General features: G+C 61.6%; 50 protein-coding genes, 1 other RNA gene and 1 pseudogene. 23 read left to right on the top strand and 29 right to left on the bottom strand.

All coding sequences use genetic code 11. From position 1 onward, the window contains the following. A partial coding sequence (locus tag FY112_RS20015; protein WP_151519108.1) for an MFS transporter occupies positions 1 to 1008 on the bottom strand: 1008 nt, incomplete at its 3' end. Between the two features lie 172 nt (positions 1009 to 1180). On the opposite strand from FY112_RS20015, the gene FY112_RS36845 reads away from it, so the two are divergent. Continuing rightward, positions 1181 to 1345 (top strand): hypothetical protein, encoded by a 165-nt coding sequence (locus tag FY112_RS36845; RefSeq protein ID WP_165504147.1) that lies wholly within the window; start codon positions 1181 to 1183, stop codon positions 1343 to 1345. A 45-nt stretch (positions 1346 to 1390) separates the two neighbouring features. Here the strand turns inward: FY112_RS36845 and FY112_RS20010 are convergent, their stop codons facing one another. From FY112_RS20010 to tkt, 8 genes are all read right to left on the bottom strand, one after another. Next, positions 1391 to 2314: a PhzF family phenazine biosynthesis protein gene (locus FY112_RS20010; RefSeq protein WP_131629272.1), complete on the bottom strand. Its 924-nt coding sequence runs from the start codon at positions 2312 to 2314 to the stop codon at positions 1391 to 1393. A 157-nt stretch (positions 2315 to 2471) separates the two neighbouring features. Then, a complete protein-coding gene (locus tag FY112_RS20005) occupies positions 2472 to 3497 on the bottom strand; it encodes a class I fructose-bisphosphate aldolase (RefSeq protein ID WP_017962019.1) in 1026 nt (341 codons plus the stop codon). Between the two features lie 225 nt (positions 3498 to 3722). Next, positions 3723 to 4925, bottom strand: a complete 1203-nt coding sequence (locus FY112_RS20000; RefSeq protein ID WP_172426325.1) for a phosphoglycerate kinase — start codon at positions 4923 to 4925, stop codon at positions 3723 to 3725. A 70-nt stretch (positions 4926 to 4995) separates the two neighbouring features. Beyond that, positions 4996 to 6870 (bottom strand): potassium/proton antiporter, encoded by a 1875-nt coding sequence (locus tag FY112_RS19995; protein ID WP_026158864.1) that lies wholly within the window; start codon positions 6868 to 6870, stop codon positions 4996 to 4998. Positions 6871 to 7363: 493 nt separating this feature from the next. After that, a complete protein-coding gene (locus FY112_RS19990) occupies positions 7364 to 7543 on the bottom strand; it encodes a hypothetical protein (RefSeq protein ID WP_020051550.1) in 180 nt (59 codons plus the stop codon). Positions 7544 to 7691: 148 nt separating this feature from the next. After that, the gene (locus FY112_RS19985; protein ID WP_131644588.1) at positions 7692 to 8006 is read right to left on the bottom strand and encodes a hypothetical protein; all 315 of its coding nucleotides are present in this window, start codon (positions 8004 to 8006) and stop codon (positions 7692 to 7694) included. A gap of 250 nt (positions 8007 to 8256) precedes the next feature. Beyond that, positions 8257 to 9267, bottom strand: coding sequence for a type I glyceraldehyde-3-phosphate dehydrogenase (gap, locus tag FY112_RS19980; protein WP_024323244.1), 1011 nt, complete (start codon positions 9265 to 9267; stop codon positions 8257 to 8259). A gap of 81 nt (positions 9268 to 9348) precedes the next feature. Then, positions 9349 to 11322 (bottom strand): transketolase, encoded by a 1974-nt coding sequence (tkt, locus tag FY112_RS19975; RefSeq protein ID WP_131644587.1) that lies wholly within the window; start codon positions 11320 to 11322, stop codon positions 9349 to 9351. A gap of 333 nt (positions 11323 to 11655) precedes the next feature. Between tkt and FY112_RS19970 the strand changes: the two genes are divergently transcribed. From FY112_RS19970 to ssrS, 3 genes are all read left to right on the top strand, one after another. Then, positions 11656 to 11931 (top strand): DUF4164 domain-containing protein, encoded by a 276-nt coding sequence (locus FY112_RS19970; RefSeq protein ID WP_012758879.1) that lies wholly within the window; start codon positions 11656 to 11658, stop codon positions 11929 to 11931. Between the two features lie 16 nt (positions 11932 to 11947). Then, positions 11948 to 12325 (top strand): cell division protein ZapA, encoded by a 378-nt coding sequence (locus FY112_RS19965; RefSeq protein ID WP_027668249.1) that lies wholly within the window; start codon positions 11948 to 11950, stop codon positions 12323 to 12325. Between the two features lie 69 nt (positions 12326 to 12394). After that, a non-coding RNA gene (gene ssrS / locus FY112_RS19960) (6S RNA) lies at positions 12395 to 12553 on the top strand. Between the two features lie 84 nt (positions 12554 to 12637). On the opposite strand, the gene FY112_RS19955 is transcribed toward ssrS, so the two are convergent. The 3 genes from FY112_RS19955 to FY112_RS19945 form a co-directional block, all read right to left on the bottom strand. Beyond that, the gene (locus tag FY112_RS19955; protein WP_151519107.1) at positions 12638 to 13645 is read right to left on the bottom strand and encodes an NAD(P)-dependent oxidoreductase; all 1008 of its coding nucleotides are present in this window, start codon (positions 13643 to 13645) and stop codon (positions 12638 to 12640) included. Between the two features lie 97 nt (positions 13646 to 13742). Continuing rightward, positions 13743 to 14279: a helix-turn-helix transcriptional regulator gene (locus FY112_RS19950; protein ID WP_131644585.1), complete on the bottom strand. Its 537-nt coding sequence runs from the start codon at positions 14277 to 14279 to the stop codon at positions 13743 to 13745. A gap of 76 nt (positions 14280 to 14355) precedes the next feature. Next, positions 14356 to 14688, bottom strand: coding sequence for a helix-turn-helix domain-containing protein (locus FY112_RS19945; protein WP_027668253.1), 333 nt, complete (start codon positions 14686 to 14688; stop codon positions 14356 to 14358). A gap of 55 nt (positions 14689 to 14743) precedes the next feature. Here FY112_RS19945 and FY112_RS19940 point away from each other — a divergent pair, with 55 nt between their 5' ends. The 5 genes and pseudogenes from FY112_RS19940 to FY112_RS36840 all read left to right on the top strand — a co-directional run bounded on the left by FY112_RS19940 (position 14744) and on the right by FY112_RS36840 (position 17322). After that, complete coding sequence (locus FY112_RS19940) at positions 14744 to 15226, top strand: SRPBCC domain-containing protein (RefSeq protein WP_131644584.1); 483 nt, start codon at positions 14744 to 14746, stop codon at positions 15224 to 15226. Positions 15227 to 15237: 11 nt separating this feature from the next. Beyond that, on the top strand, positions 15238 to 15591 hold the full coding sequence (locus FY112_RS19935; RefSeq protein ID WP_027668255.1) for a glyoxalase/bleomycin resistance/dioxygenase family protein: 354 nt from the start codon (positions 15238 to 15240) through the stop codon (positions 15589 to 15591). Between the two features lie 98 nt (positions 15592 to 15689). Continuing rightward, the gene (gnd, locus tag FY112_RS19930) at positions 15690 to 16721 is read left to right on the top strand and encodes a phosphogluconate dehydrogenase (NAD(+)-dependent, decarboxylating) (RefSeq protein ID WP_131644583.1); all 1032 of its coding nucleotides are present in this window, start codon (positions 15690 to 15692) and stop codon (positions 16719 to 16721) included. A gap of 69 nt (positions 16722 to 16790) precedes the next feature. Continuing rightward, a pseudogene (locus FY112_RS19925) lies at positions 16791 to 17130 on the top strand (mechanosensitive ion channel protein); the annotation flags it as partial. Then, on the top strand, positions 17128 to 17322 hold the full coding sequence (locus tag FY112_RS36840) for a mechanosensitive ion channel family protein (protein ID WP_026158861.1): 195 nt from the start codon (positions 17128 to 17130) through the stop codon (positions 17320 to 17322). The pseudogene FY112_RS19925 and the gene FY112_RS36840, both read left to right, overlap by 3 nt. Positions 17323 to 17328: 6 nt before the next feature. On the opposite strand, the gene FY112_RS19920 is transcribed toward FY112_RS36840, so the two are convergent. Next, positions 17329 to 17706 (bottom strand): DoxX family protein, encoded by a 378-nt coding sequence (locus tag FY112_RS19920; protein ID WP_017962005.1) that lies wholly within the window; start codon positions 17704 to 17706, stop codon positions 17329 to 17331. Positions 17707 to 17933: 227 nt separating this feature from the next. Between FY112_RS19920 and mprF the strand changes: the two genes are divergently transcribed. Continuing rightward, positions 17934 to 20537, top strand: coding sequence for a bifunctional lysylphosphatidylglycerol flippase/synthetase MprF (gene mprF, locus FY112_RS19915; RefSeq protein WP_151519106.1), 2604 nt, complete (start codon positions 17934 to 17936; stop codon positions 20535 to 20537). Continuing rightward, complete coding sequence (locus tag FY112_RS19910) at positions 20534 to 21916, top strand: AcvB/VirJ family lysyl-phosphatidylglycerol hydrolase (RefSeq protein WP_017962003.1); 1383 nt, start codon at positions 20534 to 20536, stop codon at positions 21914 to 21916. Before mprF ends, FY112_RS19910 begins: the two co-directional genes overlap by 4 nt. Here FY112_RS19910 and FY112_RS19905 read toward each other — a convergent pair. The 8 genes from FY112_RS19905 to ruvC all read right to left on the bottom strand — a co-directional run bounded on the left by FY112_RS19905 (position 21913) and on the right by ruvC (position 26956). Further along, complete coding sequence (locus tag FY112_RS19905; protein ID WP_151519105.1) at positions 21913 to 22476, bottom strand: DinB family protein; 564 nt, start codon at positions 22474 to 22476, stop codon at positions 21913 to 21915. The two genes, FY112_RS19910 and FY112_RS19905, sit on opposite strands and share 4 nt — an antisense overlap. A gap of 73 nt (positions 22477 to 22549) precedes the next feature. Continuing rightward, positions 22550 to 23062 (bottom strand): NUDIX hydrolase, encoded by a 513-nt coding sequence (locus FY112_RS19900; RefSeq protein WP_151519104.1) that lies wholly within the window; start codon positions 23060 to 23062, stop codon positions 22550 to 22552. A 7-nt stretch (positions 23063 to 23069) separates the two neighbouring features. Beyond that, positions 23070 to 23972 (bottom strand): metallophosphoesterase, encoded by a 903-nt coding sequence (locus tag FY112_RS19895; protein ID WP_151519103.1) that lies wholly within the window; start codon positions 23970 to 23972, stop codon positions 23070 to 23072. Further along, positions 23973 to 25013, bottom strand: a complete 1041-nt coding sequence (ruvB, locus tag FY112_RS19890) for a Holliday junction branch migration DNA helicase RuvB (protein WP_003552548.1) — start codon at positions 25011 to 25013, stop codon at positions 23973 to 23975. Between the two features lie 83 nt (positions 25014 to 25096). Continuing rightward, the gene (ruvA, locus tag FY112_RS19885) at positions 25097 to 25711 is read right to left on the bottom strand and encodes a Holliday junction branch migration protein RuvA (protein ID WP_017961999.1); all 615 of its coding nucleotides are present in this window, start codon (positions 25709 to 25711) and stop codon (positions 25097 to 25099) included. 13 nt (positions 25712 to 25724) lie between these two features. Beyond that, positions 25725 to 26138, bottom strand: a complete 414-nt coding sequence (locus FY112_RS19880; protein WP_017961998.1) for a type II toxin-antitoxin system VapC family toxin — start codon at positions 26136 to 26138, stop codon at positions 25725 to 25727. Beyond that, positions 26138 to 26389, bottom strand: a complete 252-nt coding sequence (locus FY112_RS19875) for an AbrB/MazE/SpoVT family DNA-binding domain-containing protein (RefSeq protein WP_017961997.1) — start codon at positions 26387 to 26389, stop codon at positions 26138 to 26140. Before FY112_RS19875 ends, FY112_RS19880 begins: the two co-directional genes overlap by 1 nt. Positions 26390 to 26446: 57 nt before the next feature. Beyond that, positions 26447 to 26956, bottom strand: a complete 510-nt coding sequence (gene ruvC, locus FY112_RS19870; RefSeq protein ID WP_003542749.1) for a crossover junction endodeoxyribonuclease RuvC — start codon at positions 26954 to 26956, stop codon at positions 26447 to 26449. Between the two features lie 244 nt (positions 26957 to 27200). Here ruvC and FY112_RS19865 point away from each other — a divergent pair, with 244 nt between their 5' ends. Together FY112_RS19865 and FY112_RS19860 are read left to right on the top strand one after the other, a co-directional pair. Further along, the gene (locus FY112_RS19865; protein ID WP_094087460.1) at positions 27201 to 29516 is read left to right on the top strand and encodes a methyl-accepting chemotaxis protein; all 2316 of its coding nucleotides are present in this window, start codon (positions 27201 to 27203) and stop codon (positions 29514 to 29516) included. Positions 29517 to 29641: 125 nt separating this feature from the next. Beyond that, positions 29642 to 30643, top strand: a complete 1002-nt coding sequence (locus FY112_RS19860; protein ID WP_017961994.1) for an LLM class flavin-dependent oxidoreductase — start codon at positions 29642 to 29644, stop codon at positions 30641 to 30643. A gap of 87 nt (positions 30644 to 30730) precedes the next feature. Here the strand turns inward: FY112_RS19860 and FY112_RS19855 are convergent, their stop codons facing one another. After that, entirely contained in the window at positions 30731 to 31477 is a 747-nt protein-coding gene (locus FY112_RS19855; protein WP_017961993.1) for a YebC/PmpR family DNA-binding transcriptional regulator, read from the bottom strand. Positions 31478 to 31618: 141 nt separating this feature from the next. On the opposite strand from FY112_RS19855, the gene FY112_RS19850 reads away from it, so the two are divergent. After that, positions 31619 to 32122 carry a pyridoxamine 5'-phosphate oxidase family protein gene (locus FY112_RS19850; RefSeq protein ID WP_012758860.1) on the top strand — a complete coding sequence of 168 codons (504 nt, stop codon included), beginning with the start codon at positions 31619 to 31621 and terminating at the stop codon, positions 32120 to 32122. 101 nt (positions 32123 to 32223) lie between these two features. On the opposite strand, the gene FY112_RS19845 is transcribed toward FY112_RS19850, so the two are convergent. The 7 genes from FY112_RS19845 to FY112_RS19815 all read right to left on the bottom strand — a co-directional run bounded on the left by FY112_RS19845 (position 32224) and on the right by FY112_RS19815 (position 38502). Continuing rightward, a complete protein-coding gene (locus tag FY112_RS19845) occupies positions 32224 to 33069 on the bottom strand; it encodes an MBL fold metallo-hydrolase (protein ID WP_017961991.1) in 846 nt (281 codons plus the stop codon). 165 nt (positions 33070 to 33234) lie between these two features. Then, positions 33235 to 34059, bottom strand: coding sequence for a TIGR00282 family metallophosphoesterase (locus FY112_RS19840; RefSeq protein WP_017961990.1), 825 nt, complete (start codon positions 34057 to 34059; stop codon positions 33235 to 33237). 3 nt (positions 34060 to 34062) lie between these two features. Next, positions 34063 to 34650, bottom strand: coding sequence for a 5-formyltetrahydrofolate cyclo-ligase (locus tag FY112_RS19835; protein ID WP_017961989.1), 588 nt, complete (start codon positions 34648 to 34650; stop codon positions 34063 to 34065). 115 nt (positions 34651 to 34765) lie between these two features. After that, positions 34766 to 35461 (bottom strand): hypothetical protein, encoded by a 696-nt coding sequence (locus FY112_RS19830; RefSeq protein WP_151519102.1) that lies wholly within the window; start codon positions 35459 to 35461, stop codon positions 34766 to 34768. Between the two features lie 59 nt (positions 35462 to 35520). Further along, positions 35521 to 36438 (bottom strand): NAD(P)-dependent oxidoreductase, encoded by a 918-nt coding sequence (locus FY112_RS19825; protein ID WP_151519101.1) that lies wholly within the window; start codon positions 36436 to 36438, stop codon positions 35521 to 35523. Continuing rightward, entirely contained in the window at positions 36435 to 37271 is an 837-nt protein-coding gene (locus FY112_RS19820) for a glycosyltransferase (protein ID WP_151519100.1), read from the bottom strand. Before FY112_RS19820 ends, FY112_RS19825 begins: the two co-directional genes overlap by 4 nt. Before the next feature lie 10 nt (positions 37272 to 37281). Beyond that, positions 37282 to 38502 (bottom strand): NAD-dependent epimerase/dehydratase family protein, encoded by a 1221-nt coding sequence (locus FY112_RS19815; RefSeq protein ID WP_003542736.1) that lies wholly within the window; start codon positions 38500 to 38502, stop codon positions 37282 to 37284. Positions 38503 to 38621: 119 nt separating this feature from the next. On the opposite strand from FY112_RS19815, the gene ybgC reads away from it, so the two are divergent. From ybgC to tilS, 9 genes are all read left to right on the top strand, one after another. Further along, the gene (gene ybgC / locus FY112_RS19810) at positions 38622 to 39077 is read left to right on the top strand and encodes a tol-pal system-associated acyl-CoA thioesterase (protein WP_151519099.1); all 456 of its coding nucleotides are present in this window, start codon (positions 38622 to 38624) and stop codon (positions 39075 to 39077) included. 375 nt (positions 39078 to 39452) lie between these two features. Next, positions 39453 to 40172, top strand: coding sequence for a protein TolQ (gene tolQ / locus FY112_RS19805; protein ID WP_003542733.1), 720 nt, complete (start codon positions 39453 to 39455; stop codon positions 40170 to 40172). 18 nt (positions 40173 to 40190) lie between these two features. After that, the gene (gene tolR / locus FY112_RS19800; RefSeq protein WP_003542730.1) at positions 40191 to 40646 is read left to right on the top strand and encodes a protein TolR; all 456 of its coding nucleotides are present in this window, start codon (positions 40191 to 40193) and stop codon (positions 40644 to 40646) included. An 8-nt stretch (positions 40647 to 40654) separates the two neighbouring features. Next, positions 40655 to 41800: a hypothetical protein gene (locus FY112_RS19795; protein ID WP_151519098.1), complete on the top strand. Its 1146-nt coding sequence runs from the start codon at positions 40655 to 40657 to the stop codon at positions 41798 to 41800. Beyond that, entirely contained in the window at positions 41801 to 42247 is a 447-nt protein-coding gene (locus FY112_RS19790) for a cell envelope integrity protein TolA (RefSeq protein WP_151519097.1), read from the top strand. Between the two features lie 22 nt (positions 42248 to 42269). After that, positions 42270 to 43577, top strand: a complete 1308-nt coding sequence (gene tolB / locus FY112_RS19785) for a Tol-Pal system beta propeller repeat protein TolB (protein WP_024323074.1) — start codon at positions 42270 to 42272, stop codon at positions 43575 to 43577. Positions 43578 to 43729: 152 nt separating this feature from the next. Then, positions 43730 to 44263 carry a peptidoglycan-associated lipoprotein Pal gene (pal, locus tag FY112_RS19780; RefSeq protein ID WP_027683223.1) on the top strand — a complete coding sequence of 178 codons (534 nt, stop codon included), beginning with the start codon at positions 43730 to 43732 and terminating at the stop codon, positions 44261 to 44263. A 163-nt stretch (positions 44264 to 44426) separates the two neighbouring features. Further along, positions 44427 to 45413: a tol-pal system protein YbgF gene (gene ybgF / locus FY112_RS19775; protein ID WP_094087466.1), complete on the top strand. Its 987-nt coding sequence runs from the start codon at positions 44427 to 44429 to the stop codon at positions 45411 to 45413. 11 nt (positions 45414 to 45424) lie between these two features. After that, a partial coding sequence (gene tilS / locus FY112_RS19770) for a tRNA lysidine(34) synthetase TilS (RefSeq protein ID WP_181018246.1) occupies positions 45425 to 46626 on the top strand: 1202 nt, incomplete at its 3' end.

Below are 46626 nucleotides of genomic sequence, written 5' to 3'. Positions count from 1 at the left end.
GCCGATGCCATAGAGCAGCAGCAGGCCGCCCGAGACCTTGACGAAATCCTCCGACGCCGCGAAGTCGTTCGCGTGGGCGACGGCGATCGGATAGAGCGTATTCGCCACGGCGCCGTAAAGGACGACGAGCCCGATCAGCAAAGCGGGGGACGTCGGGTGGAGCAGGAAGATCAGCAGGCCGGCAAGGGCGGCGATCCCCGACATGGCGGCAAGCACGTAGCGCCGGTCGATGCGATCGGAAAGCCGGCCGGCCGGCAGCTGCATCACGGCCCCGGCGAAGATGGTGGCGCTCATCATGACGGCGATGCTGGTGTCGGAGAGGCCGGCGCCGGCGCCGAAGACGGCGCCGAGCGTGCCGTAGGCACCGTTGGCGATGCCGACGAGCAGGATGCCGAGGCAGGAGACCGGCGAGTTGCGATAGAGCGCCGGGAGATCGAGGCGCACCGCTTTCAGCGGCTGCGGCGAAGCGGCGGTCGACAGCGTCGTCGGCAGCATGGCGATGCAATAGAAGATGCCGCAGATCATGAACAGAACCGGAGTGCGCACATCCTCGAGCGGGATCATCATCTGGCCGCCGACGACGCCGATGAGTGTGATGCCGATATAGAGCGAGAAGATCGCGCCGCGGCTCTCGTTGCTGGCGCGCTCGTTCAGCCAGCTTTCGATGATCATCGACGTGCCGGCGGTGGAGAAGCCGGTGACGGCGCGCAGGACCACCCACCAGATCGGATCGATGATGATGCCGCTGACCAGCGCAATGATGGCGATGATCGAGATGAAGCCGGAAAAGGCACGCACATGGCCGACGCGGCGCACGATCTTCGGCGCAACCAGGCAGCCGATGACGAAGCCCCCGGCCCATGAGGTGCCGAGCAGGCCAAGCGTCGTCGTTCCGTAGCCTTCGAGATTGCCGCGCACCGGAAGCAGGATGCCCTGCAGGCCGTTGCCCATGAAAAGGAAGAGCGTGCCAAAGAGCAGCGCGGCGACGGACAGCAGATTTCTCTTCATTTCCCCAGACTCGGTCTTAGCGATTTGCAATGACATAAGGCAGGACCTGCGTCAGCCCAGCCTCAAGATGATTGATTGTGCCCCGGAATGTCTTTACGGCGTGTCGAGATCCTCTTGTTCGCGCGGAAAAATGTCCGTCCTGTGACATTCCGAAAAACGGAAAAAATAAAGCATGACAAAGCTGATAGCCTTGCTGCTCATCCTTGCCATGGCGACACAGGTGATCAAGCCGCTCGGGCTTCCCGGCCTCAGGCGGCGAATGGATTTCTGGAAGCTCGCGCTGATCGCTTTCGCCGTCTGGGCAGTGGCTCTGCTTTCGCGCGATTTGCTGATGTAGCCCCGGACTAAGTCTAACGCAGGGGTACGGTCCGAACTGCGACCGTCAGTCTTGCAAGCTAATTTCTCCGCGCATGACGGAAACGCAGCCTCCCGAGATGACGACATCGGTGACGATGCCGTCGGATTTCACGACATCAAGGGTGATGACGCTGCGGCGGCCCATTTCGACGCCCTGTTCAATGGTGATGCGGGCGTTCATATGGGCCTCCGGCGCAAGCGAGACGAGATAGGCACCAAGCGCCGCTGACGCGCTGCCCGTTGCCGGATCTTCGGGCACGTTGTCGAGGGGCGCGAACATGCGGGCGCGAATATTCCACGGATTTTCGGCTGTCCTCACATAGAGGAAGAGCGAGAAGTCGTGGCCGCTCGTCGCCTGACGGCCAGCAGCTGCCTGGAACCCGGCAAGGTTTGGGCGGACGGCGGCCAGCGCCTCGAGCCCATTCACCTCTGCAACGGCGAAATTCAGGCCGACGGATGCAAAGACCGGGGCATGGGTGGTGCTGACGATGACACCGGGGTCGAGCGAGACGCAGCCGGCGATGGTTTCCGCGGCGATGGTGTCGCCGATCGTCAGCGGCTGCGGCGCGCGGATGGCGGCAGCAGCAACCTTTCCGCCGCTGCGTTTCAGGCTGACTTCGACGATGCCGGCCTTTTCTTCGAAACGCAGCGTATCGCCGACCGGCTTGCCGAAAATCTCCGCCTGCTGGCCGAGCACATAGGCGGTGCCGACGTTCGGATGGCCGGCAAAGGGTATTTCCATCGTCGGGGTGAAGATGCGCACGCGGGCGGAATTTTGCGGGTCTTCCGGCGGCAGGACGAAGGTGACTTCGGAATAATTGAACTCGGTGGCGATCTTTTGCATCGCCGCATCGCTCAGATCGCGCGCATCGGAGATGACGGCAAGCGGATTGCCCTCGAAGCGGGTGGAGGTGAAGACATCGACGGTGACGTAGGAGAGGGTGTTCATGGCGGCTCCTGTTGTGACAGGGCGCTATGAGTAATCACGGTTTTTCGCGGAACGAAGCGGTTTCTTGTCGCCGTGACAATGAGAGGGAAGGAAACGGCAGAGAGGGCAGGAAGCTGCGTTCGCCGCTCCCTGCCCATTAGTTCAAAGCTCCAAAAACTCAGGCGGCCTTTTCCAGGTCTTTCTTCCAGTTGCCCTTGGCGGCAAGGCTGTTCATCTCGGCGCGGTGGGTGAATTCGCGCTGGCCGGCAGCGACGTTTTCCTGCTTGCCGTTCCAGGCCCTGAGCGCGCTGTCCTGCAGGGCGCGGCCGTAGGAGAAGGTGACGAACCAGGGCAGGTCGCCGCTGGCATTGATCGCCGAAAGATGGGCTGTCGCTTCTTCGGTCGTCTGGCCGCCGGAAAGGAAGGCGATGCCGGGAACGGCAGGAGGTACGGTCGCCTTCAGCACCTTGACGGTGCGTTCGGCAACTTCCGCGACCGAGGCCTTGCGGGCGTTCTTGCCGTCGATCACCATGTTCGGCTTGAGGATCATGCCTTCGAGGTTGACGCGGGCATCGGCCAGTTCCTCGAAAACGATGCGCAGCGTGGACTCGGTCACTTCGGCGCAGCGGTCGATATTGTGGTCGCCCGGTTTGCCGTCCATCAGGCATTCCGGCTCGACGATCGGAACGATCCCGGCTTCCTGGCAAAGTGCGGCATAACGAGCAAGCGCCTGAGCGTTGGCGCGGACGGAACCGCGGGTCGGCAAGATTGACGAGATGGCGATGACGCCGCGCCACTTGGCGAAGCGGGCGCCGGCTTCATAATATCTGGCGAGGCGCTCGCCGAGGCCGTCGAGGCCTTCGGTGATGGTTTCAGCGGGATATTTGGCCATCGGCTTGGCGCCGGTATCGACCTTGATACCGGGGATGGCGCCGGCTGCGCGGATGATATCGACGAAGGGCGTGCCGTCCGCGGCCTTTTGGAACAACGTCTCTTCGAAGAGGATGACGCCGGAGATATATTTCTTCATCGCCTCGTCGGAGCGGAAGAGCATCTCCCGGTAGTCCCGCCGGCTCGTTTCGGTCGATTCGAGGTTGATCGTGTCGAAACGCTTCTTGATGGTGGAGGTCGATTCATCGGCGGCGAGCAGCCCCCGGCCGCCCGCAACCATCTGCACTGCAATGTCTTCCAGTCGTTCGCTCATTTCGTTCTCTCCACAACAATAAACATCGGCACTTGAGGAATATAGAACGCGGATAACAGAAGTTGATAGCGAGGAAAATGGAAGGCTAAGTCATTGAAACGATTGAATCCAATTCAATCGTTTGAAAATTTGGGATTTTTTTCATCATCTGAGCAAAAGACCGCGGAAGCTGTTTTTCTTCAACGGTCTATCCACATGTAAAATCTGCGAAATCAGTCTGGGTAGTTATTTAGCAGCGTTGAGGACGGCGACGCCGGGAAGCTCTTTGCCTTCCATCCATTCGAGGAAGGCGCCGCCGGCGGTCGAGACATAGGTGAAATCGTCGGCAACGCCGGCATGGTTGAGCGCCGAGACGGTATCGCCGCCGCCGGCAACGGAGGTGAGCTTGCCGGCTATGGTGCGCCCAGCGGCGTATTTCGCGGCAGCGACCGTTGCAGCATCGAAGGGCTCGATCTCGAAGGCGCCGAGCGGGCCGTTCCAGACCAGGGTTGCGGCGCGCTCGATCCAGGCATTGATGGCCTCAACGGATTTCGGGCCGACATCGAGCACCATGGCATCGGCAGGAATGGCGTTGATATCGACCGTCTCATTGGCGGCGCCCGCCTTGAACTCGCGAGCGATCACGCCATCCTCGGGCAGGATAATGGCGCAGCCGGCGGTGGCGGCCTCGATCATGATTTGCTTGGCGGTCTCGGCGAGATCATGTTCGCAGAGCGACTTGCCGACATTGGTGCCGCGGGCGGCGATGAAGGTATTGGCCATGCCGCCGCCGATGACGAGCGCATCGACCTTCTTCACGAGGTTCATCAACAGGTCGATCTTGGTGGAGACCTTGGCGCCGCCGACGATCGCAACGACAGGGCGAGCGGGATCACCGAGGCCCTTTTCCAACGCTTCCAGCTCGGCCTGCATGGTGCGGCCGGCATAGGCCGGCAGGTGGTGGGCAAGGCCCTCGGTCGAGGCATGGGCGCGGTGGGCGGCCGAGAAAGCGTCGTTGACATAGATGTCGCCGTTGGCGGCAAGCGCCTTGGTGAAATCGGGGTCGTTGTTTTCCTCGCCCTTGTGGAAGCGGGTGTTTTCCAGAAGCAGGATATCGCCGTCATTCATCGCGGCAACGGCGGAGGCGGCGGCTTCGCCGATGCAGTCGGAGGCCGTCAGCACGGCATGATCAAGCACTTCCTCGACGGAAGGGGCGATCAACGACAGCGACAGCTCCGGCGAAGGGCCATCCTTCGGCCGGCCAAAATGGGCGAGCAGGATCACCTTGGCACCCTTTTCGGACAATTCGAGGATCGTCGGCGCCACACGCTCGATGCGCGTCACATCGCTGACCTTGCCGTCTTTCACCGGGACGTTGAGGTCGACGCGGACGAGAACGCGCTTGCCGCGGATGTCGGAAAGATCGTCGAGGGTCTTGAAAGAAGGCATGGGGAGGATCCTGTCGTGGTTGGCGAAAGTTGCGCCGAACATAGCAAGGATCATTCGAGACGCAAGGCGTTCAGCGGCCGTTTTCGCGTGTGCCTTCGTCGCGTCCGGCCGGTGGTTTCGGTGTGCTTTCGGAAGCTGCGGTTTCCCGGTTCCGGCGTCCGTTCAACCGGTCGCGGATGCGCTGGATGATGTCCTTGAGATTGAGGAAGATCGGCAGCGTAATTGCCGGTTCGACTGCTTCGAGCGACATGCCGACGGAGGTGATGTGATCGTGCTCGTCGAGATCGCGGACGATGAGGATGATCGAGCCGAGGCGGACGCGGTCGGCATAATCGGCCTTGCCGCCGAGGCGCTGGCGCATCAATTCGGCGATCGTCAGGCCCTTTTCGGATTCGTTGAGCAGGCCGGGGCCATAGGCGGCGTCGAGATCGGCGGCGGGGCGGGCGGGAGAGAGCGCGAAGGCCCCGAAGAATTCGGCATCGTCGTCATCGACAGGCGCCCGGCTGGCGAAGAGCCGGTCGAGCAGGCGGGAATAGCTCGGCACGATGAACAGGTAGACGAGATCGTGCTCGCGCAGCCGCCCGGCATATTGATAGCGCATCGACTTGCCGTCGCGGATGACGAGCGAGGGGGTCGCCCAGCGCGGAATGCGCTCGCCGCGTAGCACCGGGCTATCCTTGATGACGCGGTAGGAGAGCAGTTCGTGGTTGGCCGCGCCCGGCAGGTCGACCTCGACCTTGTCGACGGCGCCGATGCGCGGCGGAATGATCAGCCCGAGCTTCTTGGCGACGGGTTTGATCGTCCAGCCCTGGAGGAGCAGCGAGACCAGCACGATGATGAAGGCGGTGTTGAAATAGATCTGGCCGTTCTCAAGCCCGCCGAGGATCGGCATGATGGCAAGCAGGATGGAGACGGCGCCGCGCAGGCCGACCCAGGCAACGAAGCCGATTTCCTGCTGCGTGTAATCGAAGGGAAGCAGCGACAGCCAGATCGCCAACGGCCGGGCGACGAAGATCAGGAAGAGGGCGAGCAGGATGGCCGGCACGATGATGGCAGGGAATTGCGACGGCGTGGCGAGCAGGCCGAGCACCAGGAACATGATGATCTGCGCCAGCCAGGTCATGCCGTCCTGGAAGCGCTTGATGGTGCCGATCGCCTGCATCTTGCGGTTTCCGGCGTAGATGCCGGCAACATAGACGGCGAGGAATCCGCTGCCGCCAACCGCGCCGGTGAAGGAGAAGACGAGAAGAGCGAGCGCCAGCACGAAGATCGGTGTCAGGCCGCGATCGGTATCGAGCTTGCTGACGATCAGCACGATCATCATGCCGCCGAGCAGGCCGAGAATGACGCCGAGGCCCATCTGCTGCACGAACATGGCGAGCATGCCGATATTGATGCCGGCATAACGCTCGCCGCTCGCCAGCACCTCGACGAGGGCGATGGTGAGGAAGATCGCCATCGGGTCGTTGGTGCCGGATTCGACTTCCAGCGTCGAGCGCACCTTGTCACGGATGTTGATGCCGCCGATGCGCAGCAGGAAGAAGACGGCGGCGGCATCCGTCGATGCGACGATCGAGCCGAGCAGCAGTCCTTCCAGCCAAGTGAAATTCAAAAGCCACATGGCGGCGAAGGCAAAGAGCGAGGCGGTGATCAGCACGCCGACCGAGGCGAGCGCCAGAGAGGGCACGGCCGCCAGCCGGAAGGCCTGTATCGGCGTGCCGAAGCCTGAATCGAACAGGATGACGGCCAGCGCGATGGAGCCGAGAATATAGGCGAGATAATTGTTGCTGAACTCGATGCCGAGGCCATCGACGCCGGCAGCAAGGCCGATCATCAGGAAGAGCAGCAGCAGGGGGGCGCCGAAGCGGAAGGCGAGCAGGCTCGAAAAAGCGGCAAGAAGCACGAGTGCCGTCGACACCAGCACCACGATATAGAACGCTTCCATGCCCACCCCTTTCCATCGACTGCTTCGCGAACACAGCCGCCCCGGCCGATCCGCCTTTATTTAACCCCCTCCGTCACGCGCGGCGATCCGTCAGTAAACGGCAAAACGTCAGAGAAGGGTAGGCCTTGCGGCTTAACCTCGTCGCGATGCTGCTTCATGCTGCTGAACGGCTGCCGGACGGCCAACCGACACGGAATGCTACGGGAGAAAGTCTCTATAAGGAATGTATAGGAAAATCAGGCGAGAGCAGGGCAAAAGAGACAGGCACGGATTTTTCCTGCCGGTATCTGCGAATGGAAACAACATAAGACACGCTCCTCACTTCACGCGGCCCGTTTGCCTTGTCCGATGACGGGAAGACTGGATTGCACGCGCGGATGCGGAGAGGAGGAAAATGAGCGCTGAGATATTTCGATATCGGGTGGAAATGCCGGCCGCCCAGCGAGAGCAGCCGGCTGTAGTTTTGTGCCAGAAGCGGCCGGCCCTTGCTCAGTTATCCCAACACTGCCTGAAGTATGACGATGGCGAGAAACGAGAGGCCAATGAACGCGGCAGCCGAGATGACCAGACGATTGGCCTTTGCCAGCACGGCAGGTCTGACGTCCCGCTTGGGGTGAAACCGCTGCCGCCGTTTGAGGGTGGTATGGGACAAGCGTTTTTGTGCCTCTGCCATTTATCACCTCCCTTGGCTCATTAGCCATTGTGCAGCGCTGCGTATTTCCTCAATCTAGCACGCTTGGCCAGCGGATTGCCAACCCGTGCAGCGAAGCCTATCGAATTCGTCGCTTCGATATGGCTTCGAAACCGGTGCGGATCGGCGCTCAGTCTTCTGTGTTCTCGCCCTCATCGGTCAGATCCGCGACCGGGACCAGGAAAACGACGAACTCGTCCTCGATGGTCCGTTCGGGATCGTCGTCGAATTCATAGGCGTGCTCGACTTCGCTTGCTTCCTCGGCCGTTGCCTTGCGCAAGCTCAGGGTCGCTTTGCGGTCCCAAAGAGGCTGGCCTTCGGATTCCAGGACGGTCAAATCGTCGCGAAAGTCTTCCGCCTCGAAGAAATGCGTCGCTTCCTCGTGATTTTCCGAGCGAAAACTGGCAATGGCGCGGCCGGCGATTTCAACGGTAAAGTAATCCATCCATCTCTCTCATTTTCATGCGGGCGACAGTGCTGACGCACGGTATTGGCGTTCCGTACCTGGCCGGTGGCCGATGCGGCGTGAGGAAACTGGGCATTTTGGAATGTCCAGGGTGACGTATTCTAACAGATCTCACCCGGGCAAGGGGCGAAAAGATGCCAGTGCGGGAAGGCTGGCTTCGTTTGGAGGCACGGCAATAAAAAGCGGCCCGGTTTCCCGGGCCGCTTGCATGTCGATGCCTCAAGAGCGCTCAGATGAGCTTGGCGAAAGCGACTGCCGTGTCGGACATGCGGCTGGAGAAGCCCCACTCGTTGTCGTACCAGGACAGGACGCGCACGAAGTTGCCTTCCATGACCTTGGTCTGATCGGTTGCGAGGATCGAGGAGTGGCTGTCGTGGTTGAAGTCACGGGAGACGAGCGGCTCGTCGGTGTAGCCGAGGATGCCCTTCAGCTTGCCGTTGGCAGCAGCCATGATGGCTTCGTTGATTTCGCCAACGCTGGTCGCCTTCTTGGAGACGAACTTGAAGTCGACGACCGAAACGTTCGGGGTCGGAACGCGGATCGAGGTGCCGTCGAGCTTGCCTTTCAGATGCGGCAGAACGAGGCCGACTGCCTTGGCTGCACCCGTCGAGGTCGGGATCATGGAAAGGGCGGCCGCGCGGGCGCGATACAGATCCTTGTGCATCGTGTCGAGCGTCGGCTGGTCGCCGGTGTAGGAGTGGATGGTCGTCATGAAGCCGTGGTCGATGCCAACGGCGTCGTCGAGAACCTTCACGACCGGCACCAGGCAGTTGGTGGTGCAGGACGCGTTGGAGATGACCAAGTGCTCCTTGGTGAGCTGGTCATGGTTGACGCCGAAGACGACCGTGAGGTCGGCACCATCGGCAGGCGCCGAGACGATGACGCGCTTGGCGCCGGCAGTCAGGTGAGCGGCAGCCTTGTCGCGGGCGGTGAAGATGCCGGTGCATTCCATCGCGATGTCGACGCCGAGTTCGCGGTGCGGGAGCGTTGCCGGATCCTTGATCGCCGTGACCTTGATCGGCTTGCCGTTGCCGACGATGATCGTGTCGCCCTCGACCTTCACCGTTGCCGGGAAGCGGCCGTGGATCGAGTCGTAGCGCAGCAGGTGGGCGTTGGTTTCAACCGGGCCGAGATCGTTGATGGCGACGACTTCGATGTCGGTGCGGCCGGATTCGACGATGGCGCGAAGGACGTTGCGGCCGATGCGGCCGAAACCGTTGATGGCAACCTTGACTGTCATGTTCATTCACTCCCGATAGAGTAGGGCCCGATAGCGAGGGCCTGGAATTGAGGAGATGGAGAGCGCCTCAAGGCGCCCTCATTAAAGCTTTGCTTCGGCGGCCGCAACGACGGCGTCGGCGGTGATGCCGAAATGCTTGTAAACTTCCTTGACCGGGCCGGAAGCGCCGAAGCTCTTCATGCCGATGAAGGTACCTTCCGGTCCAATGAACGCATCCCAGCCTTCGCGAACGGCGGCTTCGACGGCGATCTTGACCGGCGAGTTGCCGAGAATTTCCTTGCGATAGGCTTCCGGCTGCTCGAAGAACAGTTCCGTGCAGGGAACCGATACGACGCGGACGGTGACGCCCTTGGCTTCGAGTGCCGTACGCGCCGCAACGGCGATTTCGACTTCCGAGCCGGAAGCGAAGATCGTCACCTTGGCGTCGGCATTGCCGGCCAGCGTGTAGGCGCCCTGTTCGCAGAGGTTCTTTTCGCTGTATTCGGTGCGGGATGGCGTGAGGTTCTGGCGCGTCAGAGCAAGGCCCGAGGGACGGTTGTGCGTCTTGATGGCGATCTGCCAGCATTCCGCCGTTTCCGTGGCGTCGGCCGGACGGAAGACCATCAGGTTCGGGATGGCGCGCAGACCGGCAAGCTGTTCGACCGGCTGGTGCGTCGGGCCGTCTTCGCCGACGCCGATCGAGTCATGCGTCAGGACGTGAATGACGCGGATGCCCATCAGCGAAGCAAGGCGGATCGGCGGGCGGCAATAATCCGAGAAGATCAGGAAGCCGCCGCTATAGGGGATGAGGCCGCCATGCAGCGCAATGCCGTTCATGGCAGACGCCATGCCATGCTCGCGGATGCCCCAATGCATGTAACGACCGGCGAAATCCGTTGGCGTGATCGAATGCATCTGGCTGGTCTTGGTGTTGTTCGACGGCGTCAGATCCGCAGAGCCGCCGAGCGTCTCCGGCAGGAAGCCGTTGATGACCTCGAGCGCATCTTCCGAAGCCTTGCGGGTCGCAACCGTCGGCTTGGTCTCGGCGAGCTTCTTTTTATATGCGCTGATCGCGGCGTCGAAACCTTCCGGCAGCTCGCCTGCCATGCGGCGGGTGAACTCGGCCCGGGCCGGAGCCTTGGCGAGGCCGTCTTCCCAGGACTTGACGAGGTCGACGGAGCGGGCGCCGGCTGCACGCCAGCTGTCGAGAACATCAGATGGGATGACGAAGGCTTCGGATTCCCAGTTCAGCGCCTTGCGGGTGGCGGCGATTTCCTCGGCGCCGAGCGGGTTGCCATGGACTTTGTGGGTACCGGCCTTGTTCGGGGCGCCGAAGCCGATGATCGTCTTGCAGGCGATGAAGGTCGGGCGGTCGGACTTATGGGCAGCTTCGATTGCGGCGGCAATAGCGGCCTGATCGTGACCGTCGATCTCGATCGTGTTCCAGTGTACCGCCTTGAAGCGGGCGACCTGATCGGTGGAATCCGACAGCGAGACGGCGCCGTCGATGGTGATCGAGTTGTTGTCCCAGAACAGGATGAGCTTGTTGAGCTTCAGATGGCCGGCGAGCGCGATGGCTTCGTGGCTGATGCCTTCCATCAGGCAGCCGTCGCCGCAGATCGCATAGGTATAGTGATCCTGGAGATCGGAGCCGAACTCCTCGCGCAGCTTGCGTTCGGCAATCGCCATGCCGACGGAATTGGCAATGCCCTGGCCGAGCGGACCGGTCGTCGTTTCGATGCCGGTCGCGTGACCGTATTCCGGATGGCCGGCGGTCTTCGAGCCGAGCTGGCGGAACTGCTTCAGATCCTCGATCGTCATATCGGGATAGCCGGTCAGATAAAGCAGCGAATAAAGCAGCATCGAGCCATGGCCGGCCGACAGCACGAAGCGATCGCGGTTCGGCCAGTGCGGCTTCTTCGGATCGAACTTCAGATATTTAGTGAACAGGACCGTCGCCACGTCAGCCATGCCCATCGGCATGCCCGGGTGGCCGGAGTTCGCCTTTTCAACGGCATCCATGGCGAGAAAACGGATCGCATTCGCCATCCGGTCGTGTTGTTCGGGAGAGGTCATGGCTTTTCCGCAAGTTCCGGGTGTCGGGGGATGGCCTCGAGCCTCCAAGACCATCGAGTGAAAGCGGCAGAGACATAGCAGTTGGGACGGGCAAGTCAATAAATGGCAGGCCAAATCCGGGCGTGCAGCGGCGATTTTTGACATTTGATCGCGCGATTGTACAAATGACGAATCTGATGTGACGGGCATGTGTAAAACGCTCATCCACAGGATAGGCCGGTGGGCAGGTGACGGGATTTATTGACGGGCCGTTTACGAGCGGCATATCCTTTTGAAAACGCAGGATCGGCGCGGCGTGCCGATTCGCGGATCCTGCGCGGGAATCGGAAAGACATGATGCCCACAGGCAAAACCATGGAAGCAGCGCTCAACGAATTGAGACAGGCGATATCGAGCCTCGAAAACGCCGTCGACATGCGTGTCGAGCGGCAGCGCGAGCAGGGCGAGATTGAGGGCGAGGTGCGGCGTGTGCACGCGGACCGTTCGCGGCTGGCGCAGGAGCTCGACCAGGCCGAATTCCGCGCCAACCGGCTGGAAGAGGTCAATCGCGAGGTATCGCGGCGGCTGGTGACGGCCATGGAAACGATCCGCGCGGTTCTGGATCGCTGATGAGAGAGAGTTTCGCATGGCGCAGGTGACGGTAACGATCGACGGCAAGGCCTATCGTATGGCCTGCGAAGAAGGGCAGGAGGATCACCTGACCGATCTCGCCAACCGCTTCGACGGCTATGTCGGCCATCTCAAGGATCAGTTCGGGGAAATCGGCGATCTCAGGATCACCGTCATGGCCGGCATCATGGTTGTGGATGAAATTTCCGAACTGACGCGCCGCGTCGCCGGATTGGAATCCGAGCTCGAGTCGCTGCGCGGCAACCGCGATACGGTGCTTGCAGCGACCGCCCGCACCGAGGAAAACCTAGCCGCGGCGCTCAGTGAGGTTTCGAGCCGCATCCGCGGCATCACCGACAAGCTGAACGGCCGGTCCGCCCCCGAACTCAATTGATCTCAATTAAATAAGGACGGCTTGCTGCTGCCACTGGCGCGTCGGCGCAAACGACCTTATATATCGGCATGCGGTCTGCGCCTCTCGACAGGAACCACAATCCCTGGGGCCATACTCGATCCAAAGGGAGCTGTCCCTGGCCAGGCCCGTGGGCCTGGACACACGGCGCCCACCTACGTTTGTAGGCACCCAGGATCGTAAACATCCATCGGTGGTCGTGGATCGCACCCTTTCCTTCTATTTTCAGCGAAGACGCCGGATCGACAGCGAGCATCAGGAAGGTTCTTGTCGGAAAGAGCAACAATTTCGCTCTCAGCGGCGATCGTCGTCTTGTCCTTGGTATACCGGGTACGGCCCTTCGGCGAAGACCTCGTCGTGATAGCCCTTGGAGCCGACATTCAGCGCCAAAGGGCTTCGCCACTCCCTGTTGTCGCGCAGGCAATCAAGCACGAAACGGAAATCATATCGCGGCCGCCAGCCGAGTTCCCGTCTTGCGCGTTCGTTGACATAGACACGGTCGAGCGAAGGAAACATCTTCCAGCCGCGTGATGCGTAAAGGGCGCCTGCACCTGGGAACAGTCGTTCGACGACGTGAGGCGCATCGCGCCGGATCGCGGCGAGATCACTTGCCGAAAACGGCGTCGTGGCGGAGATGATGTAGCGGCCAAAGCCGATTGCCGGCGCCTTTTCGAGCGCCAGCAGATGGGCGCCGACCACGTCGCTGATATCGACGCGGCGGTGAAGAAGCTCGTTGGCCTGGGCATTCTCTGCCGAATAGCCGTTGCGAATGTCAGGATCGTCGTCGTTTTCGGGGAAGAAGCGCGACGTTCTGAGAATGACCACCGGCAGGCCGGATTTGCGGGCGAAGAGTTCGCACAGACCTTCGGCGGCGAGTTTCGTCACGCCGTAGATGTTTTTCGCGAAGGGAAGCACGTCCTCGGTCACCCATGCCGCCGGTTCGCCGGCAGCCGGCGTCAATGCCGCGCCGAAGGTGCTGGTGGTGCTGGTGAAGACGAAGCTTGCAACGCCTGCGGCGACCGCTTCTTCCAGCAGGCTGAGGGTGCCGGCGATATTGGTGTCGAGGACATCGTAATTGCCGTGGGTTGCCACATGCGGCTTGTGCAGCGTTGCGGCATGGATGACGTGGCTGATGCCTGACATTGCCTGCCGGACGAAGGCGCGATCACTGATCGAGCCGACCATGTCGGTTAAAGCCGAGGGCTTGATATCGATGCCGCGCACCCAGCGGCTTTCCGACCTCAAGGTTCGCATCAGCGCCTCGCCGAGATGGCCGGCACTTCCCGTTACCAATATCGTCATCACATCGTCTCCTGACCGTTCGGCGGCGGACGCTATAAAGACTAAGGTTTTCAGACAACGCATAAATTATGCATGGGCGTGCAGGAAAGCTTGAGGCTCAGCCGATGGTCGTAACAAGGCGGCCGGTGCTGCCGTCGGAAAGCATGATCCGTTCCCAGGTCACGCGGCCGTCGGCGATCGGCAGCAGCGCATTGCCGTTGGTGCCGGTATCGAAGGTCAGCGACGAGAGCCTGCCCTCATGCCAGCCGGACTCTTCGAGCGACTGCTCGGCAGCGGCGATTTCGGCGGAGGCGTAGGAGAACAGAGAACGGCCGAGAAAGGCGCCGAGCGGCGCCCGCCACTCCGCCTGTCGTGGGCGAGAGGCGGAGAGCAGACGGTGGGTGCGGTCGCAGATCAGATGCACCGGCCGGACGGAATCCTCGACCAGCCGCTTCAGCGCCGCATCGACTGTTGCATGTTGCTGTGAGCTGAAAATCCGCTCCAGCTTGGCGGCCTGTTCGGCCGATAGGGCGAGCTGATCGCGCTCCCAGCGTGAGACCGTCGCCTGGTTGACGCCGAGGAGTTCGGCGAGGTGTCCCTGCTTCATGCTGCGCAGCAGCCGCATGCGGCGTAAGCCGGCGCCCGATATCGTCATTTGCCTGATCCCGTGCCGTTTTGGCCAGCATAAAGCTTTGGCTGACCGACCGGCATGCTGTTGGGCGGCTGGATCATTATTCGGGCTGCCCATCGAGGTCGCCCTTCAGCCGGTCGAGAATAGACAAGGAATGGCCGGCATAGGCGCTGATCCAGCGGTCATAGATGTGTTTGATCGGCAGGCTGTTCAGGTGGTTCCAGCGCTCGCGGCCTTCCTTCCTGGCGATGACCAGGTCAGCCTCTTCCAGCACCTTCAGATGCAGCATCACCGTACAGCGATCCATCTGCGGAAACATCTCGCAAAGGGTCCCTGTGGTTCGGGGACCCTCCTTGAGCAGATCGAGGATTTCGCGGCGGCGATGATGCGCCAGCGCCTTGAAAACGGGGTCGTCGGTTGATTCGCTTGACATGTTATATTTTTATAACATAATGGTGCCAGGCACAATGGAGAAGAGGAGAAGTGTCATGTCTCTTGGAATCCGCGTTTCCGGCCGTATCGGCCGCCCCGTCGCAGAGGTTTTCGACGCCGTCGTCAACCCGAAGAAACTCAGCAGCTATTTCACCACGATCGGCGGAGCGAGCGCGCCGCTCATGAAGGGCACGACGGTGACCTGGTGGAAGGATGCGCCGGTCGAGGTCGTCGATCTGGTGCCGGAAAGCCGCATCGTGCTGCGCTGGGATGGTGGCACTGGCGAAGACAAGGCGACCTACAAGACGCTGGTGGAGATGGACTTCAAGCCGCTGGAGGATGGTGGCACGCTGGTGACGATTGCCGAGAGCGGCTGGCGCGAGGACGAGGCCGGCCGGCGCGGCACCTATCTCAACTGCGAAGGCTGGACGCAGATGCTCTGCAGCATGAAGGCCTTCGTCGAATATGGCATCAATCTGCGCGAAGGCATGTTCCTCAGCGAAATGAAGGGTGAGCCGGCCAGCGCGCCGGACGTTTGAGGAGAAAGGTCATGACGGAACTTCTTTATGGCGGCGTCGATATTGCGATGAAGGTGCCGCCGCACCAGTATCAGGCGACGGTCGCCTTCTATCGCGATGTCATCGGCCTCAAGCAGATCGGCGAAGGGGATGCGGCGCTGTTCGCTCTCGGGCCGATCCGGCTCTGGATCGACGAGGTGCCGGCGATGAGCCAGGCGGAACTCTGGCTGGAATTGATGACACCGGATCTCGAGAGGGCTGCCGCGCATCTCGAAACGGCAGGTGTCATTCGCTGCGATCCGATCGAGGCGTTGCCGGAGGATCTGCGCGGCGCCTGGATCGTCAATCCGGCTGGTATCGTGCATCTGGTGCGCGAGGCGCAATAGTCGCATTCGTCAATATGACCGAGACTTCGCTTGCCTGTCACACCGCGGGTGCTAATTTCCGGATTCGATACTTCATTTCGGTTTCCAGGAGATTCATTATGCAGCTTGGCATGGTTGGTTTGGGCCGCATGGGCAATTATATGGTCCAGCGCTTGATGCGAGGCGGTCACGAATGCGTTGTCTACGACGCCAGGCCGGAAAGCGTTGCCGAGCTCGCAGGCCTCGGTGCGACAGGCAGCGCTTCGCTCGCGGAATTCGTCTCGAAACTCGCCCATCCGCGCGCGATCTGGCTGATGCTGCCGGCGGCGATCGTCGACAAGGTACTGGCGAGCCTGGTGCCGCTGCTTGAGAATGGCGATATCGTCATCGACGGCGGCAACTCCTATTATCATGACGATATCCGCCGCGGCGCGGACCTCATCACCAAGGGCATCCACTATGTCGATGTCGGCACCAGCGGCGGCGTCTTCGGCCTCGAGCGCGGTTATTGCCTGATGATCGGCGGCGAGAAGGGCATCGTCGAACACCTTTCCCCGATCTTCGCGACGCTGGCGCCCGGCGTCGGCAAGACCGAAGCCTCGCCGAACCGGAGCCCCGAAGCGGCTGCGATCAGCACCGCGGAACAGGGTTACCTGCATTGTGGCCCGCATGGTGCCGGTCATTTCGTCAAGATGGTGCATAACGGCATCGAATACGGCCTGATGGCTGCCTATGCCGAAGGTATCAATATTCTGAAACATGCCAATATCGGCGCTGCCTCGCACGAGCCGGATGCGGAAACCGCGCCGCTCGCCCATCCGGAACATTTCCAATACGACTTCAACCTGCAGGATGTCGCCGAAGTCTGGCGCCGCGGCAGCGTCATCACTTCCTGGCTGCTCGATCTCACGGCCGATGCGCTGCATGCCGATCCGGCACTGGCCAAATATGCAGGCCGGGTTTCGGACAGCGGCGAAGGCCGCTGGACGATCATGGCGGCAATTGACGAAAGCGTGCCGACGCCGGTGCTGAGTGCTGCGCTCTACGGCCGTTTCTCCTCGCGCGACAATGACGAATTCGCCAATAAGGTGCTGTCGGCGATGCGCGCGGGCTTCGGCGGCCACGTGGAAAAACCAGCCGCGAAATCCTGAAACAATTCAGTTACAGCGCCCTGCGGCTCTCGAAAAGACGCGTGGCGCTGTAGCGCGCGCCGTCATAGCCGAGGCCGTCAGGTGGCGCAGATGGCGGGCTTGCATCTCGCGCCGCGCCCGGCATTGATCTTCGCGGCGGCAACGGTGCTGACACTTCTCAGCCTCAGCTGGCCACCGCTCAGCCAGAGCATCGCGATCGTCTGCGTCGTCGCGCTCCTCGTCCGGCGCTTTACGATCTGCTTCGGCGGCGTGCTGGTCGTCGATCTCATCGGGCTGCCGAGGGTGGATGAAGAACGGCAGCGTATCACCGCTGCGATCATGCCCGGGCCGACGGTCGCATTGTTCTAATACCGGCGCTGTGCGACTTTCGTCATCTTTCATTTTCGGCTGGGTGACAATTCAGTCGATGATGACGAAGCCCGGCGAGCAATTCGTCATCCGCCGCAATGCGTCGGCGATGATCCGCAATGCCTTCAAGGAAAACGGCATCGAATTTGCCGTGCCGACGGTGCAGGTGGCGGGCGATCGAGACGCGGAGGTGGATGCTGCCGTCGCGCGCTATGCGGCGCATGCGCGGGCGGGCGCCGAGCCGGCTCCATGAACCGCTTCACATCGCGCTGGCGGCTGCGATCAGCAGACCGCCGATGATCGCCATGTTGGTTTTCCAGGTATTGATCGCGCTGTCGCGCGCCGTTCCCTGCATGTCCCAGAAATTCAGCAGCATGACGGTGGCCGCCAGCGTGAAGATGATGAGGCCGAATGCCGCTGCCGTGACGAAAAGGCCGAGCATCAGCAGGATGCCGGCGACGATCTGGAACATGCTGCCCAAGACCAGCACTCCTTTCGCAAAAGGGACGCCGCGGGCTTCGATCGCGTCGGTCAGCGGCACGATGACGAAAAAATGATGAATGCCGCCAGCGACATAGAGGCCGCCCAGCAGCAGACGTCCGAGGGCAAGTATTACGAAGGCCGCATCACCCTGCATATCGAACCTTTCTCCCGCGTCTCAAATCTCCATCGAGGGCAAGGCTCTGCCGAAGCTTACGAAAATGCAATGTGCGGCGACGCCCGCCTGCGCAAATTCGCCCCAATTGAGGATGATTGAGGCGCAAAGGGCGAGGTGGGGTAGCGGTGGCATGGCTTCAGAGAGCTTCTATGCCTCTTATGTTACGTCATCTGAAATGATTCCGCTGGCGGTCACAGGGTACGCGAATGTCGGGGCACGGCAATTTGGAAGAGATTGAAGAAACGGACGGGTTTTCTTTTGGCGGGCTCTTCAGACGGTACAGAACACCGCTGTTGGCCGCCGCGTCGCTCGTAGTCTTCTGCCTCGTCGGTTACGCGATCATGCAGCTCACCAACGAGGTGCGTTACGACGACGTCGTCGAAGCGCTGGCGGCGACCAAGCCGAGCGCCATCCTGCTTGCGTTGTTCTTCACAGCGCTCAGTTTCCTCGCGCTGATCTTCTACGACCTCAACGCCATCGAGTACATCGGCAAGAGGCTGCCCTTTCCGCATGTGGCGCTGACGGCGTTCAGCGCTTATGCCGTCGGCAATACCGCCGGTTTCGGCGCGCTTTCGGGCGGCGCGATCCGCTACCGCGCTTATACCCGCCTCGGGCTCTCGCCGGAGGATATCGGCCGCATCATCGCCTTCGTCACGCTGTCCTTCGGATTGGGGCTTGCGGGCGTTGCGGCAATCGCCCTCATCGTCATCGCCGACGAGATCAGTCCGCTGATCGGGGTCAGCGCCTTCCTCCTGCGGCTGATCGCCGGTTCGATCGTCGCCGTTCTGGGCGCGGTGATGATTATCGGCCGTGACGGGCGCGTGCTCGATCTTGGCCCTGTGGCAATCCGCCTGCCGGATTCTCGCACCTGGTCGCGGCAGTTCCTCGTCACCGTCTTCGATATCGCCGCCTCGGCGTCGGTACTCTATGTGCTGTTACCGCAGACGGCCATCGGCTGGCCGGTCTTCCTCGCCGTCTATGCGATCGCCGTCGGTCTCGGCGTGCTCAGTCACGTTCCGGCCGGGCTCGGCGTGTTCGAGACCGTGATCATCGCCTCGCTCGGCAGCGCGGTGAACATCGATGCCGTGCTCGGATCACTGGTGCTCTACCGGCTGGTCTACCATGTGCTGCCGCTGCTGATCGCCGTGCTCGCGGTCGCGGCGGCGGAGCTGCGTCGTTTCGTCGATCATCCGGCCGCCTCCAGTATGCGGCGCATCGGCGGGCGGCTGATGCCGCAGCTGCTGTCGGCTCTCGCGCTGCTGCTCGGCGTCATGCTGGTGTTTTCGAGCGTCACGCCGACGCCGGACCAGAACCTCGAATTCCTCTCCAACTATCTGCCGCTGTCGATGGTCGAAGGCGCGCATTTCCTCTCCAGCTTGCTGGGGCTGGCCCTCGTCGTCGCCGCGCGCGGCCTCGGCCAGCGGCTCGACGGCGCCTGGTGGGTGGCCGTATTCTCGGCGCTTGCCGCGCTGACTTTGTCGCTGCTGAAGGCGATCGCGCTCGTCGAAGCCGCTTTTCTCGCCTTCCTCATCTTCGGGCTCTTCGTCAGCCGCCGGCTCTTTACCCGCCAGGCTTCGCTGCTCAACCAGGCGCTGACGGCGTCCTGGCTGATGGCGATCGCCGTCATCGTCGTCGGCGCCGTCGTCATCCTGCTCTTCGTCTATCGCGACGTCGAATACAGCAACCAGCTCTGGTGGCAGTTCGAATTCACCGCCGAAGCGCCGCGCGGGCTGCGCGCCGTCCTCGGCATTACCATCATCTCGTCGGCGATTGCGGTCTTCAGCCTGCTCCGGCCGGCGACCTTCCGGCCGGAACCGGCGACGGACGAGGCGCTGGCGCGCGCCGTCGAGATCGTCATGAAGCAGGGCAATGCCGACGCCAATCTGGTGCGCATGGGCGACAAGAGCATCATGTTCTCGGAAAACGGCGATGCTTTCATCATGTATGGCCGGCAAGGGCGCTCCTGGATCGCGCTGTTCGATCCGGTCGGCGACCATCGCGCCGTGCAGGAACTCGTCTGGCGTTTCGTCGAAGCGGCGCGTGCCGCCGGCTGCCGGGCCGTGTTCTACCAGATATCGCCGGCGCTGCTGTCCCATTGCGCCGATGCCGGCCTTCGCGCCTTCAAGCTCGGCGAACTGGCGGTGGCCGATCTCAGGACCTTCGAGATGAAGGGCGGCAAATGGGCGAACCTTCGCCAGACGGCAAGCCGCGCCCAGCGCGACGGGCTGGAATTCGCCGTCGTCGAACCGCAGGACCTGTCTTTGGTCATCGATGATCTAGCCGCCGTTTCGACGGCCTGGCTCGAGCATCACAATGCCAAGGAAAAGGGCTTCTCGCTCGGCGCCTTCGATTCCGATTATGTCTCCTCGCAGCCGGTCGGCATCCTGAAGAAGGACGGCAGGATCGTCGCTTTCGCCAATATCCTCGTGACCGAATCCAGACAGGAGGGCACGATCGATCTCATGCGCTTCTCGCCGGACGCGCCGAAGGGCTCGATGGACTTTCTCTTCGTGCAGATCATGGAATATCTGCGCGGGCAGGGTTTCACCCACTTCAATCTCGGCATGGCGCCTCTCTCCGGCATGTCAAAACGCGAGGCGGCGCCTGTCTGGGACCGCATCGGCAGCACCGTCTTCGAACACGGCGAGCGCTTCTATAACTTCAAAGGCCTTCGGGCATTCAAATCCAAGTTTCATCCGCACTGGCAACCGCGCTATCTTGCAGTCTCCGGAGGAGGCAATCCGATCATCGCGTTGATGGACGCGACATTTCTGATTGGGGGCGGATTGAAAGGGGTAGTGAGAAAATGATCAGGACAATCCTTCTTGCCACGGCATGCGCCTGCATGCTCGCGGCCGCACCGGCTGATGCCGCCGAGGAAACCACGCAGAGCTTCGAAACCGGGCTCATTCCGTCGCCGCACATCTTCCTGCCGGAAGGGGAGGTGAAGGGCACGGTGATGCTGATCTCGGATGCGGCCGGCTGGGGCGACTATGAGAAGGGCGAAGCCGACAGGTTGGTCGCCGAAGGCGCCGTCGTCATCGGCGTCGACTTTCCATCCTATATCCAGGCGCTCAGCCGCTACGACGTCAGCCTCAACGACGGCTGCGTCTATATGGTGTCGGACATCGAATCGCTGAGCCAGCAGGTGCAGCGCGCGACCGGGAACAACGCCTATCACCTGCCGATCGTCGCCGGAATCGGCGAGGGCGGGGCCTTGGCGCTGGCAATCACCGCGCAAACACCGGATGCGACGATCGGCCAGACACTTGCCGTTAATCCGGTCGCCGGCATTCCGCTTGCCAAGGAGCTTTGCACGCCGGCGTCCAAGCAGGTGGTCGGCGAACGCACGGTCTATGGCCTTAGCGACGGCATCCTGCCGGACCCGATCATTACCGTCTTTACGCCTGATGCCAATAAGGATGGCCGGGCGCATGCCGAGGCGCTGAAGAAGGCCCATGACGAGATCGAGATCCGTGATTCCACCGACGATGCGCAGACGGCGTTTGCCGATACCCTCGACGATCTCGTCACCGCCTCCGGCGCTTTCGGCAACCCGCTTGGCCTGCCGCTGGCGGTGCTCGAGGCAACGCCGGCCTTCGATACGATGGCGGTGATCTATTCCGGCGACGGCGGCTGGCGCGACATCGACAAGGAGGTCGGCGGCACGCTGCAGAAGGAAGGCATTCCCGTCGTCGGCGTCGATTCGCTCCACTATTTCTGGTCGGAGCGCAAGCCGGAGGAGACGGCTGCCGATCTTTCGAAGATCATCGATTTCTACCGCAAGCAGTGGAAGGTGAAGCACGTGCTGCTCGTCGGTTATTCCTTCGGCGCCGACGTCGTGCCAGCCACCTACCAGCTCCTCAAGCCAGCCGAAAAGTCGGCGGTGGCGCAATTGTCGCTGCTGTCGCTTTCGCATGAAGTCGACTACGTCATCTCCGTTCTCGGCTGGCTCGGCCAGAAGACGGAAGGGGCGGGAGGTGATCCCGTCGGCGATCTGAAAAACATCGATCCGAAACTCGTGCAATGCATCTACGGTAAGGACGACGATGACGATGTCGCCTGTCCGGCGCTGAAGGACAGCGGCGCCGAGGTCATCGAGCTGCCCGGTGATCATCACTTCGACGAGAATTACGACCTTCTCACCAAGACGATCATCGACGGGCTGAAGAGACGGCTGCAGAACTAATGCATTAGCGTTTCTTCGCTCCAGCCGAGCGCGGTGAGTTCTGTACCACGAAACCGCGCATCGTCGGCAACGATGAATTCGTCGAGTTGCGGCGGAGCGACGCTGGTGCCGGAGAGCATCGCATGCACCTGTCCGCGATGATGGGTCTGATGCTGGAAGAGGTGGGCGAGCACGTCCTCCATCCGCTCCTCTTGGATGCGGTCGCCGCGATGGAGGCTGATGGTCGAGGTGAGCCTCTCTGGCGTCAGGGCCTCGCAAAGCGCCGTCAGGCGCTGATCGACCTTCGCCTGCGCTTCTGCCAGCGAGGAAACGTCATCGAACGGTTCGTCTACCTCGAAGGCCTTGAGCCCGAGCGTGCCGCCTTCCAGGCCGTCGACATAGAACCAGTCGACCGTGATGATATGGTTCAAGGTTTCCTTGATCGAGGGGAAGAAGCTAATGCGTGGCGCTTCGAATTCTCCAGGCTTTAAAGTTGCGCAGGCCTGAAGTAGCCGGCGGTTGGCAAGGGCGTTGTTATAGGCAAGTTTGCGGAATGGCCTGCCAGGATCGAAGGTCGGCATCGGCGCATCTCCTCTTTAAGCGCTTTTGGCTACAGCACCGGGCGCCTTTTGAGGCGCAAAGGACGCCGTAACATCAGTCTTTGCCGTCGAGATCGCCGTCCCGCCAGACGAGATGACGTGGCACAACGGGAAGGTTTTCGATTTCATCGGCGATGAAATAGGGCGGGATGTCGAGTGCGCACAAGGCATCACGCGTTGCCGGCACCCATTTGAACTCGAGATGGTTGTCGGCGTCCTCGACCCGATGGATGATCTCGCCGGATAAAAAGGGGAATTCCGGCGGGAGGTCCATCAAGTAATAGAGACCGAGTTCATGCCAGTCGCGCTGTTCGTAGCGGAAGAAGTTCTCGGCGATCCACAGCAGGCGATGGACGGTCACCTCAACGCCCAGTTCCTCCACCATCTCCCGTTTGAGCGTTTCCTCCGACGTCTCACCGATTTCCGCCCTGCCGCCTGGAAAGGTCCAGAAGGGCTCATGGACGGCGCGATGGACGAGCACGTGGCCGTCGCGAAAGCCGAGGCCGGCGATACGATAGTTGAAACGCTCGGCGCCCGCATTCAGGCGGATGAGAGTGCGCTTGGCCATGCCATTCTTATCCAAGATCGATGACGACAATTTCCGGCGGCACCCCGAAGCGCACCGGTGCGATGGAGCAGCCGAGGCCGCCGGAAACGATGATATTACGCCCCTCCTCGATCATATGGCCATAGGCGTAGCGGTTGCCGTAACGCGAGGGGACGATCGGCGAACGGCCGAGGAGGCGAATCTGTCCGCCGTGGGTGTGGCCCGATAGCGTCAGCGAGACACGCTCGGGCACCCGCGGAAAGATATCGGGCTCATGAGCGAGCAGAATGACGGGCGCATCGTCCGTGACCTGAGCCATCGTTCCATCGAGATCGTCGAGGCCGCGCATATGCGTGCGACGCCATTTCCGGCCGGGCAGAAGCGCCAGTTGATCTTCGAGGCCTGCCAGCCAGAAGCCGCGGCCCTCCTTTTCGAGCCGAACGGCGCGGTTGCCATAGACCGAGATGCCGACGTCGGCGAGGGCCCGGTGTCCGAATGTTTCCATCCCGCCGTTCTTCTGGGCGGTCCTATCCTCCCACCAATCATGGTTGCCCATGACCGCATGGACGCCGAGAGGGGCCTGCAAGGTGGCGAGCGCCTTCGACCATTGGCTCGAATGCACGTACTGCGTCACCATGTTCATGCCGGCGGCATAATCGCCGAGCAGGACGGTGACGTCGCCTTCAAGTTCATTCGCCCTGTGGCAGATCGTGGCAATGCGGCTTGCCGACATCCAGGGTTCGCAGGCATGGAGATCGGCGAGCGCCACGACGCGCAGCTTGAGCCCCGGGGTCCATCCCGGCGGCGTCAGCTGGTAGCGGGTGATAGCGAGCCGCGCGAGCGGTTCATAGGCGAAGGCGTAACCACCGAGCGACATGAGGCCTGCGACACCGCCGCCCAGAACCTTGAAAAATCCGCGGCGGGTGATCACTCAGTTGTCCTCCTGGAACAGCCGGAACTGCGCAGCCTCCATATCCTTGGGCGGTTGCATTCCCAGATGTTTCCACGCGATTGCGGTCAGAACACGGCCGCGTGGCGTGCGCTGGATGAAACCTTGCTGGATCATGTAGGGCTCGATGATGTCCTCGATCGCGTCGCGTGGCTCGGAAAGACCGGCGGCAATGGTTTCGATGCCGACTGGACCGCCGCCGAAGTTGACGGCGATCATGTTGAGGTAACGTTTGTCGAGCTGGTCGAAGCCGACATTGTCGACCAGCAGGCGGGTCAGCGCCTCGTCGGCGATCTCGCGGGTGACGGCTTCCGCCCTTGCCACCTCGGCGAAGTCGCGCACGCGCCGCAGAAGCCGGCCGGCGATGCGCGGGGTGCCGCGGGCGCGTCTTGCGATCTCGCGGGCGCCCTCCTCGGTGATCGGCAGGTTCATCAGCCGCGCGCCGCGGCGCACGATCAGTTCCAGCTCCTCGACGGTGTAGAAGCTCAGGCGCACCGGAATGCCGAAGCGGTCACGCAGCGGCGTCGTCAACAGGCCGAGGCGGGTGGTGGCCGCCACCAGCGTGAATTTCGACAGGTCGATCTTCACCGAGCGAGCGGCAGGCCCTTCCCCGATGATGAGGTCGAGCTGGAAATCTTCCATGGCCGGATAGAGGATTTCCTCGACGGCGGGATTGAGGCGATGGATTTCGTCGATGAAGAGCACGTCGCGCTCCTCGAGATTGGTGAGCAGGGCAGCGAGATCGCCGGCCTTGGCGATAACAGGGCCCGACGTCGAGCGGAAATTGACGCCGAGCTCTTTGGCCATGATCTGCGCCAGCGTCGTCTTGCCGAGGCCGGGCGGACCGACGAAGAGCACATGGTCCAGCGCTTCGCCGCGGTTTTTCGCCGCCTCGATAAAGACCTTGAGATTGGCGCGCGCCTCCGCCTGGCCGGTGAATTCGTCCAGCGATTGCGGGCGCAACGTGATATCAAGGTCTTCGCCCCGCTTTTCCGGCGATATCAGGCGGGCGGGTTCGCTCATGCTCTCATTCCGTTTTGAAACCTGTCACACCAATACACCAAAAAACCGCTGCCTCGACATCCCATCATCGCTTTTCCGGCTTTTCACCGCCCCAATTCCTTCAATCCCAGCCTGATCAGCTTGGCGCTGTCGGCACCTTCGCCGGCCGTCTTCATTGCCGCAGCAATCGCATTTGCCGCCTGGTCGCGGGAATAGCCGAGGTTGGTCAGCGCGGAAACCGCATCGGCGACAGGCGCGGCCGCGACGCCTTCGCCGAGTTCCTGCTTGAGGGCGATATTGATCGCTTCCCCGGCAAAGGCCGGCGCCCGGTTCTTGAGCTCGGTGACGAGGCGCATCGCCACTTTCGGACCGACGCCCGGCGCACGCGAGACGGCGGCGCGGTCCTGCAGGGCAATGGCATTGGCAAGTTCGCCTGGCGTCAGCGTCGAGAGCACGGCGAGCGCCACCTTGGCGCCGACGCCTTGGACGCTCTGGAGCAGGTTGAACCATTCCCGCTCCAGCGCGGTCATGAAACCGAAGAGCTTCAACTGGTCCTCGCGCACATAGGTCTCGATGAACAGCACGCAGGCCTCGCCTGCCGAGCCGATTTTCGACAGGGTGCGGGCCGAGCAATAGGCGACGTAGCAGACGCCGTGCACATCGACGAGCACATAGTCTTCGCCGATCTCGTCTATGGTGCCTTTCAGCTTGCCGATCATGGGGCGCGGTCTCTCAAGGATGCGTTTCGGGGGTTATAAGGTCAACGGAGGGGAAATAGGAGCGGTATCCGCTGGGATCGCGGGTCAAAATTCTGTAGCCCCTTATCGCCGCATGCGCGCCGATGAAGAAATCGGGCAATACCCGTTCGCGCCCACCGCCGGCGCGACGGTAAAGCCGGAAGGCCGCAGCAGCGGCGAATGCAGCCGGCCAAGGCAGATTCTCGCGGCGGAATTCATCCTGCGGCAGCAGCCGATCGACTTCGTCCACGTCGTCGTACCGAACGGAAAATTCGGAGTAGATGATCGGGTTTATGAGGACGGGACCGTCTTTGAAGACGTCAAGCATCTTTCGACGCGACCAACCGTGCCAGTCCGAACCGACCACGGCCAGATCGACAAGTATGTTCGTATCGACAAGTGTGGCCATCAGCGATCACGGGTCATCGACATAAGGTCTTCGGCATCGATCTCCTGATCGCCAGTGCCCTCGAGACGACGGATCGTCTGTATAAAACGATCCAGGCGGCCCCGATCCTCGATCTCCTGCTTGCCGTTCTTCGGCGAGAGAACGAGCTTGCCGCCCTCTATCGAGAAAATGACCTCGCTATTGGCCTCGATGCCGACAAGTTCCCTGAGATCACGAGGAATGGTGACCTGGCCTTTGGACGTAACCCGCATCTTGTTGCTCCTTCAAAGTAAGAACTATCCTTACCCATGGAACAAGTCAAGAACAAGCTATCCGGCCAATGCCTGCCGCATTCGGTTGCTGCCGCGATTATGCGCATGGCAGATGGCGATCGCCAAGGCGTCGGCGGCGTCGTTGCCCTTGAATTCGACCTTCGGCATCAGGATCTTCAGCATCATGTGGATCTGCTGCTTTTCGCCGTGGCCGACGCCGATGACGGCCTTCTTCACGGCGTTCGGGGCATATTCGGAGACCGGCAACCCGGCACGCGCCGGCACCAGCATAGCGATGCCGCGGGCCTGGCCAAGTTTCAAGGTCGCCACCGCATCCTTGTTGACGAAGGTCTGTTCGACGGCGGCCTCATCCGGCTTATAGCTGTGGACAATCTCCGCCAGGCCATCGTGCAGCTGACAAAGGCGGGAGGCAAGGTCCATGTCACCATCGGAGGTCACGGTTCCGGATGCCACAAACCGCAGGGAATTGCCTGATGTCTCGATGATTCCCCAGCCGGTGCGGCGAAGCCCGGGATCGATACCGACGATGCGAATCGTATTTTGCATGGTTCAACCTATAGCCATTGCGAAATAACTGCCATTGATATGTGAACAAAACAAAAACGTTCCGGATTTCGGCCCCGCCATTTACCGCGAATTAAAACAGATGCTTGAAATCTAGTCATCGAATACGAGAGGGGCTTCTTTTCGCGAGGATTTAAGCCCCCGATGTTCTGTTTATAGGCCAGTTGATCAGGCATGCGGTGCGTGCCCGCGCTTGGCAGGTGCGTTCAGAGGGGGTTCGTCGTACATGGCTCGGAGATTTCAATCCCTGTCCTTTAAGGTCATCGCCACATTCATTCTGCTGACCGTGCTGTCGATCGCGGTCATCGATGTGCTTGCCTATTTCGCCAGCAGCCGCATTTCCGACGAGCAGGCGCTGAAGGCAAAGGAAAGCGTGCTGATCTTTCGCGGCGACATGCTGCAGGACCAGCTGACGCAGCTTGAAAACCAGGCCAATTCCATCGCGCGCATCGAGGCGCTGCAGATGTCGATCACCAATCTGAAGAGCGGCTGGAAGACCATCGAGAAGACCGCGGGCGATGCCCGTGCCGAGCTGAAGAAGGTTTTCATAGCGGGCAACCCCAACCCCGCCGACCAGCGCGAGAAGCTCATCAAGCCGGAAGGGCCGAGTGGCTTTTATTATTCGAGCCACGAAAAGACGCAGGGCGAAGTCGCCCGCGACCTTGAGGATACTGCCTTCAGCGATCTGCTGATCGTCGATCTCGAGGGTACCGTGCTCTATTCCTATAAGAAGGAAGATGATTTCGCCGAAAATCTGAAGTCGGACGCCTGGAAGGCGACCGGCGCCGGCATCGCTTTCGCCAAGGCGATCGAGAATACCGCCAAGGCGACCGATGACGCCGCGCCGACAGGCTTTTCCGGCCTTCGCGTCGATGCCGGCAGCGGCAAGTCGGCGATCTTTTATGCCGTACCGATCGTCAAGCTTGGGGCGGCCAAGGGCATCATCCTCTTCAAGGTGCGCGACGATATCGTCACCGGCATCCTCGCCAAGGGCATCGTCAAAGGCAGCACGGCGCGGGCGGCGATCGTCTCCGGCGATGGTTCCGCCATCGGCCTCGACGGAAGCGGCAAGCTTGCGACGCTCGATGCGACGCCCTTCACCTTCATCAAGAGCGCGCTTGCCAGTTCGGCGATGACGGTTGCCGATTTCGACCGGGCGGACGGAGCGGCTCGTGCCTATGTCCGCGGCATCGACTATCGCGGCGACCGCTTCCTCGTGGTCGAGAGTGTGCTGTTGAGCGAGCTCAATGCCGGCTCGATCGAAATCGCCACTTTGCTGACGATGATCGGCATCGGCGTGCTCGTCGTCATGGCGGTCGCCACCGGGCTGGTCACCAATTTGCTGTTTTCGCCGCTGGCACGTCTTGCCGGCGTCACCCGCGATGTCGCCGACGGCAAGCTCGACAGCGAGGTCGGCAGCCTGAACCGCAAGGATGAGATCGGCACGATGGCCAATGCGCTCGACCGCTTTCGCCACTCGCTGATCGAAAGCCGCGAACTCGAAGCCGCCAGCGAAGAGACGCGCCTGCAGGCCGAGCAGGACCGCCAGCAGAATCTGGCCGAGCGCGAGGCCGAGGCCAAGACGCTGCAGCAGGTGGTCGAGGCGATTGACGAGGGCCTGCATCATCTGGCGAACGGCGATCTCGCCTATCAGATCGATACCCGCTTCCCGAACGAGCTCGAAAGCCTGCGCGTCAATTTCAACGAGGCGTTGGCGACACTTAGCGAAACCATGACGGCGATCGGCGGCAACTCGATGGCGGTGCGCGCCGGCTCCGAGGAGATGCGCACCGGCGCCGACGAACTTGCCGGACGCACCGAGCGCCAGGCTGGCTCGATCACCGAGACGGCGAATGCGATCAGTGCCATCACACAGTCGGTCCGCCGGCAGATCGAGCGGGCCGAGCAGGCCGAGCGCATCGCCCGCGACGCCAAGAAGGAGACGACCGGCTCAGGCCAGATCATGCGCGAGACGATCGCGGCAATGGAGGCAATCCAGGCCTCCTCGCGCCAGATCAACACGATCATCTCCGTGATCGACGACATCGCCTTCCAGACCAACCTCCTGGCGCTCAATGCCGGCGTCGAGGCGGCGCGCGCCGGTGAATCCGGCAAGGGGTTTGCCGTCGTCGCCATGGAAGTGCGCGAGCTGGCCCAGCGTTCGTCGAGTGCGGCCAAGGAGATTTCCAGCCTGCTGCAGAAATCGACGCATGAGGTCGAAAGCGGCGTTACGCTTGTGGAAAAGGCGGGCGTTGCCCTGACGGGCATCGGCGCCCATGTCGAAGCGATCAACGGGCAGATCAATGAGATCATGAGTGCGACCCGCGAGGAGGCCAATACGCTGCGCGAGATCAATAGCGCCGTCGCCGAACTCGACGCGATGACGCAGCAGAACGCCTCGATGGTCGAAGAGACGACGGCGGCGATCCACCGGCTGGCGACGGAAGCCCTGGAAATGGACCGCCAGCTCGGCAATTTCACGCTGCCGCCCGGCCACCACCAGCCGAGCGCCGAGGTGCATGTGCTGCGCCGTCATCGGTAAATTATCGCTTGTGACATTGCTGAAGGGTCGCGCCCGCGCGGCCATTTTGTTTGCGCGCATCGTTTGGAATGGTGCGGGCGCGAACCTACATAGACGGCATCGTTCAACTGCCCGGCAGGTTTCCAATGGTTCCCTTCTCCATACTCGACCTTTCCCCCGTTGCCGAAGGCAGCACCGTGCGCCAGTCCCTCGATGGCTCGGCGCGGATGGCACAAAAAGCCGAGGAATTCGGTTACAAGCGCTTCTGGCTTGCCGAACATCACGGCATGCCGGGGATCGCCAGCGCCGCCACCGCCGTCGTTATCGGCCATGTCGGGGCCGCGACCAAGCGCATCCGCATCGGTTCCGGCGGCATCATGCTGCCCAATCATTCGCCGCTGGTCATCGCCGAGCAGTTCGGCACGCTGGAGGCACTCTTCCCCGGCCGTATCGATCTCGGCCTCGGGCGCGCACCGGGAACGGATATGCGCACGGCACAGGCGCTACGGCGCAACCTCGAGGCTGGCGCAAACAGCTTCCCCAACGACGTGGTGGAACTGCAGCAACTTCTCGATACGCCGGTCGAGAACCAGGCGATCCTCGCGGTTCCCGGCAATGGCTCACATATCCCGATCTGGCTGCTCGGCTCCAGCCTCTACAGTGCCCAGCTTGCTGGCATGCTGGGGCTTCCCTATGCCTTCGCTTCGCATTTCGCGCCCGACATGCTGCTCGATGCGATCGCGATCTATCGCGACCGCTTCCAGCCCTCGGCGACGCTCGACAAGCCGCATGTGATGGTCGGCGTGATGGGCGCGGTGGCGGCGACGGATGAGGAGGCACGCTACCATTTCACTTCCGCAGAGCAGCAGTTCGTCAATCTGCGCCGCAATGTCCGCGGCCCGTTCCCGCGTCCGGTGGCCGATATGGCGGACTTCTGGTCGCCGATGGAAAAGATGAATGTCGAACACACGCTGCGTTATGCCGTGGTCGGCTCGCCGAAGACGGCGGAGGCGAAACTGACGGAGTTTCTGCAGGAAACGCAGGCCGACGAGGTGATCATCTCGATGCCGATCCACGATATCGAGGCGCGGCTGAGGTCGGTGGAGCTTTTTGCGGGATTGGGAAATTTCATGCGGGCCGCCGCGTAGGGTTTACGTACAACGCCTTGAGCCGGGCTCATCAACGAAAAAACCCGGCCTCGCAGCCGGGTTTTTATTTGAGACCGCTCGAAAAAATCAGGCGGAGAGCTTGGCCAGCACTTCTTCCGAGACTTCGAAGTTGGAATAGACGTTCTGCACGTCGTCGTCGTCTTCCAAGCTGTCGATGAGCTTCATCAGCGACTGGGCCTTTTCCTCGTCGACCGGCACGTTGTTCTGGGCGCGCCAGACTGCCTTGACGGTTTCGGCTTCGCCGAGGCTTGCTTCCAGCGCTTTCGCCACTTCGCCGAGGGCTTCGAAGGCACAGGTGATGTAGTGGCCGTCTTCGTCGGTCTCGACGTCGTCAGCGCCGGCTTCGATCGCGGCTTCCATCACCTTATCGCCATCGCCAACCGAAAGCTTGTAGGTGATTTCGCCGACATGGTCGAAGGAGAAGGACACAGAACCGGTTTCGCCAAGCGCGCCGCCGGCCTTGGTGAAGCTCGAGCGAACGTTGGAGGCGGTGCGGTTGCGGTTGTCGGTCAGGGCCTCGACGATGATCGCCGTGCCGCCGGGGCCGTAGCCCTCATAGCGGACTTCATCATAGTTTTCGCCGTCGGCACCGGCTGCCTTCTTGATGGCACGGTCGATATTGTCCTTCGGCATGGACTGGGCCTTGGCGTTCTGGATCGCCAGGCGAAGGCGGGCGTTCATCGTAGGGTCGGGCAGGCCGGCCTTGGCGGCAACGGTGATTTCGCGCGCAAGCTTGGAGAACATTTTCGACCGCACGGCATCCTGACGGCCTTTGCGGTGCATGATGTTTTTAAACTGTGAATGGCCAGCCATGGCACCCCTGTTCACGTCTCATTGTTCGGAATGGGCCGCCTTATAAGAGCGAAACGGCACCCGTTCAAGGAAAAAGCAGTTCGGAACAAAGGCGAGGGGATGACGTTTCAACCGAACTCCATCCAACGGAAAGGAACGGTCATGGCAAGTCTCAGCGAGGCGCAGGAACATCCAGCACGTCAGCTCTGGGATCAGGTCAACGATGTTCATGCCGGCATGCTCGGAATTTCCGGACTGGACATGCACATGCAGCCGATGGCGCCGCATGCCGATCCCACCACCAACACCATCTGGTTCTACACCAAGACCGACGCCGACATCGTGCGCGCCATCAAGCCCGGCAGCCGCGCGCATTTCTGTGTCATCGGCAAGGATCACGACTATCACGCCTGCCTTGCCGGCGTGATCGAGGTGCATCCTGACCCTTCCAAGATCGAGGAATACTGGAGCTCGATCGTCGCGGCCTGGTATGACGGCGGCAAGAAGGACCCCAAGCTCACCATGCTGTCCCTCCATGTCGACGATGCCGAGATCTGGGTTTCCACGGGTAACAAGCTGAAATTCGGCTGGGAGATCGCCAAGGCCAATCTCGACGACGACAAGATGCCGGATGTCGGCATCAAGCGCCATCTGCAGTTCGCTTGACGCGCATTGCTCCTATGCAGCAATTCAAAGTGCTACAGCGTCCTTTGCGCGTCTGAAAAGACGCGCAAAGGACGCTGTAGAAGGAAAACTGCCGGGCCTTTTTACTGCACGCCCTTCAACACATAGATCAGCGGCTTTTTCGGCAGAGTGCGCATCGAGACGGTGATGCTGTCATCGGGCGCATGGGCGACGTCGAAATCCTTGCCGAACATCGAGACGAAGGCTTCGACCGGCGGGCCGCGCCGGTGCATCGGCAGGATCAACGACGAGCGGAGCCGTTTGATGACGCGGCTCATGCTGTCGGCGCCCATGGTCAGGCCGCCATCGACGGGGACCATGACGATGTCGAGCCGGCCGATTTCGGTATAATGGGTATCCGTCAGCTCGTAATGCAGATGGCCGAGATGGCCAACGCAAAGGCCGGCGATCTCGAAAATGAAGATGGAATTGCCGTTCTCGTGCGAGCCGCCGAGGCCATAGCTGAAGCGGATATCTGTCGTGACGTTGCGGATATAGGCATCGCCGACGACGAGATTGACATTGGCCTTCTCGTCCGGAACATCGCTCCACCCGTGCAGTACGTGCTTGATGCCCGGATCGGGCGCCAAGGTGAAGTGGGTCGAGTGGGCCTTATTCATGGTCACGACGTCGGGCATCGTCGCCGGCCTGTACCAGCCATTATAGTCTGTCGCGATGACGATGCCGCCCGGGGTCTCGATCGCGAAGGTAGAGTGGCCGAGGAAGGTGAGCTTGACATCCTCGCCCTCGGAGGCGGCAGGCATCAGCGGCAGAGCGCCGGAAAAACTTGCGAAGGTCACCTTGGGGATGGTTTGCGCGATTGCCTGGCACTGGCTGACCGGCGGCCGCTGCTCTTGTGCCCCGGCAAGATTCGGCGCGGCGAAGGCCGCAAGGCATGCGATAGCGAGGACAAGATATCGCGGCTTCATGCCACCCCTCCGGCGCTCTATCACCCTTCAATCGGCGCATAACCCCGAAAATCGATCCCGATTTTCGGGGTTATGCGCGAGTGGCGGGGAGGATGCGGCATGAGGCCGCAGGGGTCCAGACCGAGGATGCTCACAATTGCGTGTTGGACGGCCGCGCGTCGCCTGTTACCGCCAGAACTCCGGCAGAGTTTCGGCCAGCCGCGGGCCGAGCCGGAGCGGCGCGATCTTTTCGGCAAGTCCCGTCGTATCCGAAATCTCCACGCCGACGCCGCAGATCGTCGCGGGGCCGTTGGCGGCTTCCATGCGGCCCTTCGGCATCTTGGAGATGAAGCGGTTGAGCGGTTCCTCCTTGTCCATGCCGAGGGAGGAGTCGTAGTCGCCGCACATGCCGGCATCTGACATATAGGCGGTGCCGCCGTTCAGGATCTGTGCGTCGGCGGTCGGTACATGCGTGTGGGTGCCGACGACGAAGCTGGCGCGGCCGTCGACGAAGTGGCCGAAGCACTGCTTCTCGCTGGTCGCCTCGGCATGGAAATCGAAGATGATCGCGTCGGCCTGCTCCTTCAGCGGGCACGCGTCGAGGATGACCTCCGCCGATTTGAAGGGGTCGTCGAGTTCCGGATGCATGAAGACCCGGCCCATGACGTTGGCAACGAGCACACGCGCGCCGTTCCTGGCATAGAAAAGGCCGGAGCCGCGGCCGGGCGTGCCTTGGGGATAGTTGGCGGGACGCAGGAATTGATCGTGGCGGCCGGCAAAAGCGACGGCTTCCTTCTGGTCCCAGACGTGATTGCCTGTCGTCACCACATCGGCGCCGGCATTGATCGTTTCCAGAAAGATATCCTCGGTGATGCCGAAGCCGCCGGCGGCGTTCTCGCCGTTGACGATGACGAAATCGAGCTTGAGGTCGGAAACCAGGCCGGGGAGGCGGTCCCATACCGCCGTGCGTCCCGTCTTGCCGACCATGTCACCCAGAAAAAGCAGCCGCATTCCCTATCCAATCCAAGAGGCAAAAAAGCGAAGGCCGCTTTCTGTCAGGATGGCATCCAGGCTTATGTCGTGCGGCTCGTCGGGCACATGTGCCACTTCCTGGCAGTCGAATGCAATGCCGATCAGCTTTGGATGCAGGCCTTTTTGCCTTAGCCGGCTGATGGCGCGGTCGTAGTGGCCGGCGCCGTAGCCGATGCGGTGGCCGCGGGCATCGAAGGCCGAAAGCGGCACCAGCATGATCTCGGGATCAAGAATGGCGGCATCCGAGCCGGGGCCGACCGTGCCGAAGCCGGTATCGATGAGGGGCGCACCTTCCGCCAGCTCGCGAAAGACGATGGTCTGCCGATCGAGGATCGCCGGCACGCAGAGCCGCGCACCGCGCACGGCAAAGCGCGCCATCAGCGGCCTGAGATCGGCTTCTGAACGAATCGGCAGGAAGCCGGAGACGATCGTATCCAGCGCAAAACCGACGGCCTCGCCGGCATGGTCGGCCATTGCGAGGCTTTTGGAGGCGCGTTTCTCGGCGGGGATGGCGTCGCGTGCGGACAGCCGTTCGTCGCGCAGCTGCGCTTTCAATTCTTTCGCGGTCATTGGATCTGCCGGTTGAGAGATTTGACCGAGCATAGACGGCTGGATGTCCGATGCAAATGCCGGATGCGACGGTATCACGTTGGTTTCACGCCTCGCCCGCCGGCGGCAGCGGTCGTCAGACGACGATGCTTGTCGGTATTGTCGCCGTGGCGATGGAGAAGCCTGCCATATTGGCCCCGGCCTGCCGGTCCTGCTGCCGCAACTCGCGCATCGCCTTTTCAAGCACTTGCTTGAGTTCACGCACGACCACCTTGAACTCTCCCATCGTTTCGCGATCATCGGCCGAAATGCCTGAAAGTTTCGGCGCATCCTCGGCGACGCTCGCATAGGCCTTGCGGGCGTTGGCGGCGGCGTCCGGTTCCTGCGAACCGGTCTCGCCGGCCGCAGTTTCCCCTGCGGTATCCGTCAGCGCAGCATCGGGCCCGCTGGTTGCGACTGCTGTTGCAGCCGTGGTTGCATCCACCGGAACAGCCGTTGCCGGGCTGCCGGTCGCGACTGATGATGCGAATTCGGAGGCGGCGGTGCCGACCTTGCGCGCCAGTTCGGCGGCCAGCCGGGCGACCACTTCAGGAGCCATGTTGGAGCTGCGCAGCATCTCCAACTCCTGTTTTGCCTCCTCGAGCCTGCGTTGCGCCTTCGCCTTGGCCTCGTCTCCTGAGTTCGCCAAGGTCTGGCGCATCTGCTGCAGCGCCTGTGTGGCGCGCTGCAGCTTCAGCACGCCTTGATCAGTCTCGCTTCCGGGGGCGGATAGGGCTGCCGTCGAAGACGCGCCGCGCAAGATGATGGAGGCAGACGTGGTTGCGACCTGCATGAACAATTCCCCGATTTTTAATTCAGGCCCCGATTGCGATTCGGGCACATTCTGCAACGTCAGACTTGCGTGGACCTGTGTCTTGGGAATTCGGGAAGCGCAGCGGCCAGCCGCTGCATCGTCTCCTCGAACAGAGGGGCTCCGCCGGGCGCCCAGCCGAGCGCGCGGATTTTCGCAGTGCTCATGGGATTGATCGCGACCTTATCGACAGGGGCCGGTAATGCGTGCCGACAGCCCGTCTCGCGGCGGATGGATGAAAGGATATCGCGCGTGTCGACTGACATGTCCGAGACATTGAAGACCTCGCCGGAGATGCGGGTGCTTTCCGTCTCCAGCATGAGCCTCACCGCCCGACCGAGGTCGCGGCCGTGAACTTCCGTTCCCAGGCGGGCAGTAACCGGCCGGCCGGCGAGGTAATCGGCGATCAGGCCGTCCCATTTGTTCGGCGAGAGATCGCCATAGACGCCGGTCGGCCTCAGGCTTACGCCGGCAAAACCCGGCGTGGAGAGATGGGCAAGCGCGCGTTCGGCATCGAGCTTGACCTGGCCGTAGAGTGTTTCGGGCTTGGCCAGCATCGTCTCCGTCAGTTCGGTTGCCTCGGGATGTTCGCCGTAGGCGGCGCGGCTGGACAGGAAGACGCAACGGCGCGTGCCGGCGCGTTTGGCGGCTTCGAAAAGCCGGACGGTGCCGTCGAGGTTCAACCTGTGGAAGGTCTTCGGGTCGTCGCCCTCGCCGCCGCGATATTTACCCGGGACATGGCTGAAAGCGGCATGGACGAAGAAATAGGCGTCGTCGAAGACGTCGATCTGATCCTTGTCGGGATCGAGAGAAAGCGCTGCGAACTCGACCGGGCGGGAGAAGAGGCGGGGCAGCGGCGCGCGGCGCCCGCCGACGATCACCTGATATCCAGCGGCCAGCAGTTCCTCGACGACATACCGGCCGACGAGACCCGTTCCACCCGATACCAGTACCTTCATGCTGCCCCTTCCGGATTGTCCAGCGTCGTGATCTCAGGCACATCGCCGCCATCGTGGAAACGATGCCACAGATCGATCAAAGGTTGTAGTCTCGCTGTCTTGGGATGATCCTTTTCCCACGGTTTTTCATACTGGTAATGCAGGATCGAAATGCTCTTCCAGTCCCAAAGCTCCGGCATGGTGAACCATACATATTGCAGCATGTTGAAATAAACCGGCAGGCCGTGCCAATCCGGGAAGAACGTCTCGAGAAAGGTCTGATCGGTGCGCCGCCAGAAGGCGTTCGGCCTGTCGAGCCTTTCGAGCATGTGCCGGAACGTGTCATGCGAGGGCGTGGCGACGAAGACGCCGGAATTCATCCGGCGGAAATCGGCGAGGTTTTCGTAGACATTGGGGGCGGCGGAAAATTCCGGATAGAGGAAGAGCCTGTCGACGTTCTTCAGCACGAGGGCGTCGGCGTCGACGAAGACGCAGCGCTGGTATTCGACGAGCTGCCAGAGCCTGAGCTTGCAGAAATTGTCGAGCGGCGAATGAAAATCCGGCTTGCGGCCCTTGGTGAAAGGAGCTGTCGAATGGAGCTGACCGCGGGCGTGGCGCTCGTTGAAGGCGGCAGAGAGCGGCAGGTGCTCGACCTCGACCAGGCGGCAGTCGAGCGCTTCGATGGATGCGAGAATGGTTTTGTCGACACCGCCGGTATGGAGAATGACGATGTCGGCCCCGGTGCCGGTTCGGCGTAGGGAGCGGGCAAGCGCGGTCGCGCCCATGGCGTAATCGGCATTGGTGACGAGTGTGACATAGGCGAAACGGGCTGGTGTGCTGCTGGCGCTCGTCATATTGCAGCGCTCACGACACGGACTTCAGCCGCTTGCCTTCCGGATCGTGATTGATCGTCGCGGCGATGTCCTTGGTCCAGGCGGAGACGGCCGGCACGCGCGAGCGGTCGACGCGATAGGCGAACTTCTTCGCGACGTCGACGATCTCGCCGAGCAGGCCGGCTTCCAGCGTGATCGGTTCGAGGCCGAGATCGCGGAATTTTTCGTTCCGGACGATCAGCTCGTTCTCGGCGGCTTCCTTGCGCGGGTTGGGCAGCCAGGCAATCTTAGCCCCGCTCATCCTGGCGATCATCTCGGCAAGGTCGCGCACCCGGTGGGTTTCAGTCATCTGGTTGAAGATCTCGACGCGGGCGCCGCGGGCCGGAGGATTCTTGAGCGCAAGCTCGATGCAGCGCACCGAATCCTGGATGTGGATGAAGGCGCGGGTCTGGCCGCCGGTGCCGTGCACCGTCAGCGGATAGCCGATCGCCGCCTGGATGAGGAAGCGGTTCAGCACTGTGCCATAATCGCCGTCATAGTCGAAACGATTGATCAGTTGCGCGTGCCGGCGTGTCTGCTCGGTATGCGTGCCCCAGACGATGCCCTGGTGCAGGTCGGTGATCCTCAGGCCGTCATTCCGCGCGTAGAACTGGAAGAGAAGCTGATCCAGGCACTTGGTCATGTGATAGATCGAGCCGGGATTGGAAGGATAGAGAATCTCCTGGCTGACCGTCTCGCCGCCAGCAGTCTCGATGCCGACCGGCAGGTAACCCTCGGGGATCGCCGCCCCGACCGTCGAATAGCCGTAGACGCCCATGGTGCCGAGATGGATGAGATGGGCATCGAGATTGAGTTCCGTCAGCGCGTTCAGCAGATTGTGCGTGGCGCTGACATTGTTGTTGACGGTGTAGTTCTTGTGGCGGTCGCTCTTCATCGAATAGGGCGCAGCCCGCTGCTCGGCGAAATGGATGACGGCATCCGGCCGATGTTCGGAAAGCCAGTTCTTCAGGAGTTCGTAATCCTTGGCGAGATCGATCAGATTGAAGTGGATGCGGCGTCCGGTTTCGGCATGCCAGATGCGGGTGCGCTCCTGGATCGAATCCATCGGGGTCAGCGACTGAACGCCAAGTTCGGTGTCGATCCAGCGGCGCGAGAGATTGTCGAGGATATGGATGTCGTGCCCGGCATCGGAGAGATGCAGCGACGTTGGCCAACCAATGAAACCGTCTCCGCCCATAACCGCAATCTTCATCGCATCGTCTCCTGATTGGTCGCTCATTATCGGGAATAGTTAGGAATTGTGACAATCATTCAATGCTTGCCTGTCCGGAAGCGTTGCGCCAAACAGGGCACCTGAGTTTGGAGAAAATTATGACGGAACGCCCTTTTTCCATTTCGGGAGAGCTGACGGAGGCCGGACACCGCCTCGTTCAGCGGGTCTATTATGAAGATACGGACTTTTCCGGCCTGGTCTATCACGCCCGATACCTGCACTTCCTGGAGCGCGGCCGCACCGATTATCTGCGCTGCCTCGGCGTCGAGCAGCGCGAACTCGTCAGCGCCGACGAGGAGGGGCTGGTTTTCGTCGTTCACCGCATGGAGATCGACTTCAGGAGCCCGGCGCGCATGGACGATGTGCTGACGATCCTGACGCATACGGAAAAAGCCGGCGGCGCCAAGATGGTGCTCAATCAGCAGATCCGCTCGGGCGAGACGCTGCTGATCGCCGCCAAGGTGATCATCGCCGTCATCAACGCCCGGGGGCGGCCGAGGCGGCTGCCGGAAACACTGGCGGTGAAATTCCTGGAGGGCAGCACGCCGTTGTAGTCAGAGTCGCTTGAAATTCAGGTCTTGTCAGAACTTGAGTTTTATGTGAAGGAATTCCCGCGCCGCAGGATGAGCGCTCTTTCGGCAGCCGGACCTTGCTCCGGTCAAGTAATCCATGGAACGAAATCTTCCAATCACAGGCTTACTGTCACAGTCCGGCACTAACGATCTATTAACCATAATAGTGTCTTACTGGGAAAGTCGGAGTTTGTGCGGTGCACGCCTTCCTTTGACCAAATTTGACGGCAAGAAGGCGGAAGATGAGCTTGGAAGTTTGACCAGGGCTTTGGGCGGCGGCCGCCGGACACTTCTTGCGAGATCAGTTTGTGCCGCCCGGTCCAGCACCGGGCGTTTGGATTCGGGGATTTTGGACCAATGGAACAAGTAGGATTGGCAGCAGCAACGACGGACGTCAGCCTCTGGTCGCTTTTCATGCAGGCCGGCATCGTCGTCAAGCTCGTCATGCTCGGGCTCATCGCGGCCTCGGTGTGGACGTGGGCGATCGTCATCGACAAATACCTGGCCTATGGCCGCGCACGGCGCCAGTTCGACAAGTTCGAACAGGTGTTCTGGTCGGGACAGTCGCTGGAAGAACTCTACCGCTCGCTGTCGGAGCGCAACAATACAGGGCTCGCGGCAATCTTCGTGGCCGCCATGCGCGAATGGAAGAAATCCTTCGAACGCGGCGCCCGCTCGCCGATCGGCCTGCAGATGCGTATCGACCGCGCGATGGACGTGACGCTCGCCCGTGAGACCGAATTTCTCGGTGCCCGCCTTGGATCGCTCGCGACCATCGGCTCGGCCGGCCCGTTCATCGGTCTCTTCGGCACGGTCGTCGGCATCATGACCTCGTTCCAGGCAATCGCCGGTTCGAAGTCGACCAACCTTGCGGTCGTCGCGCCCGGTATCGCCGAAGCGCTGCTTGCGACCGCGATCGGTCTCGTCGCCGCTATCCCGGCGGTTATCGCCTACAACAAGTTCTCTGCCGATGCCGGCAAGCTCTCGGGCCGCATGGAAGGTTTCGCGGATGAATTCTCCGCCATACTTTCGCGCCAGATCGACGAGAAACTGCAGCCGCGCGCTGCCGCTCAATAACCAACGGAGTATACTGACATGGGTATGGCTGTTGGAGGCAATGGCGGCGGGGGCGGCGGACGCCGCCGTCGCGGCGGTCGGAACAGGGCCGTGATTTCCGAAATCAACGTGACGCCGCTCGTCGACGTCATGCTGGTGCTTTTGATCATCTTCATGGTCGCGGCACCGATGATGACTGTCGGCGTGCCGATCGACCTGCCGGAAACGCAGGCCAAGGCGCTGAATTCCGAGACACAGCCGATCACCATCTCCGTCAAGAATGACGGCGAGGTGTTCCTGCAGGAAACGCCGATCCCGGCCGCGGAGATCGCCGCCAAGCTCGAGGCGATCGCCACCACCGGCTATAACGAACGCATCTTCGTGCGCGGCGACGCGACAGCGCCCTACGGCGTCATCGCCGACGTCATGGCCCGTATTCAGGGCGCAGGCTTCAAGAATATCGGCCTCGTGACGCAGCAGAAGAAGGACCAATAGCGCGCAAAATGAAGGCCAGTGTCATCACATCTGCTGTTTTGCACGGCCTGGTGCTCACCTGGGCGATGGTGTCGCTCGGCGCCCCGGAATCCTTCAAGGTGGAGGATTTCGAGGCGATGCCGGTCGATCTCGTGCCGGTGGAATCCATTACTCAGATGCAGCAAGGCGATAAAAAGGCTCCGAAGAAGGAGACTTCCGCGCCCGTGCCGACGACGCGGCCGCCGATCGCGCAACCGGCGGAGAGTGCCGGCGACAACAATGTCGACCTGAAGACGCCGCCGGTGCCGAACGCCAAACCCAGCAATAGCGAGGCTGCCGCGGCGAATTCGAGCGAAAAGCCGATGCCGAAGACCGATCCTGTCCCGAACGATGTCAAGGACATCGTCAAGGAGGAAACGGAAATTGAGCAGCCGAAGGAGGTCGCCTCCATTCCGCCGCCAAAGCCGGTCGAAGTGACGCCGCCGAAGCCGGAAGAAAAGCCACCTGAAGAGCAGGCCAAGCCCGAGGAACCGCCGAAGCCGGACGCCGAGGCGCTGCCGGACAATGTGCCGACGCCGGTTGCCAAGCCGCAGGTAAAGCCGCCTGAGCCGCAGAAGCCCGCCGAAAAGCCGCCGGAAAAGACCCCGGACCAGCCCAAGGCTGCTGAGAAGCCGACGGACAAGAAGAAGGCCGATCAGAGGCAGGAAACGGCGAAATCCGCCTCGGCGATGAAGAGCGACTTCAACGCCGACGATATTGCCGTGCTGCTCAATAAGACTGATCCGTCTGCCGGTGGCGCGAAGCGCTCGACGCAGGAGGCATCGCTGGGCGCGAAGAAGAGCAATGGCGGTTCCAAGCTCAGCCAAAGCGAACAAGATGCGCTACAGGGTTTGATCCAGGGTAACTGGCTTATCACTCCGGGAATGGAAGGCCTTTCCGGCATGGTCATCACGGTGCATTTCAAGCTCGACAAAGATGGAAACATTATCGGCCAGCCTGACATCGAGTCTTCCGGCGGAAGCAGCACCGATTCAACGCGTCGTGCGCTGGAAAGTGGCGCTTACCGTGCCGTGATGAAATCTGCTCCCTCGTTCCGCACGACGCTTCCGATGGACAAGTATGACGTGTGGAACGAGGTCGTCCTTAACTTTCATCCCAGCGATATGGGGATTTGAATGCCGAGGAATTCGATCCATTTCGCGAAATCTTTCGGGATATACGCGGTGCTGACCGGGTTGATCCTTGGCCTCGCATTTCCTTTCGATGCAAATTCGGAGACGGCTGATCGCCGAAACAGCAATGCAAATTCTCCGGTTCTCACTGTGGCTGAAGCTAAGGCGGTGCGAAACGCGATCGAAAGTCGATTCTTCGTCGACAGTCGCCTGAAAGACATCGGCAGCGTGCGTTTGACGATCCACATAAAGCTAGCCAGAGACGGGCAGATCGTCGGCAACCCTGATGTGCAGGTCACCGGTGGCAGTGAGCGTGCGCAGAAAAGTCTTAGCGATGTCGGCCTTCGCGCAGTTCGTCGCGCAGCTCCTTTTACGATGCTTCCGAAAGATAAATACGATGCCTGGAAGGAAGTCGTTTTGAACTTCGATACCAGCGCTCTTACCCGATAAGATGCTGAAAGGCTTGTTTGATATGGTCAAGTGTTCCCTCATCCGCGCTCTGATGGTCATTGCAGGCCTGATTGGGGTCGCAGCCTTTACGACGCCGGCGAACGCGCTGGTCACCCTCGATCTTCGAAAGGGCAATGTCCAGCCGATGCCGATTGCGGTGACTGACTTCCAGGGCGACATAGGCGCGCAGGTCTCGCAAGTCATCGCCGCCGACCTGCAGCGTTCCGGCCTGTTTGCCCCGATCAACAAAACGGCCTTTATTGAAAAAATCTCCAATCCTGATGCCGCGCCGCGGTTCGAGGACTGGAAGGTCATCAATGCACAGGCGCTGGTTACCGGCCGGGTTACCAAGGAAGCGGATGGCCGTCTTCGCGCCGAATTCCGGCTCTGGGACCCGTTCGCCGGGCAGCAGATGACCGGTCAGCAGTTTTATACGCAGCCGGAAAACTGGCGCCGCGTGGCGCACATCATCGCCGATGCGATCTACAAGCAGATCACTGGTGAGGAAGGTTATTTCGACACCCGTGTCGTCTTCGTCTCCGAATCCGGCACCAAGCAGCAGCGCAAGCGCCAGCTGGCGATCATGGATCAGGACGGCTTCAACGTGCGAATGCTGACGGATGGCAGCGATCTCGTGCTGACGCCGCGCTTCTCGCCGAGCCGGCAGGAAGTGACCTACATGTCCTTTGCCAACCAGCAGCCGCGGGTCTACCTGCTGCAGCTCGAAACCGGGCAGCGCGAGGTCGTCGGCAATTTCCCCGGCATGACCTTCTCGCCGCGCTTTTCGCCGGATGGGCAGAAGGTGATCATGAGCCTGCAGCAGGATGCCAATTCCAACATCTATACGATGGACCTGCGCTCGCGCACGACGACGCGGTTGACCTCGACGGCGGCGATCGATACTTCGCCCTCCTATTCGCCGGATGGTGCGCGTGTCAGCTTCGAAAGCGACCGAGGCGGAAAGCCGCAGATCTATGTGATGAATGCCGATGGCTCGGGCCAGACCCGTATTTCCTTCGGCGACGGCTCCTATTCGACGCCGGTCTGGTCGCCGCGCGGCGATCTTATCGCCTTCACCAAACAGGCCGGCGGCAAGTTCTCGATCGGCGTGATGAAGCCGGATGGTTCCGGCGAGCGCATCCTGACGACCGGCTTCCACAATGAGGGCCCGACCTGGGCGCCGAACGGCCGCGTGCTGATGTTCTTCCGCCAGGCGGCGGGGTCGGGCGGTCCGCAGCTTTATTCGATCGATCTGACCGGTTACAACGAGCAACTCGTGAAGACGCCGACCTACGGCTCCGACCCGGCCTGGTCGCCGCTTATGGAGTAGGCGATGCGCTGCTGCCTTCTTGTCGCCCCAAAGTCATGGAACCGAGCGACCAAGGGACAAATCAGTAAATCGTTAACCATAATCTTTGAGGGGCGGTTAACCGAGTGCGGTTACTGTCCGGAAACCCTGATGAAATCGCAAGGAGACCGGCCATGAGCCGAATTCATACCCCGGCAATGAGCCGCATGCAGAATTTCGCCCGTAACCCCGTCATGATCGCGCTTATCGCCGGCCTCGCTCTGGCAAGCTGCGCCAAGAAGCCGCCGAACAGCGCAGGCGACCTCGGCCTCGGCACAGGTGCCGGCGGCGCTGCAACGCCGGGCTCGGCCCAGGACTTCACGGTCAATGTCGGCGACCGTATCTTCTTCGATACCGACTCCTCGTCGATCCGCGCCGATGCCTCGCAGACCCTCGACCGTCAGGCGCAGTGGCTCGGCCGCTACCCGAACTACCAGATCACCGTCGAAGGCCATGCCGACGAACGCGGCACGCGCGAATACAACCTCGCGCTCGGCGCCCGCCGTGCTGCTGCCGCCAAGGACTATCTCGCTTCGCGCGGCGTCCCGGCGCAGCGCCTGAAGACGATCTCCTACGGCAAGGAACGTCCGGTCGCCGTCTGCGACGATATTTCCTGCTGGTCACAGAACCGCCGCGCGGTTACCGTGCTTGGCGGCGCCGGCATGTAATTGCCGAGCAACACTTCGCTTTTTCGAAAGGCGGCCCGCTCAGGGGCCGCCTTTTCTTTTTGACCACACTTTGGCCAGACTCCGTTGCTTTTTGAAAGCAATTGGAAAAATCTCCTGTTCGTGCCATCGAGGTGCGAAGAATCACTGGGACAGGACGATACATATGAAGAAATTTGTCGTGGCAGGCATGCTGTGCCTCGCGGCTGTGACCGGAAGCGAACGGGCGGCCTATTCGGCCTCGTTCTTCGGGTTACATCTCGGCGGCCGATCCGCGGAAAACCAGGCGGCGCCGCCCGTCGTCAAGGTGCAGAGCGGCGATGCGGAGGTCCGCGTGCAGCAGCTCGAAGAGCAGCTGCGGCAGCTGAACGGCCGGATCGAGGAGATGAGCTTTCAGCTTCTGCAGATGCAGGAGACGATCCGCAAGCAGCAGGAAGACAATGAATTCCGCTTCCAGCAGCTCGAAAAGACGGGTGCCAGCGGCGGCGCCAAGGCTCCTGTCAAGAAGAGCGAGACCGATGCTGCTCCGGCAGCCTCCGGCGGCGACGACATTGCCAAGGTGATCCAAGCACCGGAGGGAGCCGAAACGGCTCCCTCCACCAGCGTGCCTGAGAATAGCGGCCTCGGCCAGCCGCCCAAGGAGCTCGGCTCGATCGATTTCGATCAGAACGGCAATCCGATCGGCGGAAGCGTCGACGAAAACGCCACGATCGGTTCCGGGCCGATTCCCGATGCCAGCCGCAAAACGCCGCAGCAGACCGCCTCGCTCGGCAGCGAGGCCGACCAGTACAAAGCCGCCTATGGCCACGTGCTATCCGGCGATTACAGCACGGCCGAACAGGAATTCACGCAGTATATCGCCCGCTACCCGAGCAGTGCGCGGGCGGCGGACGCCAATTTCTGGCTCGGTGAAGCGCTCTATTCGCAGGGCAAGTACAATGAGTCGGCCAAGACCTTCCTCAACGCGCATCAGAAATACGGCACATCGGAAAAGGCGCCGGAAATGCTGCTGAAGCTCGGCATGTCGCTTGCCGCCCTCGACAATACCGAGACGGCCTGTGCAACGCTGCGCGAAGTGTCGAAGCGTTATCCGAAGGCCTCGCGTGCCGTCATAAGCAAGGTTGCGAGCGAACAGAAGCGCCTCTCCTGCTGAGGTCTTCCGGAATGTCTCCGGATGCCGCATCGCCTCAACTGGCGATCCTCCAGTTTCTCACGTCGCTTCAAAGCCCCGCACACATTCTCGTCGCGATATCAGGCGGCAGCGATTCCACCGGCCTGCTTCTTCTGCTCGATGAAGCGGTGAAGGCCGCGCCCCATCTCAAGATTTCTCTTTGCGCTGCGACCGTCGATCATGCGTTGCGCGCGGGCTCCGCAGCCGAGGCGCGTGAAGTCGCCGACCTCTGCGCATCGCTCGGCATTCCCCACACCATTCTGATCTGGCAGAGCGACAAGCCGAAAACTGGCATCATGGCGGCTGCCCGCGAGGCACGCTACGGCCTGCTTGCGACTGCCGCCGAACGTTTCGAAGCCGATCTCATCGTTACGGGCCATACGTTCGACGACCAGCGCGAAACGCTTGCCATGCGTGGGATGCGAACGGAGCAGGTTTCGACCGGTATTGCAGATGCGGTGCTCTTCGACCGGCGTTTCTGGATTTTACGGCCGCTTCTTTTTTCCACCCGGGCAGATATCCGCGCTTTCCTGAAAGAGCAGGGCGTGCCGTGGATCGACGATCCCAGCAACGAGGATACGAAGTACGAGCGCGTGCGGATGCGCCGGCAGTTTTCGGCCGATGCAGGCATGGAGAAGGATATTGGCGCGGCCTGGGAGGAGCGGCTGGCCCTGTCGTCCAGAGGAGCCGAATGGCTGGATCGTCACTTCCGGCTTCACGGCGGCCTGCTCGGCCACGTGATGCCTGATGGGCTGCGGCAGGATCGCGCAGTCCTCGACTATGTACTCGGCCGTCTGGCAGCCGTTTTCGGTGGGCAGCCATTTGCGCCGGGGAGGGGGCAGATGGAGCGGGTTCACACATTTGCCACCGGCAGCGGGCTTGGACGAATGACTGCCGGCAGGGTGGTGTTCGATCTCAGGCGTGACGGGCTTTATCTGGCGCGCGAGAGCCGGGGGATATTGCCCCTGGTTCTGCAGCCGGGAGAGGCTGGGGTTTGGGACGGAAGGTTCGGGGCCGTAAATAGGTCTGGAACGACTATAGGGGTGGAAGCCCAGGCCGGACACTCCCTCATTCCCGCCCTCGGGTCCAACCCGAGGGATGTCACAGGAATCCAGCCACCGCGCGTCGGCGCGGTGAATGGCTCAACAATGCGTGAAGAGTCCCCTGCGCCCAAGGACTTGGGCGCGCTGGATTC

Origin of the sequence: Rhizobium sp. PEPV16, assembly GCF_008919455.1 — a bacterium.
GTDB classification, from domain to species: Bacteria; Pseudomonadota; Alphaproteobacteria; order Rhizobiales; family Rhizobiaceae; genus Rhizobium; species Rhizobium leguminosarum_Q.
The sequence above is the reverse complement of the archived record's forward strand: the minus strand, read 5'-3'. Positions and strand labels throughout refer to the sequence as shown.

What these genes read in the sequence shown, in the direction of transcription:
- FY112_RS36845 (WP_165504147.1), top strand. Translation starts at nt 1,181, where the DNA reads ATGACAAAGCTGATAGCCTTGCTGCTCATCCTTGCCATGGCGACACAG.
- FY112_RS20010 (WP_131629272.1), bottom strand. Translation starts at nt 2,314, where the DNA reads ATGAACACCCTCTCCTACGTCACCGTCGATGTCTTCACCTCCACCCGC.
- FY112_RS20005 (WP_017962019.1), bottom strand. Translation starts at nt 3,497, where the DNA reads ATGAGCGAACGACTGGAAGACATTGCAGTGCAGATGGTTGCGGGCGGC.
- FY112_RS20000 (WP_172426325.1), bottom strand. Translation starts at nt 4,925, where the DNA reads ATGCCTTCTTTCAAGACCCTCGACGATCTTTCCGACATCCGCGGCAAG.
- FY112_RS19995 (WP_026158864.1), bottom strand. Translation starts at nt 6,870, where the DNA reads ATGGAAGCGTTCTATATCGTGGTGCTGGTGTCGACGGCACTCGTGCTT.
- FY112_RS19990 (WP_020051550.1), bottom strand. Translation starts at nt 7,543, where the DNA reads ATGGCAGAGGCACAAAAACGCTTGTCCCATACCACCCTCAAACGGCGG.
- FY112_RS19985 (WP_131644588.1), bottom strand. Translation starts at nt 8,006, where the DNA reads ATGGATTACTTTACCGTTGAAATCGCCGGCCGCGCCATTGCCAGTTTT.
- gap (WP_024323244.1), bottom strand. Translation starts at nt 9,267, where the DNA reads ATGACAGTCAAGGTTGCCATCAACGGTTTCGGCCGCATCGGCCGCAAC.
- tkt (WP_131644587.1), bottom strand. Translation starts at nt 11,322, where the DNA reads ATGACCTCTCCCGAACAACACGACCGGATGGCGAATGCGATCCGTTTT.
- FY112_RS19970 (WP_012758879.1), top strand. Translation starts at nt 11,656, where the DNA reads ATGATGCCCACAGGCAAAACCATGGAAGCAGCGCTCAACGAATTGAGA.
- FY112_RS19965 (WP_027668249.1), top strand. Translation starts at nt 11,948, where the DNA reads ATGGCGCAGGTGACGGTAACGATCGACGGCAAGGCCTATCGTATGGCC.
- FY112_RS19955 (WP_151519107.1), bottom strand. Translation starts at nt 13,645, where the DNA reads ATGACGATATTGGTAACGGGAAGTGCCGGCCATCTCGGCGAGGCGCTG.
- FY112_RS19950 (WP_131644585.1), bottom strand. Translation starts at nt 14,279, where the DNA reads ATGACGATATCGGGCGCCGGCTTACGCCGCATGCGGCTGCTGCGCAGC.
- FY112_RS19945 (WP_027668253.1), bottom strand. Translation starts at nt 14,688, where the DNA reads ATGTCAAGCGAATCAACCGACGACCCCGTTTTCAAGGCGCTGGCGCAT.
- FY112_RS19940 (WP_131644584.1), top strand. Translation starts at nt 14,744, where the DNA reads ATGTCTCTTGGAATCCGCGTTTCCGGCCGTATCGGCCGCCCCGTCGCA.
- FY112_RS19935 (WP_027668255.1), top strand. Translation starts at nt 15,238, where the DNA reads ATGACGGAACTTCTTTATGGCGGCGTCGATATTGCGATGAAGGTGCCG.
- gnd (WP_131644583.1), top strand. Translation starts at nt 15,690, where the DNA reads ATGCAGCTTGGCATGGTTGGTTTGGGCCGCATGGGCAATTATATGGTC.
- FY112_RS36840 (WP_026158861.1), top strand. Translation starts at nt 17,128, where the DNA reads ATGATGACGAAGCCCGGCGAGCAATTCGTCATCCGCCGCAATGCGTCG.
- FY112_RS19920 (WP_017962005.1), bottom strand. Translation starts at nt 17,706, where the DNA reads ATGCAGGGTGATGCGGCCTTCGTAATACTTGCCCTCGGACGTCTGCTG.
- mprF (WP_151519106.1), top strand. Translation starts at nt 17,934, where the DNA reads ATGTCGGGGCACGGCAATTTGGAAGAGATTGAAGAAACGGACGGGTTT.
- FY112_RS19910 (WP_017962003.1), top strand. Translation starts at nt 20,534, where the DNA reads ATGATCAGGACAATCCTTCTTGCCACGGCATGCGCCTGCATGCTCGCG.
- FY112_RS19905 (WP_151519105.1), bottom strand. Translation starts at nt 22,476, where the DNA reads ATGCCGACCTTCGATCCTGGCAGGCCATTCCGCAAACTTGCCTATAAC.
- FY112_RS19900 (WP_151519104.1), bottom strand. Translation starts at nt 23,062, where the DNA reads ATGGCCAAGCGCACTCTCATCCGCCTGAATGCGGGCGCCGAGCGTTTC.
- ruvB (WP_003552548.1), bottom strand. Translation starts at nt 25,013, where the DNA reads ATGAGCGAACCCGCCCGCCTGATATCGCCGGAAAAGCGGGGCGAAGAC.
- ruvA (WP_017961999.1), bottom strand. Translation starts at nt 25,711, where the DNA reads ATGATCGGCAAGCTGAAAGGCACCATAGACGAGATCGGCGAAGACTAT.
- FY112_RS19880 (WP_017961998.1), bottom strand. Translation starts at nt 26,138, where the DNA reads ATGGCCACACTTGTCGATACGAACATACTTGTCGATCTGGCCGTGGTC.
- FY112_RS19875 (WP_017961997.1), bottom strand. Translation starts at nt 26,389, where the DNA reads ATGCGGGTTACGTCCAAAGGCCAGGTCACCATTCCTCGTGATCTCAGG.
- ruvC (WP_003542749.1), bottom strand. Translation starts at nt 26,956, where the DNA reads ATGCAAAATACGATTCGCATCGTCGGTATCGATCCCGGGCTTCGCCGC.
- FY112_RS19865 (WP_094087460.1), top strand. Translation starts at nt 27,201, where the DNA reads ATGGCTCGGAGATTTCAATCCCTGTCCTTTAAGGTCATCGCCACATTC.
- FY112_RS19860 (WP_017961994.1), top strand. Translation starts at nt 29,642, where the DNA reads ATGGTTCCCTTCTCCATACTCGACCTTTCCCCCGTTGCCGAAGGCAGC.
- FY112_RS19855 (WP_017961993.1), bottom strand. Translation starts at nt 31,477, where the DNA reads ATGGCTGGCCATTCACAGTTTAAAAACATCATGCACCGCAAAGGCCGT.
- FY112_RS19850 (WP_012758860.1), top strand. Translation starts at nt 31,619, where the DNA reads ATGGCAAGTCTCAGCGAGGCGCAGGAACATCCAGCACGTCAGCTCTGG.
- FY112_RS19845 (WP_017961991.1), bottom strand. Translation starts at nt 33,069, where the DNA reads ATGAAGCCGCGATATCTTGTCCTCGCTATCGCATGCCTTGCGGCCTTC.
- FY112_RS19840 (WP_017961990.1), bottom strand. Translation starts at nt 34,059, where the DNA reads ATGCGGCTGCTTTTTCTGGGTGACATGGTCGGCAAGACGGGACGCACG.
- FY112_RS19835 (WP_017961989.1), bottom strand. Translation starts at nt 34,650, where the DNA reads ATGACCGCGAAAGAATTGAAAGCGCAGCTGCGCGACGAACGGCTGTCC.
- FY112_RS19830 (WP_151519102.1), bottom strand. Translation starts at nt 35,461, where the DNA reads ATGCAGGTCGCAACCACGTCTGCCTCCATCATCTTGCGCGGCGCGTCT.
- FY112_RS19825 (WP_151519101.1), bottom strand. Translation starts at nt 36,438, where the DNA reads ATGAAGGTACTGGTATCGGGTGGAACGGGTCTCGTCGGCCGGTATGTC.
- FY112_RS19820 (WP_151519100.1), bottom strand. Translation starts at nt 37,271, where the DNA reads ATGACGAGCGCCAGCAGCACACCAGCCCGTTTCGCCTATGTCACACTC.
- FY112_RS19815 (WP_003542736.1), bottom strand. Translation starts at nt 38,502, where the DNA reads ATGAAGATTGCGGTTATGGGCGGAGACGGTTTCATTGGTTGGCCAACG.
- ybgC (WP_151519099.1), top strand. Translation starts at nt 38,622, where the DNA reads ATGACGGAACGCCCTTTTTCCATTTCGGGAGAGCTGACGGAGGCCGGA.
- tolQ (WP_003542733.1), top strand. Translation starts at nt 39,453, where the DNA reads ATGGAACAAGTAGGATTGGCAGCAGCAACGACGGACGTCAGCCTCTGG.
- tolR (WP_003542730.1), top strand. Translation starts at nt 40,191, where the DNA reads ATGGGTATGGCTGTTGGAGGCAATGGCGGCGGGGGCGGCGGACGCCGC.
- FY112_RS19795 (WP_151519098.1), top strand. Translation starts at nt 40,655, where the DNA reads ATGAAGGCCAGTGTCATCACATCTGCTGTTTTGCACGGCCTGGTGCTC.
- FY112_RS19790 (WP_151519097.1), top strand. Translation starts at nt 41,801, where the DNA reads ATGCCGAGGAATTCGATCCATTTCGCGAAATCTTTCGGGATATACGCG.
- tolB (WP_024323074.1), top strand. Translation starts at nt 42,270, where the DNA reads ATGGTCAAGTGTTCCCTCATCCGCGCTCTGATGGTCATTGCAGGCCTG.
- pal (WP_027683223.1), top strand. Translation starts at nt 43,730, where the DNA reads ATGAGCCGAATTCATACCCCGGCAATGAGCCGCATGCAGAATTTCGCC.
- ybgF (WP_094087466.1), top strand. Translation starts at nt 44,427, where the DNA reads ATGAAGAAATTTGTCGTGGCAGGCATGCTGTGCCTCGCGGCTGTGACC.